At 41.8% G+C, this 57,671-nt stretch carries 56 protein-coding genes, 1 pseudogene and 1 other annotated feature (1 of these 58 only partly in view); of the genes and pseudogenes, 9 read left to right on the plus strand and 48 right to left on the minus strand.

The features are described from left to right. Position 1 precedes the first annotated feature (1 nt). From Len3610_RS08505 to Len3610_RS08545, 12 genes and pseudogenes are all read right to left on the minus strand, one after another. Positions 2-850, minus strand: a complete 849-nt coding sequence (locus tag Len3610_RS08505) for a 3-hydroxyacyl-CoA dehydrogenase NAD-binding domain-containing protein (protein WP_176447569.1) — start codon at positions 848-850, stop codon at positions 2-4. Between the two features lie 145 nt (positions 851-995). Next, complete coding sequence (locus Len3610_RS20830; protein ID WP_369693688.1) at positions 996-1,133, minus strand: hypothetical protein; 138 nt, start codon at positions 1,131-1,133, stop codon at positions 996-998. A gap of 66 nt (positions 1,134-1,199) precedes the next feature. Next, positions 1,200-1,766, minus strand: coding sequence for a thiolase family protein (locus Len3610_RS20835; RefSeq protein ID WP_255259847.1), 567 nt, complete (start codon positions 1,764-1,766; stop codon positions 1,200-1,202). 68 nt (positions 1,767-1,834) lie between these two features. Further along, a complete protein-coding gene (locus Len3610_RS20840; RefSeq protein WP_255259848.1) occupies positions 1,835-2,068 on the minus strand; it encodes a thiolase family protein in 234 nt (77 codons plus the stop codon). An 81-nt stretch (positions 2,069-2,149) separates the two neighbouring features. Continuing rightward, positions 2,150-2,299, minus strand: a complete 150-nt coding sequence (locus Len3610_RS20260; RefSeq protein WP_217994064.1) for an SDR family oxidoreductase — start codon at positions 2,297-2,299, stop codon at positions 2,150-2,152. Positions 2,300-2,690: 391 nt separating this feature from the next. Then, positions 2,691-2,834 (minus strand): hypothetical protein, encoded by a 144-nt coding sequence (locus Len3610_RS20265; RefSeq protein ID WP_217994056.1) that lies wholly within the window; start codon positions 2,832-2,834, stop codon positions 2,691-2,693. Positions 2,835-2,934: 100 nt separating this feature from the next. Continuing rightward, the gene (locus Len3610_RS08520; protein ID WP_176447570.1) at positions 2,935-4,575 is read right to left on the minus strand and encodes an AMP-binding protein; all 1,641 of its coding nucleotides are present in this window, start codon (positions 4,573-4,575) and stop codon (positions 2,935-2,937) included. A 13-nt stretch (positions 4,576-4,588) separates the two neighbouring features. After that, a complete protein-coding gene (menB, locus tag Len3610_RS08525) occupies positions 4,589-5,392 on the minus strand; it encodes a 1,4-dihydroxy-2-naphthoyl-CoA synthase (protein WP_255259849.1) in 804 nt (267 codons plus the stop codon). Positions 5,393-5,437: 45 nt separating this feature from the next. Beyond that, positions 5,438-6,613, minus strand: coding sequence for an acyl-CoA dehydrogenase family protein (locus Len3610_RS08530; RefSeq protein WP_255259850.1), 1,176 nt, complete (start codon positions 6,611-6,613; stop codon positions 5,438-5,440). A gap of 182 nt (positions 6,614-6,795) precedes the next feature. Further along, positions 6,796-8,109: a sigma-54 interaction domain-containing protein gene (locus Len3610_RS08535; protein ID WP_176447571.1), complete on the minus strand. Its 1,314-nt coding sequence runs from the start codon at positions 8,107-8,109 to the stop codon at positions 6,796-6,798. Between the two features lie 12 nt (positions 8,110-8,121). Then, positions 8,122-8,544 (minus strand): hotdog family protein, encoded by a 423-nt coding sequence (locus Len3610_RS08540; RefSeq protein ID WP_176447572.1) that lies wholly within the window; start codon positions 8,542-8,544, stop codon positions 8,122-8,124. A gap of 172 nt (positions 8,545-8,716) precedes the next feature. Beyond that, positions 8,717-9,938 (minus strand): annotated as a pseudogene (locus Len3610_RS08545) (MFS transporter). Positions 9,939-10,110: 172 nt separating this feature from the next. Here Len3610_RS08545 and Len3610_RS08550 point away from each other — a divergent pair. Beyond that, the gene (locus Len3610_RS08550) at positions 10,111-11,043 is read left to right on the plus strand and encodes a carbon-nitrogen hydrolase family protein (RefSeq protein WP_176447573.1); all 933 of its coding nucleotides are present in this window, start codon (positions 10,111-10,113) and stop codon (positions 11,041-11,043) included. Between the two features lie 132 nt (positions 11,044-11,175). Here Len3610_RS08550 and rplT read toward each other — a convergent pair whose 3' ends face one another. The 10 genes from rplT to Len3610_RS08600 form a co-directional block, all read right to left on the minus strand. Further along, complete coding sequence (gene rplT, locus Len3610_RS08555) at positions 11,176-11,532, minus strand: 50S ribosomal protein L20 (protein WP_176447574.1); 357 nt, start codon at positions 11,530-11,532, stop codon at positions 11,176-11,178. Between the two features lie 56 nt (positions 11,533-11,588). Next, complete coding sequence (gene rpmI, locus Len3610_RS08560) at positions 11,589-11,786, minus strand: 50S ribosomal protein L35 (RefSeq protein ID WP_176447575.1); 198 nt, start codon at positions 11,784-11,786, stop codon at positions 11,589-11,591. 29 nt (positions 11,787-11,815) lie between these two features. Next, the gene (gene infC, locus Len3610_RS08565; RefSeq protein ID WP_176447576.1) at positions 11,816-12,319 is read right to left on the minus strand and encodes a translation initiation factor IF-3; all 504 of its coding nucleotides are present in this window, start codon (positions 12,317-12,319) and stop codon (positions 11,816-11,818) included. 69 nt (positions 12,320-12,388) lie between these two features. Continuing rightward, positions 12,389-12,514 (minus strand) — a sequence feature (ribosomal protein L20 leader region). 142 nt (positions 12,515-12,656) lie between these two features. Beyond that, a complete protein-coding gene (gene thrS, locus Len3610_RS08570; protein WP_176447577.1) occupies positions 12,657-14,603 on the minus strand; it encodes a threonine--tRNA ligase in 1,947 nt (648 codons plus the stop codon). A gap of 835 nt (positions 14,604-15,438) precedes the next feature. Further along, a complete protein-coding gene (gene ytxC / locus Len3610_RS08575; protein ID WP_176447578.1) occupies positions 15,439-16,290 on the minus strand; it encodes a putative sporulation protein YtxC in 852 nt (283 codons plus the stop codon). 259 nt (positions 16,291-16,549) lie between these two features. After that, positions 16,550-17,482: a primosomal protein DnaI gene (gene dnaI, locus Len3610_RS08580; RefSeq protein ID WP_176447579.1), complete on the minus strand. Its 933-nt coding sequence runs from the start codon at positions 17,480-17,482 to the stop codon at positions 16,550-16,552. A 21-nt stretch (positions 17,483-17,503) separates the two neighbouring features. Beyond that, the gene (locus Len3610_RS08585; RefSeq protein ID WP_176447580.1) at positions 17,504-18,832 is read right to left on the minus strand and encodes a replication initiation and membrane attachment family protein; all 1,329 of its coding nucleotides are present in this window, start codon (positions 18,830-18,832) and stop codon (positions 17,504-17,506) included. Between the two features lie 37 nt (positions 18,833-18,869). Beyond that, complete coding sequence (gene nrdR, locus Len3610_RS08590) at positions 18,870-19,340, minus strand: transcriptional regulator NrdR (RefSeq protein ID WP_176447581.1); 471 nt, start codon at positions 19,338-19,340, stop codon at positions 18,870-18,872. Between the two features lie 32 nt (positions 19,341-19,372). Continuing rightward, entirely contained in the window at positions 19,373-19,762 is a 390-nt protein-coding gene (locus Len3610_RS08595) for a cytosolic protein (RefSeq protein ID WP_176447582.1), read from the minus strand. A 691-nt stretch (positions 19,763-20,453) separates the two neighbouring features. Beyond that, positions 20,454-21,485 (minus strand): glyceraldehyde-3-phosphate dehydrogenase, encoded by a 1,032-nt coding sequence (locus Len3610_RS08600; protein ID WP_176447583.1) that lies wholly within the window; start codon positions 21,483-21,485, stop codon positions 20,454-20,456. 229 nt (positions 21,486-21,714) lie between these two features. On the opposite strand from Len3610_RS08600, the gene Len3610_RS08605 reads away from it, so the two are divergent. Then, positions 21,715-22,209 (plus strand): GNAT family N-acetyltransferase, encoded by a 495-nt coding sequence (locus Len3610_RS08605; protein WP_176447584.1) that lies wholly within the window; start codon positions 21,715-21,717, stop codon positions 22,207-22,209. A 143-nt stretch (positions 22,210-22,352) separates the two neighbouring features. Here the strand turns inward: Len3610_RS08605 and coaE are convergent, their stop codons facing one another. From coaE to citZ, 9 genes are all read right to left on the minus strand, one after another. Then, a complete protein-coding gene (gene coaE, locus Len3610_RS08610) occupies positions 22,353-22,952 on the minus strand; it encodes a dephospho-CoA kinase (RefSeq protein ID WP_176447585.1) in 600 nt (199 codons plus the stop codon). 9 nt (positions 22,953-22,961) lie between these two features. Beyond that, on the minus strand, positions 22,962-23,792 hold the full coding sequence (gene mutM, locus Len3610_RS08615) for a DNA-formamidopyrimidine glycosylase (protein ID WP_176447586.1): 831 nt from the start codon (positions 23,790-23,792) through the stop codon (positions 22,962-22,964). Between the two features lie 12 nt (positions 23,793-23,804). Then, positions 23,805-26,444: a DNA polymerase I gene (polA, locus tag Len3610_RS08620; protein ID WP_176447587.1), complete on the minus strand. Its 2,640-nt coding sequence runs from the start codon at positions 26,442-26,444 to the stop codon at positions 23,805-23,807. A 164-nt stretch (positions 26,445-26,608) separates the two neighbouring features. Beyond that, a complete protein-coding gene (gene pnpS / locus Len3610_RS08625; protein ID WP_176447588.1) occupies positions 26,609-27,991 on the minus strand; it encodes a two-component system histidine kinase PnpS in 1,383 nt (460 codons plus the stop codon). Continuing rightward, positions 27,988-28,683: a response regulator transcription factor gene (locus tag Len3610_RS08630; protein ID WP_176447589.1), complete on the minus strand. Its 696-nt coding sequence runs from the start codon at positions 28,681-28,683 to the stop codon at positions 27,988-27,990. Before Len3610_RS08630 ends, pnpS begins: the two co-directional genes overlap by 4 nt. A gap of 250 nt (positions 28,684-28,933) precedes the next feature. After that, positions 28,934-29,410, minus strand: coding sequence for a MaoC family dehydratase (locus tag Len3610_RS08635; protein ID WP_176447590.1), 477 nt, complete (start codon positions 29,408-29,410; stop codon positions 28,934-28,936). Positions 29,411-29,980: 570 nt separating this feature from the next. After that, positions 29,981-30,919, minus strand: a complete 939-nt coding sequence (mdh, locus tag Len3610_RS08640; protein WP_176447591.1) for a malate dehydrogenase — start codon at positions 30,917-30,919, stop codon at positions 29,981-29,983. A 17-nt stretch (positions 30,920-30,936) separates the two neighbouring features. After that, a complete protein-coding gene (icd, locus tag Len3610_RS08645; protein ID WP_176447592.1) occupies positions 30,937-32,211 on the minus strand; it encodes an NADP-dependent isocitrate dehydrogenase in 1,275 nt (424 codons plus the stop codon). Positions 32,212-32,435: 224 nt separating this feature from the next. After that, on the minus strand, positions 32,436-33,551 hold the full coding sequence (citZ, locus tag Len3610_RS08650) for a citrate synthase (protein WP_176447593.1): 1,116 nt from the start codon (positions 33,549-33,551) through the stop codon (positions 32,436-32,438). Positions 33,552-33,839: 288 nt separating this feature from the next. Between citZ and ytvI the strand changes: the two genes are divergently transcribed. Continuing rightward, positions 33,840-34,949, plus strand: a complete 1,110-nt coding sequence (ytvI, locus tag Len3610_RS08655; RefSeq protein ID WP_176447594.1) for a sporulation integral membrane protein YtvI — start codon at positions 33,840-33,842, stop codon at positions 34,947-34,949. Between the two features lies 1 nt (position 34,950). Here the strand turns inward: ytvI and Len3610_RS08660 are convergent, their stop codons facing one another. The 8 genes from Len3610_RS08660 to dnaE all read right to left on the minus strand — a co-directional run bounded on the left by Len3610_RS08660 (position 34,951) and on the right by dnaE (position 46,017). Next, positions 34,951-35,340, minus strand: coding sequence for an FxsA family protein (locus Len3610_RS08660; RefSeq protein WP_176447595.1), 390 nt, complete (start codon positions 35,338-35,340; stop codon positions 34,951-34,953). A gap of 102 nt (positions 35,341-35,442) precedes the next feature. Beyond that, complete coding sequence (pyk, locus tag Len3610_RS08665) at positions 35,443-37,203, minus strand: pyruvate kinase (protein WP_176447596.1); 1,761 nt, start codon at positions 37,201-37,203, stop codon at positions 35,443-35,445. A gap of 22 nt (positions 37,204-37,225) precedes the next feature. Continuing rightward, positions 37,226-38,185 carry a 6-phosphofructokinase gene (gene pfkA / locus Len3610_RS08670; protein WP_176447597.1) on the minus strand — a complete coding sequence of 320 codons (960 nt, stop codon included), beginning with the start codon at positions 38,183-38,185 and terminating at the stop codon, positions 37,226-37,228. 392 nt (positions 38,186-38,577) lie between these two features. After that, on the minus strand, positions 38,578-39,534 hold the full coding sequence (accA, locus tag Len3610_RS08675; protein WP_176447598.1) for an acetyl-CoA carboxylase carboxyl transferase subunit alpha: 957 nt from the start codon (positions 39,532-39,534) through the stop codon (positions 38,578-38,580). Then, entirely contained in the window at positions 39,531-40,391 is an 861-nt protein-coding gene (gene accD / locus Len3610_RS08680) for an acetyl-CoA carboxylase, carboxyltransferase subunit beta (protein WP_176447599.1), read from the minus strand. The genes accA and accD overlap by 4 nt, the downstream gene beginning before the upstream one ends. Before the next feature lie 95 nt (positions 40,392-40,486). Further along, positions 40,487-41,104, minus strand: coding sequence for a FadR/GntR family transcriptional regulator (locus Len3610_RS08685; protein ID WP_255259893.1), 618 nt, complete (start codon positions 41,102-41,104; stop codon positions 40,487-40,489). 117 nt (positions 41,105-41,221) lie between these two features. Then, positions 41,222-42,460, minus strand: a complete 1,239-nt coding sequence (locus Len3610_RS08690; RefSeq protein WP_176447601.1) for an NADP-dependent malic enzyme — start codon at positions 42,458-42,460, stop codon at positions 41,222-41,224. A gap of 194 nt (positions 42,461-42,654) precedes the next feature. Beyond that, on the minus strand, positions 42,655-46,017 hold the full coding sequence (gene dnaE / locus Len3610_RS08695; RefSeq protein ID WP_176447602.1) for a DNA polymerase III subunit alpha: 3,363 nt from the start codon (positions 46,015-46,017) through the stop codon (positions 42,655-42,657). A 153-nt stretch (positions 46,018-46,170) separates the two neighbouring features. Between dnaE and Len3610_RS08700 the strand changes: the two genes are divergently transcribed. The 3 genes from Len3610_RS08700 to Len3610_RS08710 all read left to right on the plus strand — a co-directional run bounded on the left by Len3610_RS08700 (position 46,171) and on the right by Len3610_RS08710 (position 47,306). Beyond that, positions 46,171-46,503, plus strand: a complete 333-nt coding sequence (locus Len3610_RS08700) for a sporulation membrane protein YtrH (RefSeq protein WP_176449600.1) — start codon at positions 46,171-46,173, stop codon at positions 46,501-46,503. Further along, a complete protein-coding gene (gene ytrI, locus Len3610_RS08705; RefSeq protein WP_176447603.1) occupies positions 46,503-47,003 on the plus strand; it encodes a sporulation membrane protein YtrI in 501 nt (166 codons plus the stop codon). Before Len3610_RS08700 ends, ytrI begins: the two co-directional genes overlap by 1 nt. A 105-nt stretch (positions 47,004-47,108) precedes the next feature. Beyond that, complete coding sequence (locus Len3610_RS08710) at positions 47,109-47,306, plus strand: YtzJ family protein (protein WP_176447604.1); 198 nt, start codon at positions 47,109-47,111, stop codon at positions 47,304-47,306. A gap of 335 nt (positions 47,307-47,641) precedes the next feature. Here Len3610_RS08710 and Len3610_RS08715 read toward each other — a convergent pair whose 3' ends face one another. Together Len3610_RS08715 and Len3610_RS08720 are read right to left on the minus strand one after the other, a co-directional pair. Continuing rightward, entirely contained in the window at positions 47,642-48,589 is a 948-nt protein-coding gene (locus Len3610_RS08715; RefSeq protein WP_176447605.1) for a DHH family phosphoesterase, read from the minus strand. Between the two features lie 445 nt (positions 48,590-49,034). Continuing rightward, positions 49,035-49,229 carry a hypothetical protein gene (locus Len3610_RS08720; protein ID WP_176447606.1) on the minus strand — a complete coding sequence of 65 codons (195 nt, stop codon included), beginning with the start codon at positions 49,227-49,229 and terminating at the stop codon, positions 49,035-49,037. 85 nt (positions 49,230-49,314) lie between these two features. Here Len3610_RS08720 and Len3610_RS08725 point away from each other — a divergent pair, with 85 nt between their 5' ends. After that, complete coding sequence (locus tag Len3610_RS08725; protein WP_176447607.1) at positions 49,315-49,608, plus strand: YtpI family protein; 294 nt, start codon at positions 49,315-49,317, stop codon at positions 49,606-49,608. 91 nt (positions 49,609-49,699) lie between these two features. On the opposite strand, the gene Len3610_RS08730 is transcribed toward Len3610_RS08725, so the two are convergent. From Len3610_RS08730 to Len3610_RS08745, 4 genes are all read right to left on the minus strand, one after another. Then, complete coding sequence (locus Len3610_RS08730; RefSeq protein ID WP_176447608.1) at positions 49,700-51,007, minus strand: DRTGG domain-containing protein; 1,308 nt, start codon at positions 51,005-51,007, stop codon at positions 49,700-49,702. A 78-nt stretch (positions 51,008-51,085) separates the two neighbouring features. Then, complete coding sequence (locus Len3610_RS08735) at positions 51,086-51,307, minus strand: hypothetical protein (protein ID WP_176447609.1); 222 nt, start codon at positions 51,305-51,307, stop codon at positions 51,086-51,088. Between the two features lie 71 nt (positions 51,308-51,378). Further along, positions 51,379-52,134, minus strand: a complete 756-nt coding sequence (locus Len3610_RS08740; protein WP_176447610.1) for a prepilin peptidase — start codon at positions 52,132-52,134, stop codon at positions 51,379-51,381. A gap of 135 nt (positions 52,135-52,269) precedes the next feature. Next, positions 52,270-52,950 carry a metal-dependent hydrolase gene (locus Len3610_RS08745; RefSeq protein WP_176447611.1) on the minus strand — a complete coding sequence of 227 codons (681 nt, stop codon included), beginning with the start codon at positions 52,948-52,950 and terminating at the stop codon, positions 52,270-52,272. Between the two features lie 290 nt (positions 52,951-53,240). On the opposite strand from Len3610_RS08745, the gene Len3610_RS08750 reads away from it, so the two are divergent. Beyond that, positions 53,241-53,750: a YfiT family bacillithiol transferase gene (locus Len3610_RS08750; RefSeq protein WP_176449601.1), complete on the plus strand. Its 510-nt coding sequence runs from the start codon at positions 53,241-53,243 to the stop codon at positions 53,748-53,750. 154 nt (positions 53,751-53,904) lie between these two features. Here the strand turns inward: Len3610_RS08750 and Len3610_RS08755 are convergent, their stop codons facing one another. Beyond that, positions 53,905-54,579, minus strand: coding sequence for a PspA/IM30 family protein (locus Len3610_RS08755; RefSeq protein ID WP_176447612.1), 675 nt, complete (start codon positions 54,577-54,579; stop codon positions 53,905-53,907). A 158-nt stretch (positions 54,580-54,737) separates the two neighbouring features. Here Len3610_RS08755 and Len3610_RS08760 point away from each other — a divergent pair, with 158 nt between their 5' ends. Further along, a complete protein-coding gene (locus Len3610_RS08760; RefSeq protein ID WP_176447613.1) occupies positions 54,738-55,835 on the plus strand; it encodes a M24 family metallopeptidase in 1,098 nt (365 codons plus the stop codon). Between the two features lie 127 nt (positions 55,836-55,962). Here the strand turns inward: Len3610_RS08760 and ald are convergent, their stop codons facing one another. Further along, complete coding sequence (ald, locus tag Len3610_RS08765) at positions 55,963-57,081, minus strand: alanine dehydrogenase (RefSeq protein ID WP_176447614.1); 1,119 nt, start codon at positions 57,079-57,081, stop codon at positions 55,963-55,965. An 88-nt stretch (positions 57,082-57,169) separates the two neighbouring features. Continuing rightward, on the minus strand, positions 57,170-57,671 hold the 3' portion of the coding sequence (locus Len3610_RS08770; protein ID WP_176447615.1) for an SDR family oxidoreductase. It continues 257 nt past the right edge of the window; 502 of the gene's 759 nt are visible here — the last part of the coding sequence; its start codon lies beyond the right edge, outside the window; it ends in the stop codon at positions 57,170-57,172.

The raw sequence follows: 57,671 nt of genomic DNA on the forward strand, positions 1-57,671 counted from the left end.
ATCATTCATAATCATAAAAGCCGTGTCCGGACTTTCTTCCTAATCTCCCCGACTTTACATACTTGGTAAGGATCGGTGATGGACGGTATTTTTCACCCAAATGATAATAAAGATATTCCATATTCCGCAGTCTGCTGTCCAACCCAACCAAATCAGCCATCTCCAAAGGCCCCATTGGATGATTAAGTCCCAGTTTAATTCCTTTATCAATATCTTCTGCTGATGCTACACCCTCCATCAACATATTCATTGCTTCATTTCCAATAATGCAATTCATCCGGCTCGTCACAAAACCTGGAAATTCGTTTACCTCAACAGTTTCTTTTCCCATTTTTTCAGCAACTGTATTAATTACCTCCACAGTTTCATCCGACGTATCCATTCCGCGAATGATTTCTATTAATTTCATACGGTGCACAGGATTAAAAAAGTGCATGGCGACAAACTTATCCGGCTGCTTTGTTGTCGCACCAATCTCAGTTGGACTCATCGTAGAAGTATTAGTTGCTAAAATGGCATTTCCGGGTCCCGCTTCATTTACTTGTTTGAATACATCAATTTTTACATCCATCTTTTCTATAACTGCTTCAATAACTAAATCCTTTCTTTTTACAGCCTCTTGCAAATCAAGGGTATACGTGATATTTTCATTGATTATTTTTTTCTGTTCTATGTTGATGTAGCCTTTATCAGCACTCTTTTTTGCCAAACTCTGAATATATGCTTTTGCATTTTCGATAGATTGCTCGGATATATCCTGTAGATGAATAAAAAACCCTGCTAAAGCAGCCTGATATGCAATCCCGCGGCCCATCGTACCACTGCCGATAACAGCAATATGTTTTACCATGGTTGTCCTCTCCTTCATATGTCTGTAATATCCTACACTTGACAGTTCTCAAAAATCGTACTAATTCCCATACCGCCACCGATACATACGTGACAAGACCATATTTTCACCACCCGTTCTTTCATTTCATGCAGAAGTTTCGTGGTTAAAATGGCGGTAGCACTAAAGGGTGACCTAGCGCAATCGCTCCTCCATTCACATTCACCTTATTCAAATCAGCATTTACTCTCGCAGCACGACTATCGATTGCGCTGAAAGCCTCATTTAGTTCTATCAGATCGATATCACCAAAGACATTTTGCTCTTTTTATGCCAAATTAGTAGAACGACCGGTCCATCCCAATAATTGTCAGGGAAACACCGCTACTGCCTGAGAGACGACTTTTGCTTTTGGCTTCACACTATATTTGTCAACAGCTTCCTCAGACATAACCATAACAACGGAAGCACCGTCGTTTCGTCCACTGCTGTTCCCGGCAGTAACAGAGCCGTTTTCTTTAAAAACAGGACGTAATTTGCTGAGCTTTTCTATATTTGTAGAACGTGGATGCTCATCTGTTTTGAAAATATTTATCGATTTTCGTTCCTTAACTTCGTAGGGAATAATTTCTTTTTCAAATTTCCCCTCTTCAACGGCTGCCTTTGCAAGCTCCTGGCTTCTCAGAGCAAACTCATCCTGTTCTTCCCGGGAAATAGCATACCTATCAGCTAAATTTTCAGCAGTCAACCCCATTGTCAAATTGCCATATTCTTCAATTGGCTGGGCACGCTGCTGACTCTCAGTGTTTGAATCCACTAACTCTGTATTACCTGTTCCAATCCCATATCTTGCATTCCTAATATAAAATGGTGCCGTACTCATGGATTCCACGCCGCCGGCAATAATGACGTCACCAATACTTCCATTTATTTGCAATGCGGCATTGTTAATCGCTTGTAATGCAGAACCACATTGGTCGGTGAACGGGTATTACCCCGGCACTTTTAACAGGGAGATTTGCCCGTAACGTAGCAAGTTCTGGCGATATTTGGATTATCTGCACTTTGTTTTGTATGACCAAGAATAACTTCATCGACATGTTCTTTATCTATTTTTATCCGTCTCGTCATTTCACCAATTACCTTGGCCGCCAGATATTCAGCTGGAACATCTTTTAATGATCCACCCATTTTCCCGACCGCTGTTCGAACAGAATCAATTATATATGCTTCTCCCATAATTCTCCTCCTAACTGGAACGAATATCAGGTTCACGTCCCAACATAATCCAGCTGGGACGTTGCTACTGCTTCCTGGTCTCTAGGCCATTGTTAGTCCGCCATTCACTGATAACGTCTGACCTGTTATATAGTCAGCTTCCTGTGACGCGAAATAAGCGACTGCATTTGCGATGTCCTCTGCCTCTGCAAGACGCCTAAAGGGAATTGCTTTTTCCAGTGCTTTAACAATTCCATCATTATATGAACAATTTCGTCATAGCGGCGTGTTTGCTCGGACCCGGGGCGATACAATTCATTCAATTTATGTTTTAGCCATCTCTCTGGCCATTGTTTTGTGATGCAACGATACCACCCTTTTGCGGCAGATACGCCTCTCCACTGGATCCAACTCTTGCTGAATCGGAAGCAATATTACCACTTTACTGACCATTTTCATCATGATCGGTAAATTGCCTTACACGTATGGGATTTTGTCCCATTAATAATTATCCACGATGGTTCTTTCCATGGTGTCTGGTTCACTCTTCAGAACGGTTCCACTTTATCCATCCGGCATATTTACTAGAATATCAATCTTGGCCATATTGATTTACTGATTCACTGACCGATTCTTCACACTTTCAAGTGTTCGTAACATAGACAGCGTTCGCTTCCACATTATCTTTTTCCAGTATTGAAACAGTCTTCTCCGCTTTTTCCATATTGATATCTGCGACAATAATTTGTGCACCTTTAGCTCCCAGTTTTCTCGCAATCTCTTCCATACCACTTCCTGCTCCGGTAACGATGCAACTTCTTCATGTTCCCTCATAAATATATTAATAGTATGCGTTCAGCAGCTTATATCGAGATTTTGTCCTGAACTTATGCTTTCGTATGACCCATCTGCTCTTGTATTTGCTCACGCAATCGGAACTTTTGAATTTTACCACTTGGCGTGCGAGGGAAGTCGCCAACAACTTCCAGATGCTCCGGCCAATATTGCTTTGCCACCTTTTTATCCTCTAAAAATTTCTGCATCTCCTGAAAAGTTAATGCATCTTTACCGGATTTCATACTTATAAATGCACAAGCTTTCTCCTGAAGACGTTTATCTGGCATGGCAATAATCTGAGCAACCGAAATGTCCGGATGTTCATGTAAAACATTTTCCAAATAGGCTACCGGAATGTTTTCTCCGCCACGGATAATGACGTCCTTATCCCTGCCAGTAATACGAACATATCCATCTTGATCAATCGTTGCCCGGTCCCCGGTAATAAACCAGCCATTTTCATGCTCAGCTTCCGTTATATCCATTTGTTTCAGGTAACCTACAAATTGTGCAGGGCCACTGGCAAGTAATGACCCTTCAATGTCAGGCGGACATATTTCCCCGGTTTCATCCACTACTTTAATTTCCATGCCCGGGAAGGAATAGCCATCAGTACCGGTTATTTTTTCATCTGAATCATTCAATCCTGTCAATGTCACCAACCCATTTTCGGTTTGTCCCCAGCCGGAGATAATTTTGAACCCCACTTTTTCATTTGCCTCTTTTACAAGCGGGCGGGGTATTGGTGCGCCTAATGATACAAATGCGCGGAATGAATGAATATCCTCATTTTCGATCCCATCGACGCTAATCATATCCTGTAAAAATGGTGTAGCACTTGCAGTAAATGTAATCTTTTCTTTTTTAATCCATTCTACAAACTCGTGCGGATTCCAAATGTCCTGGTATACGGCTGTCATGCCAACATGAGTCGGTAATCGGACACCATAACCAAAACCGGTTTGATGTGCAAACGTTGAAGCCATAAACATGACATCGTCAGCAGTCAGTTTCAAACGGTCGACCCAATAATCGGTTGATACACAAAGGGTATTATGTGTATGCATAACCCCTTTTGGATTACCGGTCGTACCAGAAGTGAAAATAATTTCTGTAATATCATTGGGATCAAGATCGACACTATCCAAAACAGACACATCATATTTTTCTTCCCACGGTTCTTCAAATAAATCAGAAAGCGGTTTCATTTCATCCGGAATATCTTCACCTTTCACAAAAATGTGTTTCAGTGCAGGCCAGCCGTCTCTCAATCGTTGGATCATTTCCGGGTAATTGAAATTTCGAAATGTATCGGGAATTACAATCATCTTAGATTCAGCCATCTCGACCATATATTTTATTTCCCTGTCACGGTAAATTGGAATTAATGGATTTGTGATGGCCCCGATTCTTGTTGCAGCATAATGCAGAACGATAAATTCATTCCAGTTTGGTAGCTGCAAAGAGATGACATCTCCTTTTTCAATTCCGTATGCCATTAAACCTAAAGCCACCCGATCCACCATCTCCCCTAATTCCTTAAAAGTGCAGCGACTTTTTTTATCAATAATTGCTGTTTTATCCGGGTTTTTTTCGATTGATTCATTTAAATAATTTAGAATCGTTTTATTCGGCCAAAGGTTCTGATATCTCTCGATATACTCATCCGTTAAAATCGTTTCAAATTTCATTCAAAGTCCCCCATCACTTTCTAAATTTGTTAAATTCAGCTTCCCGTTTTTCTAAAAATGCATTTTTTCCTTCTTCGGATTCCGGCGTGTTATAAAACATGGCCAGACTGCCCATAGCCAGTTGTTGTATTCCATGAATATTAGCAGAATCAGCATTAAACGAATATTTAAGCATTTTAATCGCTGTTGGACTCTTATCCAAAATCTTTTTCGCCCACTCCTCTGTTGCTTCTTCCAATTTGTCAGCAGGAACTACCTTATTAACAAGCCCCATCTCTTTAGATTCTTCAGCAGAGTATTTTTCACATAAGTACCAGATTTCTCTGGCTTTTTTTTCACCAACTATTCTTGCTAAATAAGCAGAACCAAAACCTGCATCATAACTGCCAACTGTAGGTCCAGCTTGACCAAATTTTGCGGTATCCGCTGCAATCGTCAGATCACAAATGACATGCAGTACATGCCCGCCACCTATTGCGTAACCATTAACAGATGCAATGACAGGCTTTGGAATGTTCCTTATTGTTTGGTGTAAATTTTCAACCTCTAAACCAATTCCACCTCCTAGTCCTCCAGAATAATCGTAACCACCCTCTTCACCTTTTTTGCTCTGATCACCGCCAACGCAAAATGCTTTTTCTCCTGATCCTGTCAGCGTTACAACGCCAATTCGATTATCGTCCCACGCATCTCTTATAGCCCAGATAAGTTCTTCTATTGTTTCAGCACGAAACGCATTTAAAACGTTAGGACGATTGATTGTGATCTTTGCAATTCCATCCGCTTTTTCATATAAAATATCTGTTAATTCCACCATAAAAAAACCTCCTGTTTTCTTAATATAATTCGTACAAGCTTTAAATTACTTAGACGGAGAAGCACTTTCATAAGAACGAAATTCTTTTCCAATAATATCTTTCGCTATAACCATTTGATTTGCCTGAGCCGTCCCATCACCTATTTCAAGACCGATAACATCTCTTAGGCGCTGTTCAAGCGGCATTTCTTTTGTATAGGCATAATGCCCATTTAATAATAAACATTCATGAATGGCTTCCTGGCTGCATTTCGGTCCAAGCCACTTTACTGATGCCGATTCCTTCGTATGTTTTAACTCCCGATCACGCAGCCATAGTCCCCGATAGGCCTGCCATTTTATCATTTCCAATTGTGTATGATGTGTGACAATCGGAAATGAAACGGCTTGATATGTTGCGAGCGGTTTCCCAAAAGAATGTCTCGTTTTCACATGTTCAATTGTCTCATCAATACTTTGAAATGCGGCTCCAAGACACTGTAAACCAATTAATAAACGGCTAAGGTCAAACCCATTCATAACCTGAGAAAAGCCCTTGTTTTCAAGCCCTATTAAGTATTCTTCGGGTACTTCAACGTCATTCAAATAAACCGAGCCTCTGCCGATCGGAACATTTCCCATATCCTCATAGCCCTTACACTCAACACCTGCAAGCTCTGCCGGCACAATAAATGCGCTAATACCGCGATTACCTTTTTCCGGATCTGTTTTCGCAAATACAATAAATGCATCCGCAGCTGTTGCGACACTAATTCCTGACTTTTCTCCATTCAATACATATGCATCGTTATTTTTCACTGCAGTTGCTTTGATTCCGGCGGCGTCAGTTCCCGCTGCAGGCTCAGTAATGGCTATTCCTAAAATTTTGTCACCGCTTGCAATTTCCGGAAGCCATTTCTGCTTCAGTTCTTCACTGGCATGATTGTTAATGATTTCACCAATTAACGAATTTAGCATGACCGCATATGTCAAATTGAAATCACCTCTGCCGATTTCCTCGGCGGCAATCCCGGTTGTTACACAGTCAGCACCGCTGCCACCGTATTCAACCGGAATTCTTAACCCATTTACACCTAAGTCACCAAGTTTTCTCCATAAATGTTTTGGTGTAATACCTTCTTTGTCCCATTTTGTATAATTTGGGAGTAATTCGTCTTTGGAAAAATCACTCAGCATTTTTCGAAAATATTCCTGTTCTTCTGTGAATGAAAAATTCAGCAATGGAATCACCTCTCAAATATAATTCTTGCAAAAATTATGCCAAATTTAAGCCTTGCTATAACAATGCTTTCATAACTCATTTCTTTGCATTTGCACTATTTTTCGCAATTCTGTTTCGCAAATTTGCGAAAAATAGTAATAAAAAATTAAGCCTATGCAATCGTAGGCTTATCAATACTATATTACTTAATATTATATTTTGCGATTTTACGGTACAAGCTGGCAACGTGAATTTTTAGTTTTTGAGCAGCCAAACTGCGGTCGCCGCCCGTTTCTTCCAGAACTTGTCGAATCGCATTGATTTCTGCTTTCCTTACCTCATCCTCTAAACTTTCTATGATTATGGAGTCTTTTTTGGTATCAGCTGCCGGTTCATTGAAAGACAGATATAGCAAATCCAGTGTCAATGTATCCCCTTCCACAATGAGCATACCCCGTTCAATATTTGCTTTTAATTCACGCACGTTTCCCGGCCAATGATAATGAAGGAACCAGTCTTCAAGCATCGAATCAATATAATTTACTTCCTTACCCAGTTTCTGATTAAAATAGTCAACGTACGAATAAGCTAATTGCATAATATCTTCCGGCCTTTTTCGCAGGGGAGGAATCTGCAAATCAAATACGTAAAGCCGATAAAATAAATCTTCTCTGAATTTGCCCTCATCCACCAGTGCTTTTAAATTGCGATTTGTCGCTGTAATGATTCGGATATCCACCTGTTTTGTTTTCGTTCCGCCCAGTCTTTCCACTTCTCTTTCCTGCAGGACACGCAGTAATTTTCCCTGTGTTTGATAGGATAACTCAGAAATTTCATCCAGAAATAATGTTCCATCATGGGCAAGTTCCAGCTTACCGGGTTTTCCTTCTTTCTTCGCCCCGCTGAAGGCCCCTGATTCATAACCAAAAAGCTCTGATTCAAATAATTCTTCAGGAATTGCTACACAATTAACAGCTACAAAAGGTTGGTTCTTCCTGGGACTCAACTGATGAATCGCTTGAGCGAATAATTCTTTCCCTGTTCCGCTTTCTCCGGTTAATAGAACAGTAGAATTATTAATGGCAATTTTCGATGCCAATTCTTTTACGCGTTCCATCATTGGACTGTCACCTATAATTTCCTCAAAGGTGTATAAATTTTGCTGAACTGAGGTTTTCTTGTATTTCTTCGACTCAATCGAGTTGAGAAATGAAACAATTTCATTAGGATCGACATTGTCGTGTCTGATTATCATCCGGTAAACCAAATGGGGCTCCTCAAATGTTTTTTTCACCAAACAGGAGTAACCAAAAATCGCAGCAAAAATAATGTTACTTTTGCTTTTTACAGAGCTATGTACGATGGAATAAATAGATTTTCCCAATAATTCTGTTTCTTTTTGCGAAAAGTTATGACAGAAATCTGGACTTGCATAAATGATCTTCTTACTTGCGTCCGTTTTAATATAACCCAATTCTTCTGTTTTTTTCGCATTAGATTTACTCGCTTTTTGCATTTATATCACCCATCATGTTTGATTCGATAACAAATAAACGACTACCTGGCCTTTAATAACCTCATTTCCATCCTGATCAAAACAAGTAACCTTCTCTGTAACCCAATTTCGTTCCAAATTTTTATCGATAATAACTAATTCCGCAGTAATTTCATCCCCAACGTAAACAGGTGAATAGAATACAAGGTCCTTCTGTAATAAAACACATGGAATTCCAGGCAGCTCAGTACTGATGACTTCAGTTATTAATCCCTCCGTCAACAAAGCCGGAACAATCGGATTAGCGTAATATTCTTTCCAGATATTCGCATTACTGTCATACACCGGGCTGAAATCATTCGTTAATTCACTGCTCAATTTTACATCCTTGTCAGTGAACGTCCTTTTCAGCCTGGCAGTTTGTCCTTTAAATAAATTTGTGATGGTCTTGGTCATGTTCATCCTCTTCTCTGCGTAAAAAATATTTGTAATATTAGTATATATGTTAGATGAGAAATTTTAAAGAGGCACAGAACGATAGTATTTTCATATTCAGTCAGACATTTTAAGGGGGCAAGGAGCCGGTCTTCAAGTCCCCACTTTCGGGTATCAGAGCTAACTTCTATCTTTATCCCCCATACCATTCTCTCACTTTCTTATCAGACGGTAATAAAAACGTCAACAACCCAAGCAGCGGCAAAAAGGCAGTGGCAATCATTGTCGGAGTGAGACCGATCGAGTCAATTAATGAACCGAGCGCTACTGAACCTATTGCCCCCACACCAAAACCCAATCCAACAATCAACCCCGACATCGTACCAATTTTGCCCGGTATTAACTCCTGAGCATAAACAACGGTCACGGAAAAACTGGACATAATAATGACCCCCAGCAAGGCGAGTAAAATAATCGCCGTTACCGATCCGGCAAATGGTAAAACGAGTGCAAATGGAACTGCAGCCAGAAATGAAAATAAAATGACATTTCGTTTGCCAAATCGATCTGCAAATGGGCCGCCAAAAAACGTTCCGACGGCTCCGGCCAATAAAAACGTAAACGTGTAACTCTGTGATTTTGCAATGGTCAATCCATAACTCTCGATTACATAGAAGGCATAAAAATTTGAAATGACACTTGTATACCAGGAACGGGCAAACACGATGAAAACCAGAACAATGAGTGCCCTATTTATAGCTGTGGAAAGATTTTTATCACGTTCACTGTCACCATCATTCGCTTTAACATTTAGTGGATTACCGATTTGCGAAGCGTACCATTTTGCAATGTATATTAGGAAAAACACTGCCAGTCCGGCAATCAATGTGAACAATTGCTCCGAATTGCCCCAGTGGAACTAATACAAGTGCTGTTATCACAGGAGCCAGCGCCTGACCGGTATTCCCGCCGACTTGATAAATCGATTGAGCCATTCCTCTGCGCGGTCCTGCTGCAAGATATGCCACACGGGACCCCTCCGGATGAAATACCGCCGATCCCAATCCGATAAAGAATACACTGACTAAAATAAACCAGAAATTCGGAGCGAATGCCAGACCCAACATTCCGACTATACTGCTTGCAAGCCCTAGTGGCAACGCATACGGCATTGGGCGTTTATCTGTATATAAACCAACTACAGGCTGCATGACAGAAGCCACCAAGTTTAAAGTAAACGTGATAAAGCCGAGTTGTGTAAATGTCAGGCCAAGTGAATTTTCCAAAATCGGAAACATAGCGGGAATAACGGCCTGTAATGTGTCGTTTAATAAGTGACACGTACCAATTATGAATAAGATGGAATAAACGGTTTTATTATTTGTTCGAATAAATTGTTTGCTTCTGCTCCTCATTTTTTGCCTCGTCACCTTTCCACTTATCTATCTCACCAGTTACTTAACCATACCAAAAAATGGCGCTCATTGACATATGATATTTGAGCAGAGCTATTTGTTATCAAACTGTCTATACTGTCATGACATTTACTGCTATCATAGATAAAAAAGAACAAATAAGGAGGAAGTCATGAAAGTTAATGTAGCTATTGTACAGGCGAGGTCCGAATACCTCCGTTTACAAGCATCAGTTGATAAGGCGATTCATTACATTGAAAAGGCAGCAGCTCAGGGTGCGGACTTAATTACATTTGGCGAAACATGGTTAACAGGCTATCCCACATGGCTGGATCACTGTCCGGGTGCATGCTTGTGGAATCATAAGCCAACGAAGGAAGTCTATTCGTTCTTACGTAAAAACAGCCCAACCATTCCCGGTAAAGAAATAGATGCACTGGCCCGTACTGCCAAAAAACACGGTGTAATCGTTGTTATGGGGTTAAACGAGCGAGTGGATATGGGACCTGGGAATGGCACCTTATACAACAGTCTCATCACGATTGGAACAAATGGCGATATATTGAACCATCACCGGAAACTGACCCCCACCTATACCGAGCGGCTTGTCTGGGGTCCCGGTGACGGAGATGGATTAAAAGCAGTCGACACCGGCTATGGAAGAGTTGGCGGGCTTATCTGCTGGGAGCACTGGATGCCGTTGACACGACAAGCGCTGCATAATGAGGCAGAACAAATTCATATTTCTGTCTGGCCAACGGTAAATGAAATGCATCAAATCGCCAGTCGTCACTATGCTTTTGAAGGAAGATCCTATGTAATGGCAACAGGTCTAATAGAATCGGTTGCAGATTTACCTCCACAATTTGAATTGCAAGCTGGATTATATGAACACCCTGATCAATTACTGCAACGAGGAGGCAGCGCCATCATTGGTCCGGATGGTCAATATATTGCCGGTCCGGTTTATGATGAAGAGATGATTCTTACAGCAGAAATAGACCTTGAAAAAATTGATGCCGAACAATTAACCTTAGATGTGACCGGACATTATTCACGAGATGATATTTTTTCGTTTGATGTGAAGAAAAAGCGGCGAAACTGAGATTTGAGAGAAGAAACTTTATTCTGAAATCAGGACAATTGGGGCTGCCCACTTTTATACAGAAAAACAGCCAAACCTGTTTTATCAGGCTTGGCTGTTTTTAAATGGGACAAGGTGCCTGTCCCCATGTCTCTATTTCAATGCTGCTTTTGCTTTTTCAGCTAATTGGGCAAATGCCTGTTCATCATTGATAGCAAGTTCTGACAGCATTTTGCGGTTAACTTCGATTTCTGCCTGTTTTAATCCGTGCATTAGTCTGCTGTAAGAAATATCATTCATGCGTGCTGCAGCATTAATGCGGGAAATCCAAAGTTTGCGGAAATCGCGTTTTTTCTGCCTGCGGTCACGATAAGCATACTGACCGGACTTCATGACTTGCTGTTTTGCTTGTTTAAATAATACTCTTTTCGAGCCATAATAACCTTTAGCTAATTTCAATACGCGTTTACGACGTCTGCGCGTAACTGGTCCACCTTTTACACGTGGCATAGTAATTCCCTCCTAATACAATTGAAAAATGATTGAATGTTTAAATCACGAGCTTCTTATTTATACGGAAGCATTGTTTTGATACGTCTGAAATCACTTTTGGAAACAATAGCGGATTTGCGCAGTTTACGCTTTTGTTTTGGTGATTTATGCTTAAACATATGGCTTGTGTATGCGTGTCCGCGTTTTAATTTTCCAGTACCTGTTTTACGGAAACGTTTTTGCGAACCTTTATGGTTTTTCATTTTTGGCATATTGGTATCCTCCTTGTGTCAGTTGAAGCTTATTTTTCTTTGCTTGGCGCAAGCATCATAAACATATTGCGGCCTTCCATTTTTGCTTTGGATTCAATTGTCGCAACATCTTTCGTTTCTTCTGCAAGACGGTCGAGAACTTCCCGGCCAAGATCTTTGTGCGTGATGGCACGTCCTCGGAATCGAACAGAAGCCTTTACTTTATCGCCTTTACTTAAGAATTTCCGTGCATTCTTCAGTTTTGTATTGAAATCATGCTCGCCAATTCCTGGAGTGAAACGCACTTCTTTGACATTAATGACTTTTTGTTTTTTGCGTGCTTCTTTCTCTTTCTTCTGCTGTTCGTAACGATATTTGCCATAGTTCATAATCCGGCATACTGGTGGTTTTGCATTCGGCGCAACCAACACCAGGTCCAGATTTCTGGTCTGCGCAATATCCAGCGCTTCGTTACGTGATTTCACTCCTAACTGATCCCCATTTGAATCGATCAGACGTACCTCCCGGGCACGAATTTTTTCATTGACGTTCATTTCTTTGCTAATTGCCAGCCACCTCCGTAAATTTAAATTTAGTGATCTGCTATTGACAAGTTATTCTATCGCAAATAAAAAGTGTCGGTACATACATGCACCCACACGTCTCCAATAATATATTGAAAAGTTTAGGACCAGCCGACTGCAAACGAGCGTCGATCAGGTGAGAAGCGGGTGCTTCTACTTGTCTCAGATCATTTTATTCAGCTTATATAGAATAGCATGTGCTGAACCATGTGTCAACCTATGGCTATCTATAAAAGCTTCATTTACAGTATATCATGATTTCAAGCAGACAGAAAGCCCAAGCACTGTTCTGTACCTGGGCTGCATCCTATTTTTTGCGCAAAACCCTTTGACCGATTTCCTCATTAATCAGCGTTTCAAAATCGTCATAACTTAATGTTTCTGAGTCTTTCTCACCATAGCGCCGGACATTCACGCTGCTATTTTCAATTTCTTTGTCACCGAGAACTAATGCGAATGGAACTTTTTTGGTCTGAGCTTCCCTAATCTTATAACCGATTTTTTCGTCACGTTCATCCACTTCAACGCGTACACCCTGGAACCGTAATTCATCAGCAACTTTCCTGGCATAATCCAAATGTGCATCCGGTGCGACTGGAATTACCTCAACCTGAACAGGTGCGAGCCAGGTCGGGAATGCACCTTTATATTCTTCAATCAGGAACGCCACAAAACGTTCCATCGTGGAAACGACACCACGGTGAATCACAACCGGGCGATGTTCTTTGCCATCTTCACCGATGTAAGTCAGGTCAAAGCGTTCCGGCAATTGATAATCAAGCTGAACAGTGGACAGTGTTTCGTCTTTCCCTAATGCTGTTTGTACCTGTACATCCAATTTCGGACCGTAAAAAGCAGCTTCCCCTTTTGCTTCAACGTATTCAACATCCATTTCTTCCATTGTTTCTTTCAGCATGGCCTCTGCTTTTTCCCACATGTCATCATTGTCAATATACTTCTCTTTATCTTCCGGATCACGGTAGGACAGACGGAAATAATAATCCTCGATTCCGAAGTCTTTGTAAACTCTTTGTACAAGTTCCACAACCCTGATGAATTCATCTTTCAACTGATCCGGACGAGCAAATATGTGCGCATCATTGAGGGTCATTGCCCGTACACGCTGCAGTCCCGCCAGTGCTCCGGACATTTCATGGCGGTGCATTGTCCCCAATTCCGCTATCCTCACTGGCAGATTACGGTAGCTGTACAGTTGATTTTTGTACACCATCATATGATGCGGGCAGTTCATTGGACGGAGCACCAAGTCTTCATTATCCATTTCCATTGTCGGGAACATGTCATCCTGGTAGTGGTCCCAGTGGCCGCTTGTCTTATATAAATCAACACTTCCCAGTACCGGTGTGTAAACATGGTCATAGCCCAGCCGCTCTTCCAAATCAACGATATAACGCTCAATAATACGTCTGATTGTTGCACCTTTTGGGAGCCACAACGGCAAACCTTGGCCGACGTTTTGGGAGACGGTGAAAATATCCAGCTCCTTGCCGAGTTTACGGTGATCACGCTCTTTTCGTTCTTCAAGAATGCGTAAATGGTCATCAAGCTGACCTTGTTTTTCAAATGCTGTTCCATAGATGCGCTGCAGCTGCTTATTATTGCTGTCACCACGCCAATAGGCTCCGGAGACACTCAACAGCTTAAACGCTTTAATCTTGCTTGTTGACGGTACATGCACCCCGCGGCACAGGTCAAAAAATTCACCTTGTTTGTAGATGGTTACCTGTTCATCTTCAGGGATATCATTGATTAATTCCAGTTTCAGATCATCCCCGATTTCCCGGAACATTTCCTTTGCCTCATTGCGGGAAACTTCCATTCGCTCTATCTCCAGATTTTCATCAACAATTCGTTTCATTTCTTTCTCTATCTTTGGAAGGTCCTCAGGTGTCAAAGCATGATCCAAATCCATATCGTAATAAAAACCTTCCTCAATAACCGGTCCAACACCGAATGTCACATTATCAAACAACCTGGTAACAGCCTGTGCCATTAGATGGGCTGTCGAGTGACGCATGATATCAATACCCTCATCATTTCTGTACGTCATGATCTCGATAGCACCGCCATCAGGAAGTTCGCGCCTGAGATCAAACCGTTCACCATCCACCTTAACGGCCAGCGCCTGTTTCTTTAACCCTGGTGAAATTGAGCCTGCAATGTCTTCTCCAGTTGTTCCTTGAGGAAATTCCTTACTGGCTCCATCCGGAAACGTAATTGTAATATCTGCCATTTTTAACACTCCTTTGTTGCATCATATAATTGAATTTAAATATAAAGGCTATTTTTTAGTGTTTTTGCTGATCCTTATTCTTCATAGTTGATACAAACTGCGACACACTGAAAAATTTGAGCGTAATGACACCGCTCCGGAAATACGCTCAGCTGCTGTTGAGTTTCTGTACATTGAGTGGTGAAACCCAAGAAAAAATTGTTTAGCGAGTTTTCTCTCACTAGGACAGAACACGACACTAAGCTGCGGGAAAATGCGACACTCCTGCGGGAAAGGAACAGTCTGAAGGCCCCGCAGCGAGCGTTAAAGGAACAAAGGCTAAGAACGTCACGTCAATAGCCAACGCCTCCCGCGACCAACATCGTGTTGGCCCGCGAGTGAGGAGGCTGAAGCGTTCCCCGCGGAAAGGGAGTATTTTTCCGCAGCGACGAACGAGCACTCAGGCCCCCGATAGAATTGGAGGAAGACATTCCAAAAGTTGTGTCGCAGTTTATGTTTTATTCGACATAACAACATTCTTTTAAAAACAGCCATATTAAAAACGCCCATCCCCCTGCTTTAAGCAAAGGGACGAGCGTTCGTCACGTGGTTCCACCCTAATTTCCGCAAACATACTGCGGCTTCATTAATCTTTAACGCAGATGATACGCTGCTATTTACTCCTAGTTCAACAACAGAGTTTAAAGGTGGTAATCATTTGGTTGCGCACCGGAAGCTTCCAGCCGATGACTCCCTTCTCTTGTCTGCACAATAATCAAATGATCGTGTCCTTATCGGTACTTTTATCTTATATAAATCGTATTATAGCTGTTGTTGAAGATAAAATCAACCGGTTTTATTTATTTTTTATCTGATTTGGGAACGGAAAACGGCCGAGTGATTCAAATGTAGCCCTTTCCTGAAAAACATTAATCACCGTTAGCGTTTTTGGCTCTGATGGGTCATCACCATATATTTTAATTTTCTCCGGTGCCATGGCAATCAATGGTGACAAATTCAGCTCATCAGCATCCAGGCCGACCACATAAAGCGGTTCTTTCTGCATGAGTATCTTTAATTCCATTCCTGAAAACCGCTTACCATCCGGCTTAAAAAAAGAAAACGAATCCCCCTGCAGAATATGGATGGTATTAAATACTGGTTTTCTTTTTGTGATATAACCCCGCAGCATATCGATAAATGCCTGATGATCTTCCTCTCGTTTAAACTCATCAATCGCAAGACCGACATAGTGAATAAGCTGATCCTTAAACACTTTCAATTGAAAATTAACAATCGAATCAAAATGAATGGCTCCTGTATTATTAATATTCGTCAGAAATAGCGAATACAACAGTTGGCTCGGATCTTTATTATTTCTTACCAACTGGCTGTCATCGTCATCACCGGCAAAAATCCAATGTGACAAATCCATAATACGTTCAATTTCATCAGAATTTGAATAATAATAATGACGCCTGATAATGGTGTTGATCATATCTGTCAGACGGTATGTCACGAATACGCCAACCATTGCATCAGCAATCTTTTCCACGAAATCATTGCCTGACGCTTGTTGATCCAATTGGAGATGATTTCCCCACGCTTTCGATGTTTTCCAATGTAATTCAATTTGGTTATTAAATTGAAACAAATTCTCACAAAAACTTATCGCCTCTTTATCCGATTCAAAATAAACTTCCAGCAAAAACATCACCCTCACCCAAGACCAAACTGTTACATTATATGGACGTGCATATGAAAAAATGTATGGTCCTCCGAAACTAGTAAATATCTATGGTTTGGCTGGTTAGATAGGGTGGTGCACTCTCTCCCTCCTTCTACTATTATAATCGAAAAATCATAAGAAAAAGGGGCAGCCCCAAAAAATTTTATGGGATATGCCCTCTATTTGGATTTTTTTTCGATTGTAGTAGTGAATAGGGAGACCCGCCTGCCTATGGTCATCATGAGTCACGGCGGTTTTCGCCAGTCAGTTCAACTGCTTGAGCGACCTGTTTGATGCGTTCAATGATCCGGCCGGCTTTGACCGTTTCACTTCCGCCCCGGTTCGTGGTAGCAAGCTGCTCTTCCAATTGTTCCAGGCTGTAATTGGATGTGAAAAATACCGGTAAATTTTCCATCATGCGATACTGTAAAATAGATCCGAGTATCTCATCCCGAAACCAGGCGGATTGTGTTTCAGCACCAATATCATCAAGCATGAGGACATCTGTCTTCTTAAAGTAATTAATTTTTTCATTGATGGAATCGTCTTTGATGGAACTTTTCATTTCCCGGACGAATTCAGGCATATAAATCAGCATGGATGATATTTTTATCCGTTTCAGTTCATTTGCAAGTGCGCCAAGAAAATACGTTTTTCCGACCCCGAATGGGCCAAAGAAATAAAGGCCTTTTTCCGGAAGACTTGTTTTTGCTTCTTTCAAAAAGTTTAACATTTCATGAATGACCGGCTGTCTCTGATTATCAATATCAATACTGTTGATACTGGCATTGAAAATATCTTTAGGCATGTACAGGCTTTGTATCAGGTTTTGCTGCTCTTTCTGCTTCTCATAATCAATCCGGTTATGGCATTTTTCATAAACAAGGTGTATCTCATCATTATCTGTGCGCAAAATGGGTGAATAGCCTTGAATCATATTAATGCATTGACCGAAAGATTTGCATTTATCACACTGCTTGGATTGTGTTTTATATTCATAGAGTTTGATGAGACTTTTATCAATTTCCTTCTGTGAAAGCTGCGGATTAAGTGATAGGAACTCACTGATTTCAGGGTCGTTTAAAACTTCTTCCCTTACGTTCAAATAGTTTTCTTTGAAGTTTTTGTTCTGTTTCATCCATTTTTGGATTTCAGACTGTACTGGCTTCATAACTGTCATCCTTGCACAAGATTATTGTTTTCCGTTCGAGAATTCCCGGAGAAGCGCCGCGAATTCTTCGTTAGCTTGTTCAGCATCAGCACTATTTTGCTGAACTGCCGGCTTTTTCTTTTTCCGCTCTTTAAACCAATCCGGAACCACTTCTTTTGACGCAGGTTTCCGGTAATTTTTAGATTTATTATTTTGACGTTGCTGATATTGTGATTTTTGATTTTTTGCAAACGCCATCGCTTCCCTGGCCGTTTTTAAATTGGAACGTGACCAGTGGCTGGCGATTGTTTCCATATATGCTTTTGATAGCTTCATATCGGATTGCAGCAGAACATAATGGATCAGCACATTCATGACCGGCGATGGCAACCCTTGAGTTGTCATGACTTCACGAATCATTTTTAAGTCCTGACCGGATGCCTGGCCACCGCTGGATAAATCTTCAAGCAATTGTTTTGGTGAAATTTTCTCCAGCTTGAGGATTAGCTGTTCTTCTTTCGTCGTCGGTTTATAATCCGTTTCAGCAGCTTCATCTTCTGTTTTCCCGGTCAATCTGATTGTGGCCTGCTGATGTTTGTTCTGAAACAAATCGTGACAGGCTTCCTTAAATTCTTTAGGTACAAGTGAATTCTCTTCGGTAAGCGCCCATAATACAGCTTTTTCCACTTCAAATTCAGCCAGATCATATAACGTCATCATTTGCGAAATCAACCGTTTGTTAGTTGTTGTCATCACTTTTTTGACAGGAATCATGCGTGATTGCAGCATTTGCTCCATCCAGGAAAAATCAATCGATGGCATGTTTTCTTCTGTTGTCTGACTGTCATTTGTTAAATTCAACCCTTCCGCATGCGGCTGAAATGTTTGAAAAACCTCATTAAATGAGGCAGTAATGTTGGTTCCTTTTTCGGGCGACTGTGAACGAAAATGTTCCTGCAGCATCGTAAATTTTGCTTCCCCGATATGATGATATAACAGCTGTGTGAGCATATCATCAACAAAAAATTCATCCGGTGCAAACGGGGGCTGCATTTCATAAGTATACCAATGATGCTCACTGGAATCCTGCTGATATGTTTTCAGTAAACCGATTCCTTCAAGCTTGCGTCTGGCCCTGTATATTTCATCCAATGGCGCATTCATATAATTCATCAGTGTATGATGTGTCCGGGCTGTGGAATCTTCCTGAAAATCCCGTTCATTGATAAGGGTCTGATATAATGAAACTGCTTGAATACCGACCAGGGGCTGATACAGGTGTGTTAACGATTTAGTGTAGTCAGCCGGAAGACTTCCCTTTAATAAAACCCGATACCCTTCAATGGGCAGAATTTTTCCGATATCACGCATTATACTAACCCTTTCTTCTATCTAACGCTCCGAGCACTTATTCGGATTGTTTTTTGTCTGATTTAATTAAATCCTTCAGTTCATCCAAAAATACGGATAAATCTTTGAATTGGCGATAAACGGATGCGAAACGGACATAGGCAACTTCGTCTATGTCTGAAAGCCGCTCCATTACCATTTCCCCTATTTCATTACTCTCTACTTCGGACACACCGGTATTACGGAGTTCCTTTTCAACATCTATTGCAATTCCTTCTATTTTTTCAAGTGGAACCGGACGTTTTTCACAAGCTTTAATCAATCCGCGGATCAGCTTCTCGCGGCTGTATTCCTGACGTGTGCCATCTTTTTTGACAATAATTAATGGCACCTCTTCAATCCGCTCAAATGTCGTGAACCGAAAGCCGCACTGTTCACATTCCCTGCGCCTGCGGATTGAACTTCCTTCTTCAATCGGACGTGAATCCAATACTTTTGTACTTTTATTGTGGCAATTTGAACATCGCATGTTTGTTCAACCCCATTCATTAATAACTGCCGTTAATTCCTGTTTTTTATCAGTGGCAGCTCTTTATCGGCATATGAATATAATTGCTGAATCATCTTATGAGAGTAACCAAAATCAAATGGAAGCACTGATTCAGTAGTGACTGAAAAATCAATCGCGGTCCTGTAAGGTCTGACCATAATGACCGTTGCTACGATAAATGCTTTCTTACCTTTCACAACCGATGCACTTATCTCACCATGCTCTTTGGATCGTGAATTGATGCTATATTTGGGATTATTTTGCAATAGATTTTCCAACATGTTAAACCCTTTATCACGCGTTGTTTTATAATAGTGTGTCTGCAGTGAAGGATCTGTATGTAGATCATTTGTCTCAGCATGATCACTGAAATACTTTGCAATTACTTGACGAAACGACATCTCCTGCACCCCATCCCAGAGAAAGTCAAATACAACTTACTGTCGAACTAACTTTATTATAAACTATATGTCTACCTATTGTAACACGAATTTCATAGCTGAACTAATCTGAACTAAATATATCTTTTCGTAAACGTTATTGCTTTTTAATCTCATTTTTGATATAAACTGCGACACACTGAAAAATTTGAGCGTAATGACACCGCTCCGGAAATACGCTCCGCTTTCCGCGGGTGACCCGTGAGCCTCCTCGCTCGTTCCTCGCTGCGGGGTCTCACTTTGGCCACTTTTCCCGCAGGAGTCTCCGCGTATTTCCTACGCTGGTATTGATGTTCGTTCTGCATTTTGATTGTTGAAACTCAAAATAAAGTGTCTAGTGGGTTTTTTCTCACTAGGACAGAACAGAACACTGAGCTGCGGAAAAATGCGACACTCCTGCGGGAAAGGAACAGTCTGAAGACCCCGCAGTGAGCGGTTTTTGCGAGCGAGGAGGCTGAAGCGTTCCCCGCGGAAAGGGAGTATTTTTCCGCAGCGATGAATCAGCACTCAGTCCCGATAGAATGGGATGAAGACTTTTCGATAGTTATGTCGCAGTTTATGGGTTTAGTGACAAAGCAGCAATCTTTGAGAAAATAGCATAAAAAAAGATTGACGCATCTATATAAGATGGTCAATCTTTGGTGTTTTTCCGTTATGACGAAACCACATGTTTCTGATTAAGATAACTTCCGACGTGTCCGGCCAGGTCGACAACCCGTTTTGAATAGCCCCATTCATTATCATACCAAGCCAAAATCTTAATCTTGTTATCTTCCATGACCATTGTTGACAGCCCGTCAATAATAGCAGAATAGTCAGTTGTCGTATAATCAATTGAAACAAGTGGTTCATCACTATATTGGATGATTCCGTTTAATTCATTTTCTGAAGCTTCACGAAAGATATTGTTAATCATTTCAGGTGTCACGTCTTCCTCTACGTCAATAACCAGATCAACAAGTGAAACATTCGGTGTCGGAACTCTTAATGCCGTGCCGTGCAGTTTTCCATTCAAATGCGGGAGCACATCCCCTAAAGCCTTAGCAGCACCGGTTGATGTTGGTATAATCGATTGTGTGCATCCGCGGGCACGTCGCAAATCTTTATGCGGATTATCAAGGTTCTTTTGATCATTTGTAAATGAATGCACCGTCGTCATCAAACCATTAACAATTGTATAATGATCATCGAGTACCTTTACCACTGGTGCCAGGCAATTCGTCGTACAGGAAGCATTGGAGATAACCTCATCTTCTTCAGGTGTATAGGATTGTTCGTTAACACCCATAACAATCGTTTTATCAACCTGTTTCCCTGGTGCTGTAATGACAACTTTTTTTGCACCTGCCTGAATATGCCGGCCTGCTTCTTCTTTCGTTTTGAATTTTCCCGTAGCTTCTATGACAACATCAATCTCATGTTCTTTCCATGGCAGTTTTTCCGGTTCACGGGAGCTGACAAGATTAATGAACTCCCCATCAACTTCCAAACCGCTTTGGAGTGCTTTCACTTCGCCATCAAAGATGCCATGAATACTGTCATACTTAATCAAATGTGCCAGAGTTTCAGGAGGATAATTGGCATTTATTGATACGACTTCTAATTCATGATTTTTTACCGCCTGACGAAAAACCATCCGCCCGATACGGCCAAATCCATTAATTGCAATCCGGGTTTTACTCATTTTCCATCCCCCAATTTGTGTTATACTTTTTTGGAATCTGTTGTTAATAGTATAACATATTAAAATCGGAATGTGCTATTTTTTATTAAAAAATCGTTATTTAGTTATCGTTCATTTGAGCAAAAAATATAATTATAAATATTCTGCATCATTATGTTAGAATTAATTCAAGAAATTCACAGGTAATTGTGCTGGTTAGGGGCAGCATGTAACAAGGAGAGGTTATGTATTGAAAGTATCAATCATTAAACCACAAACGAAACATACTGAGGCTATTGCCGCCATTTGCGCTGCTGGCTGGAAACAAACAGTGGAAGGCAAGCTCAGCGAAGAATTCCAACTGAGGAATATTGAATTTTGGTATAACTTTGATCGCGTTCATCAGGACATTCAAAAAGGTGACTATACTCACGCTGCACTGCATAATTCTAAAGTTGCCGGCGTGATTGGCGGTGGTTTGACCAGGCCGGATACATCCGAGATATTTGTGTTTTATGTCGATGAAACGTATCGGTATCAGGGGATAGGCAGACGCCTTCTTGAAGCAATGACTGAGGAACAGATCAATCAAGGTGCGTCAGAGCAATGGGTTTCTGTACAGGAAGGGAATCAGCTGGGTATTCCTTTTTATGAAGCAAGAGGGTTTGTCTATCAGGAGAGAAGCGTTACGCTGACTGAAACCGGAGAGGAACAAATCTCTTTGCGCTATGCAAGGTCATTATAAACTCGAAAAAACCTCGTGAATAAATTAAGAATAGCTCAGGAACAGTAGGCTGAGCTATTCTTAATTATCAGCTGAATATTTTTTCAGCATCAACTATGAATTTTATTTGGATAGTTGATTGGATAGCCTCTTGATACTAACCATCAAACTACATCCCATTCCTGTAGCAGTGACTCCAGCTGTTCGCAGGAATTATACTTTGATCCATTATTATCAATAACGGCATCAGCAAGTTCCGCCTTTTCCTTGACCGGCATCTGTGCGTTAATCCGCTGGTAAGCTTCTTCCTCTGAATAACCATCACGCTCCATCAGGCGCTCGAGCTGCACATGTTCATCAACATAAACGACGACTGTCTTGTCCACAAAGTTCGTCAGCTTACTTTCAAATAACAACGGTATATCCAATACAACGCTTTTGATGCCGGATTCGACATGAGCATCTCTTTGTTCAAGCATTTTTTCCCTGACAGCGGGATGCACAATGCTGTTTAACGTCTTACGTTTTCCCTCATCTTCAAATACAATGGCACCCAATTTTGGTCGGTCGATTGATTTGTCTTTTCGAAGTATGGTTTCCCCAAATGATTCCACAATCTGCTTATATGCTTTTTCACCCGGCATGACGACTTCTCTCGATAATTTATCCGCGTCAATCACCGGGATATTAAAATCATCAAACATTAACGAAACCGTACTTTTACCACTTGCGATACTTCCTGTCAGTCCGATAACACGTGTCATTTACAGCCCTCATTTCATTTTTTGGCACGAAACACAAACATGGGTTCCACGTCCGCCGACTTTCATTTTGACAATCGTTTTACCGCACGTTTTACATGGTTCGTTTTCCTGACCATAGACAAACAGCTCCTGTTGAAACATGCCCATATCACCCTGTGAGTTAACATACGATCGGATCGTGGTTCCTCCTTGATCAACCGCTTCTTTTAAGGTGGAAATCGCCGCTTCCCAAATGGCTGTTGCTTCTTTTTTCTTTAATTTATTCGCTTTTCTTAATGGATGGATTTTTGCTTTAAATAATGTTTCATCAACGTAAATATTCCCAAGCCCGGCCACAACCGACTGATCCAACAGCACTGATTTGATTAGGCGGTCGGTTTTTTTCAGTTTCCGGTAAAGATAATCCACCGTAAATGCTTCATCAAAAGGATCCGGGGCCAATTGATTTAATGGTTTATGGTTACATTCGTCTCCTTTTTTAAATAAATGCATTGTCCCAAACTTGCGCACGTCATTATAGCGGAGCTCTTCACCATTGTTGAATTTAAAAATGACGTGCGTGTGTTTTTTTACCGGCTCCGCTGACAAATGGACATTATACTTGCCTTCCATCCGCAAATGGGATACCAGTACGGCATCATCCAGTTCAAATAACAGGAATTTTCCTTTTCGGTGTATAGCTTGTATCGTCTGTTCTGTTAAAAGTTGTTTAAACTGCTCAATATCATCCGGCCGTTTGATGATCTTTGGCCAGAATACAGACACGTCCGTAATGGTTTTATCGATTACAAATCGTTTTAGTGTGTTTTTTATCGTTTCCACTTCTGGTAATTCCGGCATGCCATCTTCCCCTTATTTCGCATCAAACCAGCTCTCGCCGTATTCATAATCAACTTTCAACGGCACATTCAGATCCACAGTGTTTTCCATGATAGCTGGTACGATTTCTTTTAGTTGTTCAATCTCTTGTTTTGGTGCTTCGAGAATCAATTCGTCATGTACCTGAAGCAGCATCCGTGCCTCAAGTTTTTCGTCTTTTAATTTTTCATTCAGATCGATCATAGCTTTTTTGATAATATCGGCAGCGCTTCCCTGAATTGGTGTATTCATGGCGGTCCGTTCAGCAAATGAGCGCCGATTGAAGTTTCTGCTCGTAATTTCCGGTAAATAGCGTCTGCGTTTCATGATGGTGGTCACATAGCCTTGGTGTTTGGCCTCCTGGACGATGTCATCCATATAACCTTTGACATCAGGATAGCTTTCAAAATAACGCTCAATAAACTGCTTGGCTTCCTTCCGTGTGATACCAAGACTCTGTGAAAGCCCGAAATCACTTATGCCATAAACAATCCCGAAGTTTACGGCTTTTGCCTGGCGGCGCATATGAGCCGTTACATCTTCCCTGTCAACATGGAAAACATCCATCGCTGTTTGGGTATGAATATCCAGATCATTTGTAAATGCTTCAACAAGTTTGTCATCATTTGCAATGTGTGCCAGTACGCGCAATTCGATTTGCGAATAGTCGGCAGCAAACATAATCCAGTCCTGTTCGGATGGAACGAAAGCACGGCGAATTTTGCGCCCTTCCTCCAGGCGGATCGGGATATTTTGCAAATTCGGTTCAATTGAGCTCAAACGTCCAGTCTGGGTCAGTGCCTGATTAAATCGGGTATGGATTTTATGCGAATCTTTGTCCACAACACGCAGCAGTCCGGCAAGATAAGTTGATTGCAGTTTACCTAATTGCCGGTAAAGCAGAAGTTTTGGAATAATTTCATGTTCATTTTGCAATTGTTCCAAAACGTCTGCCGCAGTTGAGTACCCCGTTTTCGTTTTTTTGATAACCGGGAGACCCAATTTTTCAAACAAAACCGGTCCAAGCTGTTTCGGGGAATTTAAATTAAATTCCTCACCGGCCAGTTCATGAATTTCTTTTTCCAATTCACTTAAGCGCTGTTTCAGATCCTCGTCCATTTCATGGAGACGGTCTGTGTCAACGCGTACACCGGCATGCTCCATTTCCCCAAGAATAAGTGCAAGCGGCATTTCCAGTTCTTTCAATAATTCAAGCTGTTCATTCGTTTTCAGCTGCTGTTCCATTTTATCTTTTAATTGAAATAACAGGCTTGTTTTCCTCGCAACATGTTCACTTAACGCATCCTGTTCAGGCAGTTTCATTTTCGCACCTTTTCCATAGACTTCCTCATCGTATAATACGTCTGTCTCGCCCATTCGGTGTGCAATTGCCGGAATATCATGATTATTTTCGGCCGGATTAAGTAAATAGGATGTCAGCAGCATATCAAAAGTAATGCCTTTAACATGGATACCTTGATTCAATAAAGCCACAAGCGTTTTCTTGGCATCAAAAACAATTTTCGATTGACTGCTGTCCGCCGCCCATGCTTTAAACGCATCGGAATTAATGGCTGTTTCGGTTGGAATAAAATAGGCATTGGAGGCATTCACCACACCGACGCCCTCAATATTGCCATAGTGATAATTCTCCTCGAGCATTTCCAGCACCAGTGCCGCCTCATCACCCAGCATACTTTCTGTAACCTCATAAGCAATTGTATAATCAATAGGACTTAGTTCAGCACTTCCCTCACTATCATCTTCTGCTTCACCATCAATCCTGCCGAGCAATGACTGGAAACCCAGATCTTTGAAAATCGCACTGACATCTGCTTGCGGATAACCCGAATATGTCATGTCAGCCAGCGTTACATCAATAGGTGAATCACGGTCAATAATGACAAGCTTCTTACTCATGAACGCATCATCTTTATGATTTTCCAGCTTTTCCTTTAATTTCTTGCCGGAGACATCATGAAGGTGGTCGTACACATTATCTACTGTTTCAAATTGTTTCAGCAGTTTGGTGGCTGTTTTCTCACCGACACCCGGCACACCCGGAATATTGTCCGAACTATCCCCCATCAATGCCTTCAGATCAATAATTTGTTCAGGGGAAATGGCCATCTTTTCCTGCATAAATGATGGTGTGTATGGTTCGATGTCACTGATTCCTTTCCTGGTCAAATTCACGGTAACGTTGTCCGATACAAGCTGAAGCAAGTCTTTATCACCGGAGATGACCGTAACATTCCAGTCATTTTCCTGTGCTTGCCTGGAAAGCGTCCCAATGATGTCATCCGCTTCATATAAATCAAGCTGGTAGTGCGAGATTTGGAATGCATCAAGGACTTCTTTCAAAAGCGGAATCTGTTCTGACAGTTCCGGCGGTGTCTTTTGCCGCCCGCCTTTATATTCCTGATATGTCTCATGACGGAATGTTGTTTTTCCGGCATCGAATGCAACCAGCATATGGGTCGGTTTTTCGTCCTCAAGAATTTTTAACAGCATATTTGTAAAACCGTAAACCGCATTCGTATAAACACCTTTATCATTGTTCAAAAGCGGCAATGCAAAAAACGCTCGGTAAATCACACTGTTGCCGTCAACCAATACAAGCTTATTGCTCATTTGAATGTTCCTCCGATCATACCTTTATCATCATGGCTGTTTTCATATAGTGTGTTGCTGATAGTAATATATATCTTAATTCTGCTTCAAAGACAACAATCTTTTAAGAAACAGCCATCACCACTACCCCTATTTTACCACAGTATAACAAAAAGCACCCTCTATTAAGAGGATGCCGGATTATTTTTCGGTAAATGGACATGAAAGGCCGATCCTTTATCAGGCTCACTATCGACCGATATTTTTCCTTCGTGCACTTCAGCAATATGTTTGACGATTGCCAGCCCAAGCCCTGTTCCACCAGTATTCCGGCTCCTTGCCTTATCCACCCGGTAAAACCGCTCAAATATCCGCGGAATAGCTTCCTCTGAGATACCAATGCCATTATCCGAAACCTGAATATGGATATAGTCACCTTCATCCATTATTCTCAGATGTACAGCGCCGTTTTCCGGTGTATAACTGATCGCATTTGACAATAAATTAATGATGATTTGCTTAACCTGCTGAGCATCGGCCTCCAGGGTGATTTCATTCTGGACATCAACCTTCAAGTCAATAGTTTTCTTTTCCGCGCGCTGGCTGATTATCGGAATGACCTCTTCAACTAAACGATCAATATCTACCGTTGTTCTGACAAGTTCGAAATTATCCTTTTCCAGTCGGGATAATTTTAATAAATCCTCAATCAGTTCCTGAAGACGTGTGCTTTCATCATGGATAATCGTCAGGAAATGCTGTAATGTGTCCTCATCTTTCATGGCGCCGTTCAATAATGTCTCTGCAAACCCGCTGATTGAGGTGATTGGTGTTTTCAGTTCATGCGAAACATTTGCCACAAAGTCTTTCCGCATTAATTCCAGCTTTTTCAAATGTGTAATATCATACAATAAAAGAACGGCACCTTTCAGCATATTACGATCATTAAATATAGGTGCACCAATGATTTCAATATATTTCTTGTCAACCCCAATAAACTGTGTTAATGAATGAATGATATTTCTTTCATACAAAAACGTTTGCTGGACGGTTTCGTGGATCGTTTCGTTTGCCAAAACATCATAGTATAAATACCCATGATAATCAGCGGCACTCCCGCCAAACATGGATAAAAACTTCCTGTTGACTAAGTGAATGTAGCCTTTCTCATCGATCAGCACCAAACCGCTTTGTGTATTGTCAATTACTGTTGTCAGCTGTTCTTCCCGCACCTGTTCTTTTATTTTGAATTCACTCAGGTTTCTTGCCAGAACATTTAGTTTGTTGTTAAGGTTACCAATACTTCCACCTGCTGAGTGGTGGATTCTTGCCCGATAATTTCCTTTAACGAATTCATCGACAATCTGGGACGCCTTTTCAATCGGTTTCATATAATTATCATAAATATGCAGCATGATAACAATAAGAATAATATATGCCACAACTAAAATCGATAAAAGAATAATATATTGTGTCGTCAATTGGCTTAAGGCAATTCCCGATACAGCAACCAGAAGCAGGATCCCAATATGATAGGCTATCAGTGGTTTTCTAAATAAAGGTTTCATAGTTTAGGATGCTCCATTTTATATCCAAGCCCTCTTATTGTTTTAATGTATGTTGGTTTTTTCGTATCCGGTTCAATCTTTTCACGTAAATGACTGACATGGACGTCAACGATCCGAGTGTCGCCTACAAAGTCATAATTCCATACCGCACTTAATAGTTGATCACGTGAAAGGACGTTGCCTTTATGGGAAGCAAAATAATATAAAAGTTCAAATTCCTTTCGCGTAAACGTCAGCGGCTCTCCTTTTATTTCCGCTTCATAACGATCAGGATAAATGGTTAAATCACCAATTTGTATTGACATGCTATTTAATTCCCCGGCCTTGTTCACTCGGCGCAGAATGGCTTTGATACGGGCAATGACTTCATTGGGACTGAATGGTTTCGTCAAATAATCATCCGCCCCGATTTCCAACCCCAATACCTTATCAAGTTCTTCATCCTTTGCCGTCAGCATCAGAATTGGCGTATCAATTTTATTAGACCTCAGATGCTTGCACACTTCCATACCGTCCATTTCCGGCAGCATCAGATCAAGGATAATCAGATCATAATGTGAAGTTTCAGCTTTTTGAATAGCTTCTTTCCCGTCATATGCCACATCCGTTTCGTACCCAGCCTGCTCCACATTGAATTTTAGCAACGTAACAATTGACGCTTCATCATCAACAATCAAAATTCGTTTCCCCATTGACAATCCTCATTTCTATGACAATCTGGCTATCTTTATCTTACAATGAAATGAAGGCAATGTGAACAGATCCGGGTGTAAAGAAAAATTTACAAATGATGAATACAGCTTTGGTCAACCTCCAGCAGTGTTCGCATAAAGCTCAAATCATCGCCAAACCTGCTCATGGGGTTAGCTTAAATATCCTATTTTCGGCTCAAGTTATCACAAATCCTTTACGGAATCTTAAAAATTAACTTCCATATAGCATTTAAAAGAAATTTTCCAGCGAACGCCCTGTCAGAGACTCAGGTTCATATGCAGGCCGGACATTAAGTTTTCCCTGCAATACCTCATCACCTTCCCGATCAAAACCGATAACGGATAACGTTACTTCATGATTCCCGTGGTCAATGGCAATCACTTCAAGTGTAAACGTAACTTCAGCATAATGAAATACCGGTTTTGGGAAGGTCATCTCGTGCTGGGTAATATGGCTGCCTGGTCCAGGTAAATGCATGGATACAATGGATGACACCATCCCAAAAAGCATAACGGATGGAACGACAGGCTGTTTATACGGTGTCTGGGATGCATAATCGTGTTGAATATAGAGCGGGTTAGCATCATTCGTCAAACCTAAATATAATAATAATTCCTTATCCTCGACAATATGAGAAGCCGTATAAGCATCACCGACCTGCAACTCAGCCATTTTCTTGCCCAGCTTTCTCTTTTTGCCAATCATACAGTCACCCCCGATACATGTAAGCGTTTTCTATTATACCAGAAAATGCTAACTGCCGCTATAGCATCATTAAAAAAAGCTCCTCTTTCATGAATAAAGAGAAGCTTTTTTGCGTGGTTTTCACGGTTAAGATTGTTGTTTTAAAACTCACAACTGAGATTAACTGCGACATAAGTGCTGTGTTGATTTCCGTTCCGGCCAGTCGCTTTCCGCGGGCAACGCCTCAGCCTCCTCGGAAGAAAACCACTTCCTGCGGGGTCTTCAGCTGTTGCTTTTCCCGCAGGAGTCGACTGGCCTCCACTCCAATCAACACTCATAAAAGAGGTTTAATTAAGCAACAAAAAATGAGATTAAAAAGTGCGATAAGTGGAGGAAATACGCGGAGACTCCTGCGGGAAAAGTGACTAACGTGAGACCCCACAGGGCGAATGCCCGAGGAGGCTCACGGGGCACCCGCGGAAAGCGGAGCGTATTTCCGGAACGGTATCATTGCACTCAAAATATACTCCACATCTCAGTTTATTGATTTTGTCAACAATAACCTTCGAGAAAACAACTATTATTAACTATTTACTTTAATACATCAAGGACATTTTTAACAGAATCTGCTGATTTGTCCAATTGAGCTTTTTCATCATCGGTCAGATCCAGTTCGATAATTTCCTCCACACCGTTTCCTCCGATGATGGTTGGCACACCAAGATAAATATCCTGATAGCCATACTCACCTTCCAAATATGCAATCGATGGAAGAACACGGCGTTGATCTTTCAGGATGGCCTCTGCCATGACGGTAAGCGAAGCAGCCGGAGCGTAATAGGCACTTCCGTTACCAAGCATCCCAACGATTTCACCGCCGCCTTTGCGCGTGCGCTCAATGATTTCGTCAAGACGGTCCTTGGCAATCAATTTTTCAAGCGGAATTCCACCAGCGTGGGAATAGCGGATTAATGGCACCATGTCATCCCCATGTCCGCCAAGAACGAATCCAGTAATATCTTTAACTGACAAGTTCAATTCCTCAGCGATAAATGTGCGGAAACGTGCTGTATCCAGTACGCCGGATTGGCCGATAACACGCTCTTTAGGAAATCCGGACGCTTTAAATACTGTATAAGTCATGGCGTCGACCGGATTTGTTAATACAACAATGGTAGTCTCCGGAGAATATTTAACAATATCCTGTGTGACGTTTTTCATGATTTCAGCATTTGTGCTGACCAGATCATCCCGGCTCATACCGGGTTTACGGGCAATACCGGCTGTAATGATGACGAGATCGGAGTCTTTTGTATCTTCGTAATTAGCAGTCCCAAAGATATTAGCGTCAAACCCTTGAACAGGACTGGCCTCTTTCATGTCTAAAGCTTTTCCTTTTGTCGGGTCTTCCATATCCGGAATATCAACCAGTACGACGTCCCCGAGTTCTTTTTGCGCCATCATTAAGGCAGTAGTGGCACCGGTAAATCCGGAACCGATGACAGATATTTTCCTGCGTTTAATAGCCATGCTCATCCCATCCTTCCTTATGAATCCATATTCTTGATCAGTTCATCAGCAAACCCGGATGTTTTGACTTCACTTGCGCCTTCCATCAAGCGGGCAAAGTCATATGTGACCACTTTGGAGCCAATTGTTTTATCAATTGAGTTCGTGATCAGGTTCGCTGCTTCTCGCCATTCAAGATGTTCAAGCATCAACACAGCGGAAAGAATAACAGAAGATGGGTTAACTTTATCCATACCTGCATATTTAGGAGCTGTACCATGTGTAGCCTCAAAGATAGCATGACCGGTATCATAGTTAATGTTCGCTCCTGGTGCGATCCCGATTCCGCCAACTTGTGCTGCAAGTGCATCGGAAATATAGTCTCCATTCAAGTTCATGGTAGCAACAACATCAAATTCTTTCGGACGTGTCAGAATCTGCTGCAGGAAGATGTCAGCAATCGCATCTTTAACGAGAAGTTTACCGGCAGCCACTGCTTCATCCTGAGCTTTGTTTGCAGCATCCTTGCCATCTTTTTCAACAATACGGTCATACTCAGCCCATGTGAAGACTTTGTCACCATATTCCTGCTCGGCAACTTCATAGCCCCAAGCTTTAAAAGACCCTTCCGTAAATTTCATGATGTTACCCTTATGTACTAAAGTAACACTCTTGCGTCCTTCATTCAGCGCATAATCAATCGCAGAACGCACCAGACGCTTCGTTCCTTCCTCAGATACCGGCTTCACACCGATTCCGGATGTCTCAGGGAAACGAATATTGTTGACGCCCATTTCGTTTTGCAAAAAGTCAATAACTTTTTTCACGTCGTCTGAACCTTTTTGCCATTCGATTCCGGCATAAATATCTTCAGTGTTTTCGCGGAAAATGGCCATATCAACATCTTCCGGCTTCTTGACTGGTGAAGGTACACCTGTGTAATGACGTACAGGGCGCAGACAAGCAAACAAATCAAGCTCCTGACGCAAAGCAACGTTCAGGGAACGGATTCCACCGCCAATTGGTGTTGTAAGCGGCCCCTTAATGGCAATTTTATACTCATCGATTGTTTTAAGTGTATCATCCGGAAGCCACTCGCCGGTTTTATCGTAAGCTTTTTGACCGGCATAAACTTCTTTCCATTCGATTTCTTTTTCGCCATTATAAGCCTTTTCGACTGCAGCTTCGATTACTCTCCGCGCAGCAGCCCAAATATCCGGACCAGTTCCGTCGCCTTCAATGAATGGAATAATCGGGCGATTTGGAACGGTCATCCTACCATTTTCAACTGTGATTTTTTCGCCTTGTGCCATAATAATACCTCCTGATTATCTTGATACAATAACAGTTTATCATAAAAACTTCATTCAGTAGAGCGCGTTTTCTCTTCTGAATATAAGGAACAAAAACTTCTGCTTAAAAAAGCTAATGTCTGCAATCATGGAAATAGCCGGATGATGCCGGCTATTTAACTAAGATTTATGAAAGGGTGTCCGGTATTGTACGATTTCCCTTAAACCTGCAGTTCCAAAACATATTAACGATTTTCAATAGCTACGTAATTCTGAGTATTTGGTCCAACATATTCAGCACGTGGACGGATCAGACGATTGTTGTCATATTGCTCCAGAATATGTGCCAGCCATCCGGACACGCGGCTTGTTGCAAAGATTGGGGTGAATAAATCATGATCGATTCCCAGGCTGTGGTATACAGAAGCTGAATAAAAATCCACATTTGCCGGCAGACCTTTTTCTTCTTTGATAAATTCTTCAATCTTTACAGACATGTTATACCATTTTGGCTGTTGGGTAATTTTTGTCAATTCTTTTGACATCTCTCTAAGGAATTTGGCGCGTGGATCACCATTTTCATAGACACGGTGCCCCATGCCCATGATTTTTTCCTTATTGGCCATTTTTTCTTTGATGTATGGAATAGCATTTTCCTCTTCACCGATTTCTGTCAGCATCGCCATGACGCGCTCGTTCGCCCCGCCATGAAGTGGTCCTTTCAAAGCACCAATTGCTGCTGTTACCCCGGAATAAATGTCCGAGAGTGTGGCGACACATACACGAGCCGTAAATGTTGAGGCGTTCAGCTCATGATCGGCATGCAGGACAAGCGCCTTATTAATGGCTTCCTCCTCGACAGCTTTTGGTTCTTCACCATTCAGCATGTACAGGAAATTAGCCGCAAAGCCTAAGTCTTTCTTCGGTTTAACCGGGTCCTTGCCTTTGCGCAAACGTGCAAATGCCGTCACAATGGTGGCTATCTTTGCTTGAAGACGAACGGCTTTTCGTTTATTGGCAGCTTCATCCATCACATCTGCTTCCTCATCGTGTAAACCTAAGATGGATACAGCGGAGCGTAATGCTGCCATTGGATGGACACTTGATAAATCATATGAACGCAAATGATCAATAACTGCTTCAGGAAGTTCCATGTTGGCAGCAAGATCGGCTTTAAATTCATCCAGTTCCGATTTTGTCGGAAGCTTTAAATTCCATAATAAATAAATGACTTCTTCAAAGCTGGAATTTTCAGCCAAGTCATCGATTTTATAACCAACATAAGTCAGCTGATCATCGATAATCGAACTAATGGATGACTCTGTTGCGACAATTCCTTCAAGCCCTTTTGCTGATGACATAACAAACCCTCTCCTTTTTCTATGAATTGTTCATTAACTTAGGATAAAAGTAATTAGTTATTACATTTGACAATAAAATAACATTGCCAGCCCCACACCAATTATAAAGTAAAATTTGCCTAATGTGAATTGAAACCGATTAAATTCAGCAACATTTTTGATTCACCGGGGAGCATGAACATTTTTCTCTGCTTTTAGGTCTTAAGCGATCGTCCTATTCTACTTTTCCGGTTTCTATCATATGTAACATAGTACAAGCATTATTTCGGTGACCGGGAGGCTTTTAAATTGTACAGGCAACGGATGTTCCAGTTATTACGGCTTGGTTTAGTCATATTATCTGCCATACTTATATATTTAATCATAAAATATGCCATTCCATACATTTATCCATTTTTACTTGCCATCATACTTTCATTTTGTTTGAATCCTGCTGTTGCCTTTTTGGAAAAAACATTAAAAATGCCGCGCGGGTTTGCTGTATTCGTTATTTTGACATTTACCATTTCGGCAATCATTGGATTAATTATACTGATTATTTCAGAACTGATCCACGGCACAGCTTATTTAGCGGACGTTATCCCGGAACATTTTCGTACATTGATATTTGCAGTGGAAGACTTTATTAACGAGCAGCTGCTGCCATTATACCATAATCTTGCTTCGTTTTTTCATACACTAAGCTCTGATCAGCAGGAAAGCATTAATGAAAGTATCACGCATTTTATTCAGCAGTTTGCATCGTTCGGTACCAATATCCTTAATAGTCTCCTGCTGCAAATATCTCAAACATTGGCCTCACTGCCTGGTTCAATTACTGTTTTACTGTTTACAATCATGGCCGCTTTTTTCATGATGAAAGATTGGGATTTACTTGTCTCAAACATTAAAAAAATGATTCCACGAAACGTGCTTAATACAACCAACAAAGTTTGGAATCATTTACAAAATGCTTTCTATGGGTTTATGAAAGCCCAATTAATTCTGATAGTGATCACTGCATTAACGCTGGTGATTGGGCTTTTGATACTACAGGTTGATTATGCATTAACGATTGCGCTATTTGCTGCATTAGCGGACATACTGCCTTTCATTGGGACAGGCATCATTTTTATTCCATGGATTATTTATCTGTTCCTGACAGGCGATTACGCACTGACAATTGCCTTGACAACCCTGTATATGGTGGTCATCGTTCAACGTCAGTTACTGGAGCCGAAAATTGTCTCGGACAGCGTAGGTTTAAATCCGCTTGCAACGCTTATGGGCCTTTTTATTGGTATCCAAATATGGGGAGCTTTTGGCTTGCTGATCGGACCATTTCTTGTTCTGGTTGGAAATGCCATCTATCAGACAGGTCTCTTTCACCAAATGGGCCGTTTCATTAAGGGTTCCTGATTCACCATCTGCGGTAAATAATCGTGTTTTTATTAGCACGGCTGCGCAAAAAGTTTTCCAGCGTTCGCTTAAATGGACCGCGTGTAAAGGGCAGGACTAATATAAAACCGGCAATATCTGTAACAAACCCGGGTGCAAACAGGAGAACGCCACCGATAAAAATGCATATCCCATCGAGTAATGCCCAGCCTGGCGGTTGACCATTGTTGATCGCAATCTGCGCCCTTCTCCATGCCTCAAATCCTTTTTTCCGGGCAAGTGACACGCCTGCAACACCGGTGAAAATAATCAATACAATCACCCACCATGGACCAACGACACCGCCGGCCCAAATAAACACACCAATTTCAATGGCAGGTACGATTATTAATGCAAGTAATAACCAACGCATTTAAGCTCTCCCCTTTAATCTGAACGAAATCGGGGCCGTTGCACCGATTTCATTCAATCTTAACTTATTGATTCAGTTCCGAAAAAAGCAGCAGCCAAGTGATTATAACACTCTGGCATGGCCTTCGTATATGTCGCCTTTTGCACCGTCAATGGTAATATCTGTTCCATCCTGGATGTTGTCAAATACATCTTTAACGCCGACAATGACCGGTATGCCAAGACTCAGTCCAACAATTGCCGCATGAGAAGTCAATCCGCCTTCCTCTGTTACAATACCGGCTGATTTTTCAATTGCTTCCATCATATCCCGATCTGTGGAATATGTAACAAGGATATCATTTTCTGTCACCTTTTCATTTGCTTCCGGAGCACTTCCTGCAACAACAGCTCTGCCATATGCACTGCCGCGTCCAACACCTTGTCCTTTTGCCATAACATCACCGATCACATGAACTTTCATTAAGTTGGTCGTACCACTTTCGCCAATCGGAACCCCAGCGGTTATAATAACTCTGCTGCCCCGTTCAAACAATTTCGTGCTTAATCCCTGATCGATGGCAATATCCAGCATTTCATCCGTTGAACCTGCCTTGCTTCCCATAACGGCATGGACACCCCATACAAGTGACAATTGACGATTAACACTTTCATTAAACGTTACAGCAATAATTGGCGCTTCCGGACGATATTTCGAAATCATTCTGGCGGTATGCCCGCTCTCCGTCGGTGTAATAATGGCGCTTACCGTCAAATTCATCGCTGTATGTGTGACGGACTGGCTGATTGCATCTGTTATCGTCATATCAACCGACTTCGACCGGTTATCCAGAATAAGCTTATGATCCAAGCCTGTTTCTGTTTTTAACGCGATATTACTCATCGTTTGCACCGATTCCACCGGGTAATCCCCTGCAGCTGTTTCCCCTGACAGCATAATGGCGTCTGTACCGTCAAAAATTGCATTGGCCACATCGGACGCCTCAGCCCGTGTCGGTCTCGGATTGTGCTGCATGGAATCAAGCATTTGCGTTGCTGTTATAACCGGTTTCCCAGCCCTGTTGCATTTAGTGATCAATTCTTTTTGCACAAGCGGCACGTCTTCAGCCGGCGTCTCCACACCCAGATCACCACGCGCTACCATCAGGCCGTTACTCACTTCCAGAATCGACTCAATGTTATCGATTCCTTCCTGATTTTCGATCTTCGGAATAATTTTAATGTGTGTTGCATAATGCTCTTCAAGTAGCTCCTGAATTTCCAATATGTCAGACGGACGACGAACAAATGACGCGGCGATGAAATCCACACCTTGTTCGATGCCAAACTCGATATCCCTGGCATCCTTCTCTGTAATACCGGGCAAGTTCACACTGACATTGGGAACATTGACACCTTTCTTATTTTTAATAATACCGGAATTCAGTGCTTTTGTTTTTATTTCTTTATTATCCTTGTCAACTTCCAGGACTTCCAATTCAATCAAGCCATCATCAAGCAAGATTTTGGAGCCTGCATGAACATCATCGACAAGTCCGCTATATGTAATGGAAAAGCGTTCAGCGGTTCCTTCAACTTCATCCATGGTCACATGAATAATACTGTCCTTCACGATCTCTGCCTCACCATCCCGGAAGTCGCCTGTCCTGATTTCCGGTCCTTTCGTATCAAGAAGAATCGCGATCGTTTTCCCCGTTTTTTCCGCCGCTTCCCGGATATTTCGAATCCGGGCTGCATGTTCTTCAAAATCACCATGGGAAAAATTCAAACGGGCGACGTTCATGCCTGCATCCATCAGCTGTGTCAAGGTTTCAACTGACTCAGATGCAGGGCCAATCGTACTTACAATTTTAGTTTTCCGCATTTTCAGTGCCTCCTTTACATCATCATATCGAAAGTTCTTTGGATAATTGATACATCTCCATGTCAATCACATGTTTTTTAACGAGCACTTCAGATATATCGTGCTGAACCAATTGATTATTTTGGATGCCTGCTATTTTTCCAGCTTCACCACTCAACAGCAAGTCAACAGCCTGAGCACCAAGCCGGCTTGCCAGCACACGATCGGACGCAGTTGGTGAGCCGCCGCGCTGGATATGCCCCAATACGGTGACACGTGTCTCCAAGTCAGCCGTTTCTTTTATCTTTTCGGCATAATCAAATGCACTTCCGACACCTTCAGCAAGAATGATGATACTATGCTTTTTACCGCGCTCTTGTCCGCGTCTCAGACGTTCAATAATATCATAAAATTCATCTTGCTTTTCAGGAATCAGAATACTTTCCGCGCCATCAGCAAGGCCGGCCCAAAGTGCCAGGTCTCCCGCATCTCTGCCCATCACCTCAATGATAAACATGCGTTCATGTGAAGAGGCTGTATCACGGATTTTGTCAATTGCTTCAATCACGGTATTTAATGCTGTATCAAAACCAATTGTAAAATCAGTGCCCGCAATATCATTATCGATCGTGCCTGGAACTCCGATACAGGGGTACCCTTTTTCTGTCAGCTTTTGTGCCCCACGAAAACTCCCATCGCCACCGATAACAATCAAACCTTCGATACCGTGCTTTTTCATTTGTTCAATACCTTTGTCCTGTCCTTTATCAGTCTTGAATTCCTCACATCTGGCAGAACGCAATATCGTACCGCCCCGCTGAATAATATCACCGACAGAACCGATTTCCATTTTTTCGATATTACCATCTATAAGACCCTGGAATCCGTTTTTAATGCCATATACCCCGACATCATGGTAAATTGCTTTTCTTACAACCGCACGTATGGCAGCGTTCATACCCGGTGCATCCCCACCGCTGGTCAAAACACCAATGTTCTTCATACTGTCACCTCACGTCTTTCGTTGTCACTATAATTAAGATAAGTCCAACCAGAGAAAATTTCAATTATTTTAGGCTATAAGTGCGTGTTCAAAAAGGAGGATAAAAAGGACCGAGAAGTTCGAGGCGGTGTCGTTTCGAGCAGCGGAATGTATGCATTTAGATACATGAGCAAACGCTCTTGCACGCAGGAAAAGTGGTTTTCTTTTCCAAGGAGCGGAGAAACAAGCCAACGAGCTTCCACAGGATGTGGTGACTTCTGCGTTGCCCACAGGACGTGGGCGGTTTTAGCAGAAGGTCCCCTGTACGACGTGTCATTTTTACCGGACTTTTTGAACTACTACTACAAGTGCGAAAGAGGCTGACCCATGCCAACCTCTTTAGCAGCCCCTATTCAAATCTGTTTATAATCACCTATTTTATGATATTTTTCCCATCTCTTTTCAAGTAATTCATCTGATGGTATGCCACTCAATTCGTCTAGCGACTTGGTCAAAACGGCATCAATATTCTCAGCTTGTAATTTAAGATTGCGATGAGCACCGCCTCTGGGCTCCGGAATAATATCATCAACAACCTCCAGCTGTTTTAAATCATATGCGGTAATCATCATATTCTCAGCTGCTTGTTTTGCCAGACCGGAGTCTTTCCATAGTAATGCGGCAGCGCCTTCCGGTGAAATAACCGAATAAGTGGAATTCTCGAGCATATGAATGCGGTCACCTACACCGAGTCCAAGTGCACCACCACTTCCGCCTTCACCTATGACGATACAAATGATTGGCACTGTAAGTCCAGCCATTTCCATCAGATTTCGGGCAATTGCCTCACTTTGTCCCCGTTCTTCAGCAGCTTTACCGGGATATGCTCCTTTCGTATCGATAAAGCATATAACAGGGCGGTTAAATTTTTCTGCCTGGCGCATATGGCGAAGAGCTTTCCGGTAGCCTTCAGGATGGGGCATGCCAAAGTTACGGCGAATATTCTCTTTTGTAGCTTTACCGCGTTGATGACCAATTACCGTAACAGGATGATCCTTATAAAAAGCTATTCCCGAAACGATGGCTTCATCATCTCCGTACAAACGATCACCATGAAATTCCAGGAAATCGGTAAATAACGCCTCAATATAATCGAGTGTTGTCGGGCGTTCCTGGTGCCGTGCCATCTGAACACGCTGCCAGGGCTCGAGATTGCCATATATATCGTTTTCCAGTACTTCCAGCCGTTTTTCAAGTGTACTGATTTCATCTGTTAAATCTATGTCACTATCGGCCGTAAATGTCTTTAATTCAGCAATTTTTTCTCTCAAATTGACAATTGGTTTCTCAAACTCCAACGCATATTTCATGACATTTCCCCGCCTTTCCGGTGCATGGAAAGCAGGGTTGTCAACAGTGGTTTCATCTCATGCCGGTGAATAACTTTGTCAAGCTGGCCGTGTTTCAACAGGAATTCGGCTGTTTGAAAGTCATCAGGGAGATCTTCATTGATGGTCTGTTCAATAATCCGCCGGCCGGCAAAGCCAATCAACGCACCCGGTTCCGCAAAATTATAATCACCTATTGATGCAAAACTTGCCGATACCCCGCCTGTCGTTGGATGTGTCATAACGGAAATCATCAAACCATTTGCTTCTGAAAAACGTTTCACGGCTACAGATGTTTTCGCCATTTGCATTAAACTTAAAACACCTTCCTGCATTCTTGCACCACCCGAGGCAGTGAAGATAATGAAAGGGAGTGATTGTTCATTGGCATTCTCTATTGCGCGGGCAATCTTTTCACCCACTACCGAGCCCATACTCCCCATCCGAAAACTGGAATCCATGACACTAACAGCAGTCATTTGTCCTCCAATCAGGCCTTTTCCGGTTACGACACCTTCATTCAGACCGGTTTTTTGACGATCTTTCTCTATTTTTTCTTCATAACCGGGGAATTGTAATGGGTTTGTGGTTGTGAGATCCTTGTCCCATTCCTCAAATGTTCCGTCATCACACAAACTATTAATACGCTCCCACGCTGTCAGGGGATGATGATAATCGCAATTCGGACATACATTAACGTTCTTATTCATTTCTTTGCGATAGTAGATTTTATGACAGTTTGTACATTTTTTCATTAACCCTTCCGGAATATCAAGTTTGCTTTGTTCGCTCGGAATGGTAGCATATTTCTTTTTCTTGCCAAAAAAATCCTTGAGCAAGGGAATTCCTCCTTTGTAAAAGACAGGACGAGCAAAACATTATTATACTGGAACATCTGCCAAAAGATGTCACAAAACTGGCGGAAACAGATTAATTATTTTTCAGTCGTTGGCAGACGATAAAATAATTCCTCTATTTTAGTATAATCCCGCGTTTGATACAGGTTTACAAGTTCCATATAAAAAGATTGCTCATAGGAAAGACTGGAAATCGTGTATGAAAATTCATCCATTAGCTGCCACACTTTGGCAAGCAACAAATTTTCCGTTTTATAAAATAAATATTGAAAAAAAGCTGCATGTTTCTCATTGCTGGTTAACCTGGTGTCATGAATAATATTGGACAATTGCTCAATGTCATCATGTTGAATATATTCATAGGCAATTCTGGCTGCTTCTTTTTCAATAATTTTTTTGGCAAACAACAGGTCATTGCGTGTGTTAGCCCCCTGCAGAATAAATGACGACAATACTTCAACAGAGTGATACGGTCGATAATGACTTAAAAACGTTCCTTCTCCATGTCTTGTTTCTATCAAACCCAATAACTCCATTGCACGTAAAGCTTCCCGAACAGAGGATCTTCCGGCCACCAGTTTTTCGGAAAGCTCACGCTCAGATGGCAGTTTATCACCCGGCTTTAATTCATGATCGTCAATATACTTGCGGAGCTCTTGTAAAACACCCTGATATACCTTCTGCTTTGGTGACATGGACAAGCCGTAGTCACTCCTTTTGCCGGTTGATCAAAACGCAGAGACAAATCAGGAGATGCGTCGGCGTTCACCAACCGGACCTTCTAGTCATTACGGACATACATAATGAATGCGTTATTCTTCACCGATTTTTGTCATATTTCGCGTTTTCTCAGCAACGTCTTCCGGGTCCACTTCAATTCTTGCAACCCCGGATTCCATTGCAGCACGCGCAACACTGGATGCCACCAGGGGTGCAACTCTCGGATCAAATGGTGCTGGTATAACATAGTCTTCTGTTAACTCATCTTCCGTTATAAGCGATGCTATCGCCTCGGCCGCAGCAACCTTCATCTTTTCGTTGATACGGGTTGCCCGGACATCTAACGCGCCTCTGAAAATACCGGGGAATGCAAGGACATTATTAACCTGGTTGGGAAAATCCGATCGTCCCGTACCAATAACTTTCACCCCTGCTTCTTTTGCTTCATTCGGCATAATCTCGGGATCGGGATTTGCCATGGCAAAAATAATCGGATCCTCACGCATTGTTTTAACCATTTCTTTTGATAGCAATCCGCCGGCAGAGACACCGATAAACACGTCCGCATCTTCCAATATTTCCTCCAGCGAACCTTCTTGTTTATCTTTGTTGGTCATTTTGGCAACCTCTTCTTTGACGTCATTCATACCGTATGTTCTGCCTTCAAAAATAGCACCTTTGGAATCACACATAATCATATCCCGAACGCCAAAATTGTATAATAATTTTATAATAGCGATTCCGGCTGCACCCGCCCCATTCGCAACCACTTTTAAATCCGAAAATGATTTACCGGACAGTTTCAGCGCATTAATCAACCCGGCAAGCGTCACAATTGCCGTTCCATGTTGATCGTCGTGAAAAATAGGGATTTTCGTTTCTTTCTTCAGCCGTTCCTCAATAATGAAGCAGTTCGGTGCCGCAATATCTTCAAGGTTGATGCCACCAAACGTCGGTTCCATCAACTTAACGGTATCAACAATTTGATCAACGTCATGTGAGTCCAGGCAAATTGGAAAAGAATCCACACCCGCAAAACTTTTAAACAGGACGGATTTTCCTTCCATCACAGGCAAGGCCGCTTCAGCCCCAATATTACCCAGCCCTAAGACTGCGGATCCATCACTTACAACCCCTACCATATTGCCTTTCATCGTGTAATCATAAACCGAATCTTTCCGGTCATGAATCTCCTTACATGGTTCCGCTACACCGGGGGAATACGCTAAACTTAAATCCCTTGCATTCCGCACGGGTACTTTCGCCTCAGTCGATAGTTTACCTTTATTCTCTTTATGAATATGTAATGCTTCATCTCTTAAGTTTGGCACACTATTCACTCCTTATGGGTTGTCTAAAAATCACGCATTAACTTGCAGGGACCAAACACGTCATGTGGTTTTCCAGAGCTCACCACATCCCGCAGCAATTAAATTTGCAAGGTGGTCTGACCACTTATTGATTTCATTATAACAGATGGCTTTTATGTGTAAAGAAGAAAAATCGTGCACGGTTTTCTTTAAAGTTATGCTTTTATCGTATCCAATACGACATTGCCGGAACCGAAATAGTTCCTTAATGACTGAAGACATGCTTCGTCCGGATGAACCAAATAAGCATATGATAATTTGTAGGTTGACCTTTCCTGCTGATTGTAAATAATGATTGGTGTTTGGCCCGGATTTTTTTCTGCAGTATTTTTAATGACGGCTAACGCGTTTTTACTATTTTCGGCTGTTATTTTTATAAATAAACGCTGATTCTGATCAACCTGAAAATCCTGCTCGTCAAACAGAGCAATAGTTGACATTAACCATTGAAACTGGTTATTCCGACTTTCAACCTTTCCGGTAAACGTCACGAGCATTTCTTCAGCCAGCCAGCGGTGAACATCCCTGTACAAATCAGGGAAAACAACTGCTTCCATATCGCCTGTTTCATCACCAATGGTCAGGAAAGCCATCGGATCCCCGCGTTTTGTTCGAATCGTTTTGATAGCTTGTACGATTCCGGTACTATTCAGGTTTCGTTTTCCGGCCATTTTTGGTGCATCGGACATGGAAACATAACCCTTTGCCTTTAATATATTCCGGTATTTGTTTAATGGATGGCTGGAAACATAGATACCGAGCAGTTCTTTTTCATCACTCAACTTTTTCATCAGTGTGAAATCTTCTATCGGTACATAACTTTCTTCCAATTCAAGAATATCGTGAAACAGGCTTGATTGCTCACTGAACTCCTTAAATAATTCACCTTGTTCAAGTGCTTGATCAATTGATGCCAACAAACTGGCACGATTGTCATAAAGCTCATCGAATGCGCCTGCCATAATCAGTATCTCCAGCGTTCTGCGGTTGATCACTGTCAGCGATACACGTAAACAAAAATCAAACAAACTCTTAAAAGGACCGTCTTTTCTAACATCGATTATTTCGTTAACGACTTGATTGCCTATACCTTTAATTGACAAAAAACCCATTCGGATTTGCTCATTCTCCACCGAATATTTACCAAAGCTTTTATTAATCGAGGGAGGAGCCAATTCCAAACCATGTGTCTTTAATTCTTTCATGTACATATTCGTTTTATCCTGCTGGGTGCCTGCTGAACTCATTAATTCAGCAAAAAAGCTGGCAGGATAATGAGTCTTCAGGTAAGCAAGCTGATAGGATATTTTACTGTAGGCGACCGCGTGACTTCTGTTAAAACCATAGTTGGAAAACTTAACGATCCACTGAAACATTTCTTCTGCAACAGATTCCGTGTAGCCATTAGCCACACAGCCCTGGATAAAGGCAGCTTTTTGTTCAGTCATCACGTTCTGCTGCTTTTTGCTTACTGCCCGTCGTAAAATATCGGCCTGTCCCAATGAAAACCCGGCAATCTTATGAGCAATTTGCATAATTTGCTCCTGGTAAATCAGAACACCATAAGTTTTTTCCAAAATGGGCTCCAGGTCAGGATGCGGGTATTCAACCTTTTCTGTTCCATGCTTCCGGTCAATGTAAACCGGTATATTTTCCATTGGTCCCGGACGAAACAAAGCATTCACCGCCACGATATCCTCAAACGTGGTCGGCTTCAATCTGGTCAGCACCTGTTTCATGCCCTGTGACTCCAACTGAAAAACACCATTCGTCCTGCCTTTTTGCAACAGTTTATAAGTAGGGACATCTTCTTCCGGAATATCCGCTAGCGTAATGGTGCGTTTCCTGGTATAACGGATAGTCCTTAAAATTCGCTCAAGCAATGTTAAGTTCCGCAGCCCTAAAAAATCCATCTTCAATAATCCGATTGCTTCCAGGTCATTCATCGCATATTGTGTCAAATATGTATCATGCGTACCTGCAGTCAACGGGACGAGTTCTTCAAGCGGCTCCTCACTAATGACAACACCGGCAGCATGTGTTGACAGATGTCTTGGAAGCCCCTCCAGTTTCGCGGCAATCGTAAATAAGGCCTTCAGCTTTTCGGATTGTTTGATATATTGCTGCAGGTCTTCAGAATTCTTCACATATGCTGCGATTGGCTGACTGGCCTGGACAGGGATTTCCTTTAAAATAAAATAAGCATCTTGCTGGTCAACATCCATTGTTTTTATGAGTTCACGCAACAGCGATCTGGCAGCAAACGTACCAAACGTGATAATTTGTGCAACATGGGCATGTCCATATTTATCACGGACATAATCAATCACGTCATCCCGCCTGTTATCAGAAAAATCAATATCAATATCAGGCATGGATACACGTTCCGGATTCAGGAACCTTTCGAATAATAAGTCATATTGAATCGGGTCAACTTCGGTAATCCCAAGCACATACGCAACAAGTGAACCCGCTGCAGACCCCCTTCCCGGTCCCACTAAAATAGTTTGTTCTTTTGCATAAGCAATGAAATCCCAGACAATTAAAAAATAGTCACTGAACTGCATCGATTGAATGATATCCAATTCATAGGCAAGACGCTCTTCTACTTCCTCTGTGACCACGTCATATTTTTGCCGTACATTTTCCCGGCATATTCTTTCAAGATATGTATGGGCATCCATTGCTTCCGGAACAGGGTAGGAAGGGAGCATTCGCTGATCAAAATCAAAGCTTACACGGCATTTTTCTGCAATAACACTGGTTTCATGAATGATTTCAGGCCAATCATTAATAAAAAGCTGCTCCATTTCCACAGCCGATCGCAAATGCCGCTGTTTAACCGCTGAATTTGTGATTCGAAGCGGCCATTTTTTATTATGTTTCATGGCACGTAAACAATCAAAAGCGATATCATCTTTTTCATTCAGGTAACGGACATCGTTCAATAATACGGCCTTTGTTTGATAAATCTCATTGAAGGCTTTTATGGACTGGTTGATGTTACGTTCTTCCTGCATTCCATGGTCCTGAACGCCCATGTAAAAATCTTCCCGGTCAAACATATGCCATGTTGCATCCAAATATTCCTTCACCTGATCATATGGCCCGTCCAATAATAAAGTCCCCGCCTTTGAATCGGATGTAACTAAAATACAGATCAAATCGTTACTGTAAAATGTCAAATCTGATTTTTCAATGCTGTTTTTTTGAGATACTTGAATATGTGTACTTAACTTAATTAAATTTTGATAGCCTTGATTATTTTTAGCCAGAAGAATACAAGCATCCGGTTCTTCATCATCGTTCGTAACCTTTGCACTCATCCCGATGATCGGTTTAATCCCATTTTGCTGACATGCTTTGTAAAATGGGATAGCACCATATAAAACATGTTCATCTGTTAATGCCAGTGCATCAAATTGCAGTTCATGCGCTTTCGCGGCCAATTTATCAACAGTAATGGTACTGTTCAGGAAACTATACCCGCTGTGGACTTGCAAATGTGTAAACGACATGCTACCCCACCTCCTTCTTTAATGTTACCTGCCTATATTATATGTGAACAAAGTCAAATCTGCATTATTAATGTTTATAGTTTATGCGGCCGTGACATATCTTGTCCAACAGCATCATAAAATGAAGCAGTATACTGATAAGGAGCTAAAATGATGGAGGAACGGTTTATAGCTCAACTCATTCATTGTTTTTTTATCGCTTTTGGCGTCATCATAGGCGGATCCATAATCGGCAGTATCGGCGGATTTGTTACGGGAGATGCACCGTTTACCCAAATGAGCAGGATTGCAGACCGATTAAGGATTTGGGCGATTGTAGCTGCAATCGGCGGGACATTTGATGCCATTGCCAATTTTGAAAAAGGTGTGCTGGATGGTTCCACTTTCGATTTATTTAAACAAATTATGCTTATTTTAACGGCAATGGGCGGCGTTAAGGCCGGGATTATCATTATCAGCTGGCTGATTCAGGAGGATGTTGGCTAATGCATATTCCCCCATACCATAAAAAACCTTCATTTCAGCGATTTTTGGTAGGGATGTTTATCGGTGCAGTCATCGCCTACTTTGTATTTGTCTATATGCATGGGTCAATGTACGGGCAGCTTTTGGAGGAAAATCGTGATCTGAAATCAGAAGTGACCGAACTGAACAACCAAAATGAAGCATTGCTGGAGGACAACGAAGATCTTGACGAACAGTCAAAAGAACCGATAAAAGTAGAAGCCATTGAAATAACCATTATTAATGAGGAAGATTTGCCGGACAGATTAATTATACACGACCTTGAAGAATTAATGAAGGAAGAAATCGAGCATATAATCGGACAAGACCTTTCCATCATATCAGAGAGTGACGGCCTGTTAACGGCAACTCTCGAGAATAAAGTGTTTACAGTTGATGATTTTGAATTCCAATTTACTGTTGAGAAACTTTACTTGACGCCAACGGTCAAAATTTCTGTAGAAGCCAATATGGCAGATTGATGTGAACATTCCATGAAATATTTGATAATTTTGTAGTCAATTTTTCGCTTATCGACTATAATAAATTAAGAACCAGAATAAATTCTGAAAAGGAGTTGGATTAATATGCTAGTCATGAATCAACGCCGAATACGTGATGAGAAAATTGCCCAACTAAAAGAAGGGACCACGGCATATGCTGAGTCTGCAGAATTAATCCGGCTGATACAACGCGGTATTGATCGGGAAAATCTGCATGTACATTATGATCAAACGAACTCCGGCTGCTGGTTTATCCCACTTCCTGAACAGAAAAGCTCCTGAAACTGTCAACCATCGCTGTTTGCCCTTCTGTTCAGAAAAACTCAGTATAGCCTGTCTTTCCAGAGGTCAGGGCCGGAGTCAGATTTGAGAGAATCGACAAATTTAGCCGATTTCAAGATCAAAACGTCCCGTAAATGATATTTTTAAAAAAGCAGTCGGATTATCTCAAAAGCCGTCATGCAGATAAATCGACTGCCATTGAATACTTACTTCTGTTGGAAAAAACTCAGGCCTAGCCCGTCTTACAGCGAATGCCGGGTTTTATAGGGTTAACCATACTCGACTTCTGACGTTGCGGAAAGAGCTATGTCCAATAGGATATAAGCTCTTAAGCTTCACCCTTCATAATTCATACATGCTTCATCCAGATCCTTCATCACCTTGTCCGTTTCTTCCCATGAGCTGACAGATGCCCCTGAAGCCATTGGATGGCCGCCGCCATTATATTTATTGGCAATCTCGTTAACAACAGGTCCTTTTGAACGCAGACGAACCCTGATCAAATCTTCTTCTTCAATAAAAAATACCCAGGCTTTAATACCTTCAATATCACCCAGCACACCGACAAGCTGCCCCGTTTCCATTGGGTTGACACCATAGCTATCCAATAGACTCTTTGTCAATTTAATCGTGCTCATACCTGATTCCGAAAGCTCAAAATGCTGCAGAATATATCCACGGAGCCTGGCAATCTTGTCTTTTATACTGTATATGCCGTCATACAGGCTTGGACGGTCAAAGTTATACGTTACAAGTTCCGCCGCATGCTGAAATGTTTTTTTGGTTGTGCTTGGAAATAGAAACCTTCCCGTGTCGCCAACAATACCGGCATAAATCAGTCGGGCCGCTTCATCGGAAAACTTAAAGCCATCATGTTTGGCAGATTGATATAAATCATAAATCATTTCACTGGTTGAACTGGCTGAAGTATCAACCCACATTATGTCACCAAATTCATCCACATTCGGGTGATGATCAATTTTAATGAGTTTATCACCTTTATCATACCGCTGGTCACTGATCCGGCCGGCATTAGCCGTATCACAGACAATCACCAGCGCGTTTTTATAGGTCTCATCAAAAATTTGATTCATATTTGTTAAAAATTCCAATGACGGATCTTCTTCGCCTGCGATATACACTTTTTTATCCGGAAATGATTGCACAATCATTTCCTTCAGCCCCGCCTGAGAACCGTATGCATCCGGATCAGGCCGTACATGCCGGTGAATGATAATCGTTTCATAAGTTTTAATTGCTTCGATGATAGGTTGTATACTCATTTTATTCTCCTAACTTTGTCACATTTAAATGGATTTTATTACTTTCTTAATAACCAAAAACAAGATACAATAAAGTGAAACTTCATTCAGCGGGATGGTTTTCCCGCTGAATGTTAGTTGAACCGAATCGGGCATTTAGGGTCAGTTAGCCGCCGTCTTTTGGCGGGTTACTGACCATTAGATGCGGGGAAAAGTGAAACTTCATTCAGCGGGATGATTTTCCCCGCTGAATGTTAGTTGAACCGAATCGGGCATTTAGGGTCAGTTAGCCGCCGTCTTTTGGCGGGTTACTGACCATTAGATGCGGGGAAAAGTGAAACTTCATTCAGCGGGATGGTTTTCCCCGCTGAATGTTAGTTGAACCGAATCGGGCATTTAGGGTCAGTTAGCCGCCGTCTTTTGGCGGGTTACTGACCATTAGATGCGGGGAAAAGTGAAACTTCATTCAGCGGGATGATTTTGCCCACTGATGAAAAGGAACAAAGGCTAAGTTCGTCACGTCCTCGAAAAAGGAAATCACTTTTTCTTCGTGCGGTGTATCGCTGCCGCAGCTTTCCTTGTCCTGTGACAACGCCTTTGTGACCCGCATCGTGCGGGCCCGAACCGAATCAGACCTTAACAGACAGTTGTCCCCATCCATTCTTTACTTCTTGTTGTCATAATGCGGGCGATTGACTGCCTGTTAATCGAAATCTTTAAAGAATGTTGATTTAGGAGTCGATTAAATGATTATTTTTCCGATTATTATTGTATTGTCAGCCGTTTTCTGGGTTTACTACAAAGTCGCTATTCTAAAAAGCAAGGACAGGCTTACTCAAGCTTATTTTAACGCAAAATCCCATGTTTGTCTTGGGAGTTTCATCTTCTTCTTCGCCATTAATCAATATATATTTTACCAAACACAGCTGTCATTATTTATCGGTATTGTACTTGTGATGTTCGGAGTATTGCATTTGTACAATGGAATTAAAGAAGTGAAGCATTATCGGAGTGAGTGGAGACGATTAAATCCACAATAATTTTGGAAGGACCAACTCCCCGTTACACGGGAGATAAAAATCGGTATGGTGGAATCGGCTGGATTGCCGATTCCTTTTTAAGAAAGCACGATTAACGATCGATCAGCTGTGCCATGAGGAGACCCTTCCCGACCATTTTCTTTCCATTGAAAACTTCAATATCCATTTTGGCGTAAATACGTCCGGCCTCCAATATGCTGGGTTTAATGGTCAGCTCACTGTCAATCTGCACCGGCTTTAAAAAGTAAACAGTCAGATTCTCCACAACGAGATCACCTTTTTTATAATAACGCAAGAGACGACTGCTCGCTTCCGTCATTAACGCTGTAAAGACACCATTGGAAAGTGTGCCGAGCTGGTTGGTCATTTGCGGTGTCACATGGGCATTAAAGACAGTCTGATTTTCCTCTTGGGGATGCAGATTGCTCGCTACGATATCATCAATGGTTTCACCAATTTGCGGCTGTCTTTGAATTTGCTGCAGGGCTTTCAGGACATCCTGCCGTGACACAATACCCTTAAACCTGTTTGATGGATCGACAATCGGCACAACCTCGATGCCTTCCCAGACCATCATGTGCGCAACATAGGCCAGTGATGTTTTTTCCTGGGCAGTAATCGGGTTTTTGCTCATGACTTTTTCAACAGGAATATTCTTATCTTTTCCGATCACATCTTTTGAGGTAATCATTCCGGCTACACGCACTTTTGCATCGAGGACCGGGTATCTGGTATGAGTGGATTGCTCATTTAGCTCATACCAGCGCTCAAGCGTATCTTTCGTGTATAAATATAACGATTCGTCACAAGATGTATAGACATCTCCGACAAACACAATTTCTTTTTTGATCAGCTGATCATAAATTGCCCTGTTAATCATAGCAGCGACCGTAAATGTGTCATAGCTTGTTGACATAATCGGCAATTGCTTATCATCTGCCAATTGTTTGATGGCATCATCCGTATCAAATCCACCCGTAATTAACACGGCCGCTCCCTCATTTAATGCCAGTTCATGTGCTTTAACCCGGTTACCAACAATCAGCAATGAACCTGCTTCTGTATACCGCATCATAGCATCCAGCTGCATAGCCCCGATGACGAATTTGTTTAATGTCTTATGCAGCCCTTCACGTCCGCCAAGTACTTGTCCCTCCACAATTTTGATAACTTCAGCAAATGTCAGCCGCTCAAAGTTTTCTTTCTTTTTACGTTCAATCCGGATTGTTCCGACACGTTCAATCGTGCTGACAATTCCCTGATTTTCCGCTTCTTTAATAGCACGATATGCTGTACCCTCACTCACATTCAACGTTTTAGCAATCTGTCTGACTGAAATTTTATGGCCGATTTCCAACGATAAAATGTGCTGCAAAATCTGTTCGTGTTTCGTTGCCATTTGCTTCACCGACTTTCAACTGTACTAGTCTTTATACTTACCATTTATTATACAGTTGATACAGCGAAACCTCAATGATTAAGCCCTTTGACGAGTCTCTGTTCTTTCCTGTTCCATAACCGGAGGCTCTGTCATTTGCAAAAGTGTTGCAAAATTGGATCCAACTACCAGCACAAGGAATCCCAGCCACATTCCCCAAAAAAGCACGGCTTCCTGTGTAATCGCACTCGGAATAACAGGCCAGGCAATGTATAGAAAAAATCCAGCCAATAATAAACGTAAAATAGCATAATGCCGCAAGTATATCTCCTCCCTTGCTGTTAATCTATGATAAAAAGAGAGAGTAAAGAACTCACGATCCAACTTCTTACTCATATAACATGGTTAAAGTACCAATCCAGCATTAAGTCCCCATAAAAGTACACCATAATAGAAGCCGCAACAATATATGGACCGAATGGAACCGGCTGTTTTCTGTCAATTAATTTTAGAAGAAGTAATACAAGCCCGATAACTGCCCCAATCACACAGGAAAGAAAAAACGCGAGCAATGTTTTTTCAAATCCCAGGAGAATGCCCAGAAGACCAAATAATTTCATATCTCCCGCCCCCATACCACCCCGGCTCAGGAGAATGATAGCCGCAATAATCATGACACCTGCCAGTGCACCGGTTATGGAAGACCACCACGGATCCAAGGGGCTGAATAAACGTGCCGTAACGAATAGTGGGAAGAAGAAGAGTAAGATACTGTTCGGGATAAGCATGTATTTTATGTCAGATACGAGAACAATGACAAGTAATGACATTAATAACAACGCCGCCATTAATTCAACATGCAGCCCTATCCTTATGTAACAGAAAGCAAATAATACGCCGGTCACCAGTTCAATGATTGGATATAACACTGATATGTTTCGTTGGCAATGTCTGCATTTTCCGCGCTGCAACAAATAAGACAAAACAGGTATGAGTTCATACCATGACAGTGACCGCTGGCAATGCGGACAAGTGGAACGACCATTCGTGAAGGATTGTTTTTGGGGTACACGTAATCCGACTACATTGAAAAACGAGCCGAAAACCAAGCCCAGCAGAAAGAATAGCAGTATTAGACGATTATACATGACTGTGCTCCTTATTAAATTTTTGAATCATCGGATAATGATATTATAGCATATCCTAATCATGAAAAGTACTAGATATTATAGAGTTTAAAACATATTAAAAACGTGAGCGGTGATGCTCACGTTTTTCGCTTTCTATAACTCGGCTGAATCCCCGATTTTCATGGCCAATCCTTTTCCGGTCTTGACCTTGGATGCAAAATCATCGGCATCTTGTTTGATCACCGGGAAGGTATTATAATGCACCGGAACGACAGTCTTCGCGTTAATCCAGTCTGCTGCAATCAACGCATCTTCCGGTCCCATGGTAAAGTTGTCACCGATTGGTACGAAAGCAATGTCGATATCGTTCATTTCACCAATCAGTTTCAAATCACTGAACAGCCCGGTATCGCCAACATGATAGATTGTTTTGCCATCAATTGTCAGTAAAATACCGCCGGGCATTCCTGTATAGATAATGGTGCCATCTTCTTCGGTATAGGAAGACCCATGAAATGCCTGCGTGAATTTCACTTTCCCGAAATCGAATTCACGTGCGCCGCCAATATGCATTGGGTGAGTATTCAGGCCTTTACCACCTAAGTAATTCGCCAGTTCATTCGGTGCAACAACCAGTGCGTCATTACGTTTGGCAATTTCTTCAGTGTCACCAACATGATCATTATGACCGTGTGTCAGCAAAATGACATCTGTTTCAACAGTGCCGGGGTCAAGATCACATGCTTCGTTCCCATTAATAAACGGGTCAATCAATATTTTGTGGCTGTCTGTTTCAACGCCAACAACAGAATGTCCATGATATGATACTTTCATGATCATCGCTCCTTTTGTAAAATAGTATCCACTCTATTTATTCGATAGAGACCCTCCTAAATCCTTTACCCGTTTTTTATATTTTTCATGCATATAAATTAAGAATAAGTGGCTAACGAAACTGGAATGGAAAAGCAAAAACTCAGGTGGTGTTTTGAATGATGCAACAAATAGACCTTACTTGTATTATCGGGACAGTTTCTTGAATAACACTAATAAGTCATTAGTTATTTATGTTAAAATGAAATGAGGTTATGAAATAAGTGAAAAATAGTGAAAAGGTGGTTAAAATGGATGTAAAATTCCCAATTGGGCAGTTAGAAGTTCCTGATAAAGTAACATTAGAAAATATTCAGGAATGGCTGGAGGAAATCGAAACTTACACGCGTCGATTAAGCGAAACTGTTGATTCATTAAGCGCTCAGGAATTAGGCAAAACCTATCGTGAAGGCAGCTGGACAGTACGACAACTTGTTCATCACATTGCAGATTCCCAGTTGAACATGTTTCAACGTTTAAAGCTGGCTTTAACAGATAAAAACCCGACAGTACCAGCTTTCAATCAAGACAAGTGGGCTGTTCAGCCGGATACAGAACTCCCTGTAGAAAGTTCTATTAAACTCCTTGAAGGTATAAATGAACGCATCGTATCTTTAGGAAATAGTTTAACTGAAGAGCAACTAAATCGCGCTTTTACTCACCAGGAAAACGGTGAAATAACAGTTGCAACAAAAGTTGCGAAACTAGCTTGGCACGAAGAGCATCACTTAGCCCATATAAAAATCGCATTATCAAAATAATACAATATGTATGGAATAGGCAAGAGTTTGTAAGTAACATAAAACTATTAAAGAAAAATCCGAACTGATTCGAAATTTATCTGAAGCATTTTGAATCGTTGTTCGGATTTTTCTTTTCGCTCTTTCCTTTTATCCCAGCTCTCATTTTCCCGTACTATTCCTTGCCCATCTTCTTTTTCAGTTCTTCCAGTTCATCGTCCACATTGCTGTTATCGTCATTCAATTTCTCAAACGCTTCATCCAGGGACCGGCTTTCGTGCGAGATATCTTCACTTGTGTCAGCCTCTGCTTCATACTGCAGCACTTTCTCTTCCATCCGTTCGAAGCCTTTTTTGGACTCATCACTGCCGATTGCTGACATCGTTCGGTTCATTTTCGTTTTTGTTTTGGCTGATTCGGCACGTGCTTGAAGCGAATCTTTTTTCAGCTTCATTTGCTGGTATTCTTTCTTCATCTCATCCAGTTTACTGCGCAATTCGCTGCTATCCTTATTTGCCTGTTCCCACGATTCTTTCAGCAAATCAGCCTGTTGCTCCTGTTCTGCCTTGTCCTGGAGTGCACGTTTAGCTAAATCCTCATTATCTGCTTCGATAGCCTGCTCAGCTTGTTTCTGTCGTTTCGCCACTTTTGCCTCTGCATCGTCGGCTTTACGTTTGAGCATTTTTTCATTGGCTACCTGTTTGGCAACTGCTGATTCCACTTCCTGGATATCACTTTCCATATCCCGCATGTACTGATCAAGCATTTTTACCGGATCCTCAGCCTTATCAAGCATGGCATTGAGTTCCGAACCTACAACTGTTGAAATCCGCTTAAAAAACTTAAACATTAGATGTGCCTCCCTTTATAAATATTGACCAAAATATCCGCTATTCTACTGATTCCCTATCCAATACGATTGTTATCAAAAAAAGTTTCAATAACAAACGATTTTTTAAAACCTCATTTGTTATAATGTAACTAACTATAGAAAATGAGGTGCTTACAATGACAAACAGACTTGACACACTGCTGGGCGAACTGAAGAAACATAACCTCGACAGTATGCTCGTTACGTCTGCAGCAAATTTTTATTACCTGAGCAACTATTATACGGATCCACATGAACGGGTTATCGCTGTATATATCAGCAGGGATCATGATCCATTACTGATTGTACCCGCAATGGAGAAAGAAGATGCCAAAAATGCCGGATGGGAATATGAAATAATCGCATACAACGATCATGAGAGCCCTTGGGCGCTGTTTCAACAATTACTGAAACGCAATAACAGCAAGCCGGAATCCGTTGCAGTGGAGCATAATCATCTGACCCTGGAACGTTATGAACAGGTTAAATCAGTGCTTCCTGATGCCACTTTCCATGATGCACAGGAGATACTGGCCAATTTAAGAGTCATTAAGAGCTCAGAGGAATATGCACTTCTTAAAGAAGCCGCAAGATTTGCCGATTTTGGTATCGAAACCGGGATAAAAGCCATAAATGAAGGTGCCGGAGAGCTGGAAATTATTGCAAAAATTGAGTACGAGCTGAAGAAGCAAGGAATCCAGCAAATGTCTTTTTCCACGATGGCTTTATCAGGGGCCAAAACAGCATCACCGCATGGGACACCTTCCATGAAAAAAATTGAAAAAGGCGACCTTGTACTATTTGACCTTGGTGTCATTTATGAAGGGTATTGTTCTGACATCACCCGAACGGTTGCCTATAAATCAATTTCCCCGGAGCAGGAATCCATTTATAATACAGTACTGGAGGCAGAGACACAAGCAATCACATCCTCCAAACAGGGAACAGCAGTCGGCGATGTTGACTTAGCGGCCCGAAACCATATTGACAAGAAGGGTTATGGTGAGTATTTCATTCATCGGATTGGACATGGACTTGGAATAGAAACGCATGAATATCCTTCGATGCATAGTCAAAACAAACTCCCGCTTAAAACAGGTATGTGCTATACAATTGAGCCGGGAATCTATGTGCCTGGACAAGGCGGCGTCCGAATTGAAGATATGGTGTTCATGTCAGACAGCGGTGCTGAAACATTAACGAAATTTCCAAAAGAACTGCAAATCGTGGATTAATGCGTATGCTGCAAGTAAGACTTCACTTCATAACAGACAAAGAGGGAGTGAAGAAACTGCACAGTACAGATGGACACCCACCAATTAATGGCAAAAGCGGCACTTGAATTCCAAGTGCCGCTTTTAATTATTTTTCCAACAACGTATACACATCGTCATAATGCAATTCATGCGATTCGGCAACTGCCTTATAGGTGACATATCCGTCCAGTGTATTAATACCTTTTAACAATGCCTCATCATCCAAACACGCTTGTTTATAGCCTTTATTTGCCAACTTCAATGCATATGGCACCGTCACGTTCGTCAATCCCACCGTTGCTGTACGTGGCACCGCTCCGGGGATATTCGGAACAGCATAATGCAGAACACCATGTTTTTTATATGTCGGGTCATCGTGTGATGTAATCCGGTCACTTGTTTCGACAATACCGCCCTGATCAATGGCAACATCAACAATGACCGAATCTTCCGGCATGGACTTGACCATTTCTTCTGTGATCAAAGTTGGTGCTTTAGCTCCCGGAATCAGGACAGCGCCGATAACAAGATCGGATTCCGCCGTCGCATCAGCGATATTTTTTGGATTGGACATCATCGTATTAATATCCGAGCCAAACATGTCATCCAATTGCCGCAGCCGATCAGGATTCAAATCAATAATCGTCACATCAGCCCCAAGCCCCATAGCAATTCGGGCCGCATTCGTTCCGACACCACCACCGCCAATGACGGTTACTTTCCCGCGTTTCACCCCGGGAATTCCCGAAAGCAATACACCTTTTCCGCCTTTGGTCTTTTCCAAAAACTGAGCTCCGATTTGTGAAGCCATCCGGCCGGCAACTTCACTCATAGGTGTCAATAGCGGCAGTGAGCCATTTTCAACTTGAACGGTTTCATAAGCAATTCCGATTACTTTGTTATCGATTAACGCTTTCGTCAATTCCGGCTCTGCTGCTAAATGTAAGAACGTCAGTAAAATTTGGCCTTCATAAAAGTAGTCATACTCTTCAGGCAAAGGTTCTTTTACTTTCATAACCATTTCTTTTGACCAGGCTTCTTCTGCTGTTGAGACAATAACAGCCCCTTCGTCAGCATATGTCTCATCAGTAAAACTGGACCCTGAGCCTGCACCTGTCTCTACATAAACTTCATGGCCGGCATTTGTTAAAGTGAGGACCCCGGCCGGTGTCATCGCAACTCTGTTTTCATTGTTTTTGATTTCCCTTGGCACACCAATTTTCAATGTATATGCCTCCTTCTGAATAATATGTAAATCAAGTAAATGAAAGCAGTTTCATTATAACAAATCCCGGTATTAAAAACATTAAATGTTATCGATACCTGTTTATAACATCAATGCCACCGGTTATTTCAAATATGGACCCTGTAATCATATCAGAATTACGGTCGCACAAGTATAAAATGGCACGCGCAATATCCTCACCGGTACCGGGCCTGCCGATTGGTGTCTTATCATCATGCACTTTCCGGCTGTCTTCAATGCCGGCTTCCTTCATTTCACCAACTATATTGCCCGGGCACACCATATTACATGTAATGTGATACTCAGCTTCTTCAAATGCAATTGTTTTCGTTAACGATACAAGGCCGCTTTTGGCTGCGGCAAATGCCGATCGATACAACCAGCCTGAAGCATTATTTGCCCCTTGGAAGCCATAATTGATAATTCGGCCAAACCGCTGCTCGCGCATATGTGGAATCGTCTGTTTTAACAAATGGAATACAGCGTCAAGATTTCCATTGATCATTTCATGCCATTCATCGTCCGAATAGTCCAGCAGCTTTTTCCGCTCAAATACAAAAGGACCGGCA

Source organism: Lentibacillus sp. CBA3610, from assembly GCF_013373365.1.
Taxonomy (GTDB): Bacteria; Bacillota; Bacilli; order Bacillales; family Amphibacillaceae; genus Lentibacillus.

Bases quoted from the DNA above. Each gene is read 5' to 3' on its own strand.
- Len3610_RS08540 (WP_176447572.1), bottom strand. From the start codon at position 8,544: ATGACCAAGACCATCACAAATTTATTTAAAGGACAAACTGCCAGGCTG.
- ytrI (WP_176447603.1), top strand. From the start codon at position 46,503: ATGCATATTCCCCCATACCATAAAAAACCTTCATTTCAGCGATTTTTG.
- Len3610_RS08595 (WP_176447582.1), bottom strand. From the start codon at position 19,762: ATGTCGTTTCGTCAAGTAATTGCAAAGTATTTCAGTGATCATGCTGAG.
- pnpS (WP_176447588.1), bottom strand. From the start codon at position 27,991: ATGAAACCTTTATTTAGAAAACCACTGATAGCCTATCATATTGGGATC.
- Len3610_RS08635 (WP_176447590.1), bottom strand. From the start codon at position 29,410: ATGATTGGCAAAAAGAGAAAGCTGGGCAAGAAAATGGCTGAGTTGCAG.
- Len3610_RS08750 (WP_176449601.1), top strand. From the start codon at position 53,241: ATGGATGTAAAATTCCCAATTGGGCAGTTAGAAGTTCCTGATAAAGTA.
- Len3610_RS08520 (WP_176447570.1), bottom strand. From the start codon at position 4,575: ATGAAATTTGAAACGATTTTAACGGATGAGTATATCGAGAGATATCAG.
- mutM (WP_176447586.1), bottom strand. From the start codon at position 23,792: ATGCCGGAATTACCAGAAGTGGAAACGATAAAAAACACACTAAAACGA.
- nrdR (WP_176447581.1), bottom strand. From the start codon at position 19,340: ATGCGATGTTCAAATTGCCACAATAAAAGTACAAAAGTATTGGATTCA.
- Len3610_RS08760 (WP_176447613.1), top strand. From the start codon at position 54,738: ATGACAAACAGACTTGACACACTGCTGGGCGAACTGAAGAAACATAAC.
- accA (WP_176447598.1), bottom strand. From the start codon at position 39,534: ATGAAATATGCGTTGGAGTTTGAGAAACCAATTGTCAATTTGAGAGAA.
- Len3610_RS08725 (WP_176447607.1), top strand. From the start codon at position 49,315: ATGATTATTTTTCCGATTATTATTGTATTGTCAGCCGTTTTCTGGGTT.
- Len3610_RS08715 (WP_176447605.1), bottom strand. From the start codon at position 48,589: ATGAGTATACAACCTATCATCGAAGCAATTAAAACTTATGAAACGATT.
- Len3610_RS08660 (WP_176447595.1), bottom strand. From the start codon at position 35,340: ATGCGTTGGTTATTACTTGCATTAATAATCGTACCTGCCATTGAAATT.
- Len3610_RS08535 (WP_176447571.1), bottom strand. From the start codon at position 8,109: ATGCAAAAAGCGAGTAAATCTAATGCGAAAAAAACAGAAGAATTGGGT.
- Len3610_RS08700 (WP_176449600.1), top strand. From the start codon at position 46,171: ATGGAGGAACGGTTTATAGCTCAACTCATTCATTGTTTTTTTATCGCT.
- thrS (WP_176447577.1), bottom strand. From the start codon at position 14,603: ATGGCAGATATTACAATTACGTTTCCGGATGGAGCCAGTAAGGAATTT.
- Len3610_RS20265 (WP_217994056.1), bottom strand. From the start codon at position 2,834: ATGGAAGAGATTGCGAGAAAACTGGGAGCTAAAGGTGCACAAATTATT.
- Len3610_RS08505 (WP_176447569.1), bottom strand. From the start codon at position 850: ATGGTAAAACATATTGCTGTTATCGGCAGTGGTACGATGGGCCGCGGG.
- Len3610_RS08740 (WP_176447610.1), bottom strand. From the start codon at position 52,134: ATGTATAATCGTCTAATACTGCTATTCTTTCTGCTGGGCTTGGTTTTC.
- Len3610_RS08730 (WP_176447608.1), bottom strand. From the start codon at position 51,007: ATGGCAACGAAACACGAACAGATTTTGCAGCACATTTTATCGTTGGAA.
- Len3610_RS08685 (WP_255259893.1), bottom strand. From the start codon at position 41,104: ATGTCACCAAAGCAGAAGGTATATCAGGGTGTTTTACAAGAGCTCCGC.
- Len3610_RS08745 (WP_176447611.1), bottom strand. From the start codon at position 52,950: ATGAAAGTATCATATCATGGACATTCTGTTGTTGGCGTTGAAACAGAC.
- infC (WP_176447576.1), bottom strand. From the start codon at position 12,319: ATGAACGTCAATGAAAAAATTCGTGCCCGGGAGGTACGTCTGATCGAT.
- menB (WP_255259849.1), bottom strand. From the start codon at position 5,392: ATGGTGGAATTAACAGATATTTTATATGAAAAAGCGGATGGAATTGCA.
- Len3610_RS08720 (WP_176447606.1), bottom strand. From the start codon at position 49,229: ATGGATGGGGACAACTGTCTGTTAAGGTCTGATTCGGTTCGGGCCCGC.
- Len3610_RS08710 (WP_176447604.1), top strand. From the start codon at position 47,109: ATGCTAGTCATGAATCAACGCCGAATACGTGATGAGAAAATTGCCCAA.
- rpmI (WP_176447575.1), bottom strand. From the start codon at position 11,786: ATGCCAAAAATGAAAAACCATAAAGGTTCGCAAAAACGTTTCCGTAAA.
- pfkA (WP_176447597.1), bottom strand. From the start codon at position 38,185: ATGAAGAACATTGGTGTTTTGACCAGCGGTGGGGATGCACCGGGTATG.
- pyk (WP_176447596.1), bottom strand. From the start codon at position 37,203: ATGCGGAAAACTAAAATTGTAAGTACGATTGGCCCTGCATCTGAGTCA.
- dnaE (WP_176447602.1), bottom strand. From the start codon at position 46,017: ATGTCGTTTACACATTTGCAAGTCCACAGCGGGTATAGTTTCCTGAAC.
- mdh (WP_176447591.1), bottom strand. From the start codon at position 30,919: ATGGCTATTAAACGCAGGAAAATATCTGTCATCGGTTCCGGATTTACC.
- rplT (WP_176447574.1), bottom strand. From the start codon at position 11,532: ATGCCACGTGTAAAAGGTGGACCAGTTACGCGCAGACGTCGTAAACGC.
- Len3610_RS08585 (WP_176447580.1), bottom strand. From the start codon at position 18,832: ATGCGTGATATCGGAAAAATTCTGCCCATTGAAGGGTATCGGGTTTTA.
- Len3610_RS08755 (WP_176447612.1), bottom strand. From the start codon at position 54,579: ATGTTTAAGTTTTTTAAGCGGATTTCAACAGTTGTAGGTTCGGAACTC.
- Len3610_RS20840 (WP_255259848.1), bottom strand. From the start codon at position 2,068: ATGGGAGAAGCATATATAATTGATTCTGTTCGAACAGCGGTCGGGAAA.
- icd (WP_176447592.1), bottom strand. From the start codon at position 32,211: ATGGCACAAGGCGAAAAAATCACAGTTGAAAATGGTAGGATGACCGTT.
- polA (WP_176447587.1), bottom strand. From the start codon at position 26,444: ATGAGCAATAAGCTTGTATTGGTTGACGGCAACAGTGTGATTTACCGA.
- Len3610_RS08630 (WP_176447589.1), bottom strand. From the start codon at position 28,683: ATGGGGAAACGAATTTTGATTGTTGATGATGAAGCGTCAATTGTTACG.
- coaE (WP_176447585.1), bottom strand. From the start codon at position 22,952: ATGACACGTGTTATCGGACTGACAGGAAGTATCGCAAGTGGTAAAAGT.
- dnaI (WP_176447579.1), bottom strand. From the start codon at position 17,482: ATGAAGCCAGTACAGTCTGAAATCCAAAAATGGATGAAACAGAACAAA.
- Len3610_RS08550 (WP_176447573.1), top strand. From the start codon at position 10,111: ATGAAAGTTAATGTAGCTATTGTACAGGCGAGGTCCGAATACCTCCGT.
- Len3610_RS08600 (WP_176447583.1), bottom strand. From the start codon at position 21,485: ATGAGTAAAACCCGGATTGCAATTAATGGATTTGGCCGTATCGGGCGG.
- citZ (WP_176447593.1), bottom strand. From the start codon at position 33,551: ATGTCATCAGCAAAAGGGCTTGAAGGAATTGTCGCAACAGAGTCATCC.